At 68.8% G+C, this 57,671-nt stretch carries 47 protein-coding genes and 1 pseudogene; 31 read left to right on the forward strand and 17 right to left on the reverse strand.

Features of this window, described 5'->3' with window-relative positions:
- Positions 1 to 460 precede the first annotated feature (460 nt).
- Positions 461 to 1,954, reverse strand: coding sequence for an MFS transporter (locus ACFY2X_RS43895; protein ID WP_389950330.1), 1,494 nt, complete (start codon positions 1,952 to 1,954; stop codon positions 461 to 463).
- Between the two features lie 256 nt (positions 1,955 to 2,210).
- Between ACFY2X_RS43895 and ACFY2X_RS43900 the strand changes: the two genes are divergently transcribed.
- Both ACFY2X_RS43900 and ACFY2X_RS43905 read left to right on the forward strand, forming a co-directional pair.
- Positions 2,211 to 2,582, forward strand: coding sequence for a YciI family protein (locus ACFY2X_RS43900; RefSeq protein ID WP_389950333.1), 372 nt, complete (start codon positions 2,211 to 2,213; stop codon positions 2,580 to 2,582).
- Positions 2,579 to 3,790 carry an RNA polymerase sigma factor gene (locus ACFY2X_RS43905; protein ID WP_389950335.1) on the forward strand — a complete coding sequence of 404 codons (1,212 nt, stop codon included), beginning with the start codon at positions 2,579 to 2,581 and terminating at the stop codon, positions 3,788 to 3,790. Before ACFY2X_RS43900 ends, ACFY2X_RS43905 begins: the two co-directional genes overlap by 4 nt.
- A 53-nt stretch (positions 3,791 to 3,843) precedes the next feature.
- On the opposite strand, the pseudogene ACFY2X_RS43910 reads toward ACFY2X_RS43905, so the two are convergent.
- From ACFY2X_RS43910 to ACFY2X_RS43930, 5 genes and pseudogenes are all read right to left on the reverse strand, one after another.
- Positions 3,844 to 4,014: pseudogene (locus ACFY2X_RS43910) on the reverse strand (IS982 family transposase); the annotation flags it as partial.
- 82 nt (positions 4,015 to 4,096) lie between these two features.
- Entirely contained in the window at positions 4,097 to 4,801 is a 705-nt protein-coding gene (locus ACFY2X_RS43915; protein ID WP_389950460.1) for a ubiquinone/menaquinone biosynthesis methyltransferase, read from the reverse strand.
- Between the two features lie 230 nt (positions 4,802 to 5,031).
- The gene (locus tag ACFY2X_RS43920) at positions 5,032 to 5,529 is read right to left on the reverse strand and encodes a hemerythrin domain-containing protein (RefSeq protein ID WP_389950338.1); all 498 of its coding nucleotides are present in this window, start codon (positions 5,527 to 5,529) and stop codon (positions 5,032 to 5,034) included.
- Between the two features lie 294 nt (positions 5,530 to 5,823).
- Positions 5,824 to 6,582 carry a class I SAM-dependent methyltransferase gene (locus ACFY2X_RS43925; RefSeq protein ID WP_389950340.1) on the reverse strand — a complete coding sequence of 253 codons (759 nt, stop codon included), beginning with the start codon at positions 6,580 to 6,582 and terminating at the stop codon, positions 5,824 to 5,826.
- A 200-nt stretch (positions 6,583 to 6,782) separates the two neighbouring features.
- Entirely contained in the window at positions 6,783 to 7,493 is a 711-nt protein-coding gene (locus ACFY2X_RS43930) for an AraC family transcriptional regulator (protein WP_389950343.1), read from the reverse strand.
- 166 nt (positions 7,494 to 7,659) lie between these two features.
- On the opposite strand from ACFY2X_RS43930, the gene ACFY2X_RS43935 reads away from it, so the two are divergent.
- From ACFY2X_RS43935 to ACFY2X_RS43990, 12 genes are all read left to right on the forward strand, one after another.
- Entirely contained in the window at positions 7,660 to 8,838 is a 1,179-nt protein-coding gene (locus ACFY2X_RS43935) for an MFS transporter (protein WP_389950345.1), read from the forward strand.
- Between the two features lie 103 nt (positions 8,839 to 8,941).
- Entirely contained in the window at positions 8,942 to 9,412 is a 471-nt protein-coding gene (locus ACFY2X_RS43940) for a SigE family RNA polymerase sigma factor (protein ID WP_389950348.1), read from the forward strand.
- On the forward strand, positions 9,409 to 10,455 hold the full coding sequence (locus ACFY2X_RS43945) for a hypothetical protein (protein WP_389950351.1): 1,047 nt from the start codon (positions 9,409 to 9,411) through the stop codon (positions 10,453 to 10,455). Before ACFY2X_RS43940 ends, ACFY2X_RS43945 begins: the two co-directional genes overlap by 4 nt.
- 373 nt (positions 10,456 to 10,828) lie before the next feature.
- Positions 10,829 to 11,152 (forward strand): hypothetical protein, encoded by a 324-nt coding sequence (locus tag ACFY2X_RS43950; protein ID WP_389950353.1) that lies wholly within the window; start codon positions 10,829 to 10,831, stop codon positions 11,150 to 11,152.
- 11 nt (positions 11,153 to 11,163) lie between these two features.
- Complete coding sequence (locus ACFY2X_RS43955; protein ID WP_389950356.1) at positions 11,164 to 12,516, forward strand: L-fuconate dehydratase; 1,353 nt, start codon at positions 11,164 to 11,166, stop codon at positions 12,514 to 12,516.
- Complete coding sequence (locus tag ACFY2X_RS43960) at positions 12,513 to 13,274, forward strand: SDR family NAD(P)-dependent oxidoreductase (protein WP_389950358.1); 762 nt, start codon at positions 12,513 to 12,515, stop codon at positions 13,272 to 13,274. The genes ACFY2X_RS43955 and ACFY2X_RS43960 overlap by 4 nt, the downstream gene beginning before the upstream one ends.
- Before the next feature lie 11 nt (positions 13,275 to 13,285).
- Positions 13,286 to 14,290 (forward strand): aldo/keto reductase, encoded by a 1,005-nt coding sequence (locus ACFY2X_RS43965; protein WP_389950361.1) that lies wholly within the window; start codon positions 13,286 to 13,288, stop codon positions 14,288 to 14,290.
- Complete coding sequence (locus tag ACFY2X_RS43970; protein ID WP_389950364.1) at positions 14,281 to 14,406, forward strand: hypothetical protein; 126 nt, start codon at positions 14,281 to 14,283, stop codon at positions 14,404 to 14,406. The genes ACFY2X_RS43965 and ACFY2X_RS43970 overlap by 10 nt, the downstream gene beginning before the upstream one ends.
- Complete coding sequence (locus ACFY2X_RS43975) at positions 14,403 to 14,714, forward strand: L-rhamnose mutarotase (protein ID WP_389950368.1); 312 nt, start codon at positions 14,403 to 14,405, stop codon at positions 14,712 to 14,714. Before ACFY2X_RS43970 ends, ACFY2X_RS43975 begins: the two co-directional genes overlap by 4 nt.
- Positions 14,714 to 15,571 carry an amidohydrolase family protein gene (locus ACFY2X_RS43980; RefSeq protein ID WP_389950371.1) on the forward strand — a complete coding sequence of 286 codons (858 nt, stop codon included), beginning with the start codon at positions 14,714 to 14,716 and terminating at the stop codon, positions 15,569 to 15,571. Before ACFY2X_RS43975 ends, ACFY2X_RS43980 begins: the two co-directional genes overlap by 1 nt.
- 202 nt (positions 15,572 to 15,773) lie before the next feature.
- Positions 15,774 to 16,676, forward strand: a complete 903-nt coding sequence (locus ACFY2X_RS43985) for an aminoglycoside phosphotransferase family protein (RefSeq protein ID WP_389950374.1) — start codon at positions 15,774 to 15,776, stop codon at positions 16,674 to 16,676.
- Between the two features lie 129 nt (positions 16,677 to 16,805).
- Positions 16,806 to 17,039, forward strand: a complete 234-nt coding sequence (locus ACFY2X_RS43990; protein ID WP_389950377.1) for a hypothetical protein — start codon at positions 16,806 to 16,808, stop codon at positions 17,037 to 17,039.
- Positions 17,040 to 17,075: 36 nt separating this feature from the next.
- Here the strand turns inward: ACFY2X_RS43990 and ACFY2X_RS43995 are convergent, their stop codons facing one another.
- Positions 17,076 to 17,672: an HD domain-containing protein gene (locus ACFY2X_RS43995; protein ID WP_389950379.1), complete on the reverse strand. Its 597-nt coding sequence runs from the start codon at positions 17,670 to 17,672 to the stop codon at positions 17,076 to 17,078.
- A gap of 413 nt (positions 17,673 to 18,085) precedes the next feature.
- Here ACFY2X_RS43995 and ACFY2X_RS44000 point away from each other — a divergent pair, with 413 nt between their 5' ends.
- The 9 genes from ACFY2X_RS44000 (at position 18,086) to ACFY2X_RS44040 (ending at position 34,596) form a co-directional block, all read left to right on the forward strand.
- A complete protein-coding gene (locus tag ACFY2X_RS44000) occupies positions 18,086 to 19,747 on the forward strand; it encodes a hemopexin repeat-containing protein (protein WP_389950382.1) in 1,662 nt (553 codons plus the stop codon).
- A 156-nt stretch (positions 19,748 to 19,903) separates the two neighbouring features.
- Positions 19,904 to 20,332 (forward strand): hypothetical protein, encoded by a 429-nt coding sequence (locus ACFY2X_RS44005; RefSeq protein WP_389950384.1) that lies wholly within the window; start codon positions 19,904 to 19,906, stop codon positions 20,330 to 20,332.
- Positions 20,333 to 20,405: 73 nt separating this feature from the next.
- On the forward strand, positions 20,406 to 22,139 hold the full coding sequence (locus ACFY2X_RS44010; protein WP_389950386.1) for an amidohydrolase: 1,734 nt from the start codon (positions 20,406 to 20,408) through the stop codon (positions 22,137 to 22,139).
- Positions 22,140 to 22,943: 804 nt separating this feature from the next.
- A complete protein-coding gene (locus ACFY2X_RS44015) occupies positions 22,944 to 23,324 on the forward strand; it encodes a hypothetical protein (RefSeq protein WP_389950389.1) in 381 nt (126 codons plus the stop codon).
- 68 nt (positions 23,325 to 23,392) lie between these two features.
- Positions 23,393 to 26,155: a DUF6603 domain-containing protein gene (locus ACFY2X_RS44020; RefSeq protein ID WP_389950393.1), complete on the forward strand. Its 2,763-nt coding sequence runs from the start codon at positions 23,393 to 23,395 to the stop codon at positions 26,153 to 26,155.
- 5 nt (positions 26,156 to 26,160) lie between these two features.
- Positions 26,161 to 28,392, forward strand: a complete 2,232-nt coding sequence (locus ACFY2X_RS44025) for a hypothetical protein (RefSeq protein WP_389950394.1) — start codon at positions 26,161 to 26,163, stop codon at positions 28,390 to 28,392.
- Positions 28,392 to 32,186 (forward strand): hypothetical protein, encoded by a 3,795-nt coding sequence (locus ACFY2X_RS44030; RefSeq protein WP_389950397.1) that lies wholly within the window; start codon positions 28,392 to 28,394, stop codon positions 32,184 to 32,186. The genes ACFY2X_RS44025 and ACFY2X_RS44030 overlap by 1 nt, the downstream gene beginning before the upstream one ends.
- 62 nt (positions 32,187 to 32,248) lie before the next feature.
- Positions 32,249 to 33,406 carry a hypothetical protein gene (locus ACFY2X_RS44035; protein ID WP_389950400.1) on the forward strand — a complete coding sequence of 386 codons (1,158 nt, stop codon included), beginning with the start codon at positions 32,249 to 32,251 and terminating at the stop codon, positions 33,404 to 33,406.
- A gap of 17 nt (positions 33,407 to 33,423) precedes the next feature.
- Positions 33,424 to 34,596: a hypothetical protein gene (locus tag ACFY2X_RS44040; protein ID WP_389950403.1), complete on the forward strand. Its 1,173-nt coding sequence runs from the start codon at positions 33,424 to 33,426 to the stop codon at positions 34,594 to 34,596.
- Positions 34,597 to 34,819: 223 nt separating this feature from the next.
- Here ACFY2X_RS44040 and ACFY2X_RS44045 read toward each other — a convergent pair whose 3' ends face one another.
- Together ACFY2X_RS44045 and ACFY2X_RS44050 are read right to left on the reverse strand one after the other, a co-directional pair.
- The gene (locus ACFY2X_RS44045) at positions 34,820 to 36,454 is read right to left on the reverse strand and encodes a hypothetical protein (RefSeq protein ID WP_389950406.1); all 1,635 of its coding nucleotides are present in this window, start codon (positions 36,452 to 36,454) and stop codon (positions 34,820 to 34,822) included.
- Positions 36,455 to 37,117: 663 nt separating this feature from the next.
- Positions 37,118 to 37,945, reverse strand: a complete 828-nt coding sequence (locus tag ACFY2X_RS44050; protein ID WP_389950463.1) for a Tn3 family transposase — start codon at positions 37,943 to 37,945, stop codon at positions 37,118 to 37,120.
- Between ACFY2X_RS44050 and ACFY2X_RS44055 the strand changes: the two genes are divergently transcribed.
- A complete protein-coding gene (locus tag ACFY2X_RS44055) occupies positions 37,904 to 38,092 on the forward strand; it encodes a hypothetical protein (RefSeq protein ID WP_389950466.1) in 189 nt (62 codons plus the stop codon). The genes ACFY2X_RS44050 and ACFY2X_RS44055 overlap by 42 nt on opposite strands.
- Positions 38,093 to 38,148: 56 nt before the next feature.
- Here the strand turns inward: ACFY2X_RS44055 and ACFY2X_RS44060 are convergent, their stop codons facing one another.
- Positions 38,149 to 39,099 carry an alpha/beta hydrolase gene (locus ACFY2X_RS44060; protein ID WP_389950409.1) on the reverse strand — a complete coding sequence of 317 codons (951 nt, stop codon included), beginning with the start codon at positions 39,097 to 39,099 and terminating at the stop codon, positions 38,149 to 38,151.
- A 40-nt stretch (positions 39,100 to 39,139) separates the two neighbouring features.
- Here ACFY2X_RS44060 and ACFY2X_RS44065 point away from each other — a divergent pair, with 40 nt between their 5' ends.
- From ACFY2X_RS44065 to ACFY2X_RS44095, 7 genes are all read left to right on the forward strand, one after another.
- On the forward strand, positions 39,140 to 40,183 hold the full coding sequence (locus ACFY2X_RS44065; protein WP_389950411.1) for a helix-turn-helix domain-containing protein: 1,044 nt from the start codon (positions 39,140 to 39,142) through the stop codon (positions 40,181 to 40,183).
- A gap of 471 nt (positions 40,184 to 40,654) precedes the next feature.
- Positions 40,655 to 42,328, forward strand: a complete 1,674-nt coding sequence (locus tag ACFY2X_RS44070) for a cytochrome P450 (protein WP_389950414.1) — start codon at positions 40,655 to 40,657, stop codon at positions 42,326 to 42,328.
- A gap of 73 nt (positions 42,329 to 42,401) precedes the next feature.
- Entirely contained in the window at positions 42,402 to 44,963 is a 2,562-nt protein-coding gene (gene lanKC / locus ACFY2X_RS44075) for a class III lanthionine synthetase LanKC (protein WP_389950417.1), read from the forward strand.
- 181 nt (positions 44,964 to 45,144) lie between these two features.
- Positions 45,145 to 46,947 (forward strand): ABC transporter ATP-binding protein, encoded by a 1,803-nt coding sequence (locus ACFY2X_RS44080; protein WP_389950420.1) that lies wholly within the window; start codon positions 45,145 to 45,147, stop codon positions 46,945 to 46,947.
- A gap of 54 nt (positions 46,948 to 47,001) precedes the next feature.
- Entirely contained in the window at positions 47,002 to 48,264 is a 1,263-nt protein-coding gene (locus tag ACFY2X_RS44085) for a cytochrome P450 (RefSeq protein WP_389950423.1), read from the forward strand.
- A gap of 17 nt (positions 48,265 to 48,281) precedes the next feature.
- The gene (locus ACFY2X_RS44090) at positions 48,282 to 49,337 is read left to right on the forward strand and encodes a radical SAM protein (protein WP_389950426.1); all 1,056 of its coding nucleotides are present in this window, start codon (positions 48,282 to 48,284) and stop codon (positions 49,335 to 49,337) included.
- Positions 49,338 to 49,563: 226 nt separating this feature from the next.
- The gene (locus ACFY2X_RS44095; RefSeq protein ID WP_389950430.1) at positions 49,564 to 50,460 is read left to right on the forward strand and encodes a dienelactone hydrolase family protein; all 897 of its coding nucleotides are present in this window, start codon (positions 49,564 to 49,566) and stop codon (positions 50,458 to 50,460) included.
- A 251-nt stretch (positions 50,461 to 50,711) separates the two neighbouring features.
- Here ACFY2X_RS44095 and ACFY2X_RS44100 read toward each other — a convergent pair whose 3' ends face one another.
- The 7 genes from ACFY2X_RS44100 to txtE form a co-directional block, all read right to left on the reverse strand.
- Positions 50,712 to 51,176: a cupin domain-containing protein gene (locus ACFY2X_RS44100; protein ID WP_389950432.1), complete on the reverse strand. Its 465-nt coding sequence runs from the start codon at positions 51,174 to 51,176 to the stop codon at positions 50,712 to 50,714.
- 9 nt (positions 51,177 to 51,185) lie between these two features.
- A complete protein-coding gene (locus ACFY2X_RS44105) occupies positions 51,186 to 51,740 on the reverse strand; it encodes an EF-hand domain-containing protein (protein ID WP_389950435.1) in 555 nt (184 codons plus the stop codon).
- A 64-nt stretch (positions 51,741 to 51,804) separates the two neighbouring features.
- Positions 51,805 to 51,933, reverse strand: a complete 129-nt coding sequence (locus tag ACFY2X_RS44110) for a 3-keto-5-aminohexanoate cleavage protein (RefSeq protein ID WP_389950437.1) — start codon at positions 51,931 to 51,933, stop codon at positions 51,805 to 51,807.
- A 10-nt stretch (positions 51,934 to 51,943) separates the two neighbouring features.
- Positions 51,944 to 53,131, reverse strand: coding sequence for an SRPBCC family protein (locus ACFY2X_RS44115; RefSeq protein WP_389950440.1), 1,188 nt, complete (start codon positions 53,129 to 53,131; stop codon positions 51,944 to 51,946).
- Positions 53,132 to 53,210: 79 nt separating this feature from the next.
- On the reverse strand, positions 53,211 to 53,804 hold the full coding sequence (locus tag ACFY2X_RS44120; RefSeq protein ID WP_389950443.1) for a TetR/AcrR family transcriptional regulator: 594 nt from the start codon (positions 53,802 to 53,804) through the stop codon (positions 53,211 to 53,213).
- 272 nt (positions 53,805 to 54,076) lie between these two features.
- A complete protein-coding gene (locus ACFY2X_RS44125; RefSeq protein ID WP_389950446.1) occupies positions 54,077 to 55,165 on the reverse strand; it encodes a nitric oxide synthase oxygenase in 1,089 nt (362 codons plus the stop codon).
- Between the two features lie 413 nt (positions 55,166 to 55,578).
- Positions 55,579 to 56,799, reverse strand: a complete 1,221-nt coding sequence (txtE, locus tag ACFY2X_RS44130; RefSeq protein WP_389950449.1) for a 4-nitrotryptophan synthase — start codon at positions 56,797 to 56,799, stop codon at positions 55,579 to 55,581.
- Positions 56,800 to 57,671 lie beyond the last annotated feature (872 nt).

A 57,671-nucleotide genomic window follows, 5' to 3' on the forward strand; every position in this document is an offset into this window, starting at 1 on the left:
TTCGAGTGGCTCCTGAATTCGTGCGAAAGACACACGACGGGGACCAGCGGGTACGGCGGAGGCGTTGCGCGAGGCTGCCAACAGATGTCCTTCCGGAGAGCACGGATGGAATCGAACTGCGCGCACGCCAAACGCCCCGGATTCCGCCGGGGCGTCGAGAGGCAGCGCGAGGAAGCAGCATAAAGCAAATTGCAAACGGATGTCTACACTTACTATAAGTGTCAACCTCGGTGCCGCCTTCAGGATGTCACAACCAGGATGGGCTCGTCAACTCTTATGGCCGCGGTAGGCGTTGACTTGTGCCGAACGCAGCCGGGCATGCGGGCGCTCACGCGTCCTGCACAGAGACGCGCGCGAAGTCCAGATAAGCGGAGATCTGGGCCGCGCCGGTACGCGGCGACGGCCCAGGGCAGGACGACACAGGGCAGCAGGAACCACTGGCTGCAGCATCGGCAGGCTTCTATGAGCGAGTCGCCTCGTAGTCGGGGAGCGCGGCCGGAGTGGTCCGGGCCGCCGGGCGCATGATCAGGATCAGTACGGCCAGCCCGGCGAAGATGACCGCGGCGACGACTCCGGTGACGTGCAGGCTGGCGGTGAACGCCTCCCGCGCGGTGTGCAGCAGTTCCGCACCCTGGCCGGCGGGAAGGTGCCGGCTGGCGGCGACCGCGCCGGCCAGCGAGTCGGACGTGCCGTCCATCCGGCTGCGGTAGACCACCGCGGCCACCACACCGAGCAGTGCGAAGCCGAGCGAACCGCCGAAGTAGTTGCCGGTCTCCGACATCGACGCCGCCGAGCCGGCGCGCTCCGGCGGTACGGACCCGACGACCAGCCCGGTGCCCAGCGCGAACAGCGGGCCGGTGCCCAGCGCCAGTACGGCGATGCCGACCATCACCGGCGGAAGGGCGATCGCACCGTCGACGCAGACCAGCAGCAGGCTGCCCAGCGCCGACCCCACCAGCCCGCCGGCGATCGCGGTCGTCTGCTTCATCCGCCGGGCCAGCGCCGGCGCGGCCATGGTGCCGACCGCCACGCCCAGGCCCATCGGTGCGAACAGTACCGCCGACGCGACCGGCGAGAAGCCCAGCACGCTCTGCAGGTACTGGGTCACCAGCAGGCCCGTACCGGCCATGGCGACGCCGGCGAAGACCAGCCCGACGAGTACGGCCGTGAACGGCCGGTTGCGGAACAGCCGCAGGTCCAGCAGCGGCGTCTCCATCCGCAGTTGCCGGCGTACGAACAGCAATCCGATGGCCGCGCCGACGACGAGGGCCACCGTCGGCACGACCGGCACGCTCTCGACGGTCAGCTGCTTGATGCCGTAGACCATCAAAAGCACTGCCACGAGCGACAGCCCGACACTGGCCAGGTCCAGCCGGCCGGCCTGGTCGCTGCGGAACTCCGGCAGCAGGACCGGCCCGGTGAGCAGCAGCAACGCCATCGCCGGCACCGCGACCAGGAACACCGATCCCCACCAGAAGTGCTGGAGCAGGAATCCGGCGAGTACGGGTCCGAGCGCGCCGCCGGTGAACTGGCAGGTCGCCCAGATCGCGATGGCCTGCCCGCGCTGCCGTTCGTCGCGGAACATGTTGGTGATCAAGGCAAGTGTGGACGGCGCCAGGGTCGCGCCGGCGACACCCAGCAGCGCACGCGCGACGATCAGCATCAGCGGGCTGACCGCGAAGGCGGCCACGACCGACAGCACCGCGAACGCCGCTCCGCCGATCATCAGCAGCCGTCGGCGGCCGATCCGGTCGCCGAGCGTACCCATCGTGATGACCAGGCCGGCCACCATGAGTCCGTAGCCGTCACTGATCCACAGCTGCTGGACGTTGGTGGCGCCCAGGTCTGCGCTCAGCTGTGGGAGCGCGAGGAGCAACGCCGTCATGTCCATCGCGACGAGCAATGTCGGCAGCATGAGGACGACCAGTCCCAGCCATGCCCGGTTGACTCGCATATCCGAAACTTCCTGTTCTCTCGACGTTTCGCCGGTTGGTCGGAGCGGTCGAGAGCTTCTTGACATCCGTACGGACGGAAATCTCTCGCGTCTGCCATGGCGGGGGTCACCAGAAACGACGACCTCGCGATCCGGGCGATGCGACGGCGAAAAACTCATGCGAAAGTTCTGGCGGAGGATGTTAAGACGGCGGCGGCGGCTCCGACCAACCGGTCGAAGGGCCCAGTTGGGGCTCGCGAACCACGAGGAGCACGAGATGAAGTTCCTGATCAGCATGCATATCAACCCGGCCGTGCTGGACGCGCTGACCGACGAGGAGAAGGCGGCGATCGGCGACGGCCACGGCAAGTTCATCGAGGCGCTGAAGAAGTCCGGCGAGCTGATCACCACGCAGGCGCTGGTCGACCCGTCGCAGGCCGCTGTGGTTTCCGTACGGAACGGCCAGCCGGTGGTGACCGACGGGCCTTTCCTGGAGTCCAAGGAGTATCTGGGCGGCTTCTACCTGATCGACTGCGAGAACAAGGAGCGGGCGATCGAGCTGGCAGCGCAGATCCCGGACACCGCGATCGAGGGTCTGGGGATCGAGGTGCGACAGGTGATGTTCGCTGACGGACAATTGGAGGCATGACGGCAACAGCTATCGAGGACCTGCTGCGTGAGCTCACGCCGCAGGTCCTCGGCGCGTTGGTACGCCGGCACGGCCAGTTCGAAGGGTGTGAGGACGCCGTACAGGAGGCCGTTCTCGCCGCCACCGTGCAGTGGCCGGCCGAGGGAGTGCCGGACAACCCGCGCGGCTGGCTGGTGGCTGTCGCGTCCCGGCGGCTCATCGACCAGATGCGCAGCGACCACGCGCGCCGCGAGCGGGAGTCGGCGACCGCCACCGAGGTGGTGCCCGAGGACGTACCGGACACCGACGACACGCTCATCCTGCTGTTCCTGTGCTGCCATCCGACGCTGACCGCGGCCTCCCAGACCGCCCTGACGCTGCGGGCGGTCGGCGGCCTGACCACTGCCGAGATCGCCCGTGCGTTCCTCGTGCCGGAGGCCACGATGGCGGTCAGGATCAGCCGGGCCAAGCAGCGCATCAAGGCCGCCGGCAGCTCGTTCAGCCTGCCCGACGGCGCGGAGCGCGAGGAGCGGCTGCGGGTCGTCCTGCACGTGCTCTACCTGATCTTCAACGAGGGCTACACCGCTTCCTCGGGCAGCGAGTTGCACCGCGCCGACCTCGCGCGCGAGGCGATCCGGCTGGTCAGGATGGTGCACGCGCAGCTGCCCGAGGACGGCGAGGTGACCGGGTTGCTCGCGCTGATGCTGCTGACCCACGCCCGCCGGGAGGCCCGCACGACGGCGACCGGCGACCTGGTGCCGCTGGACGAGCAGGACCGCACGAAGTGGGACCGCGGGCTGATCGACGAGGGCATCGAGCTGGTCAAGGCGTCGCTGGCCGGCCCGGCGCTGGGGCCTTACCAGTTGCAGGCCGCCATCGCCGCCACGCACGCCGGCGCGGCCACGGCCGAGGAGACCAACTGGCCGCAGGTGCACGCCCTCTACCTGGTCCTGGAACGGATCGCACCCAACCCGATGGTCACCCTCAACCGGGCGATCGCGCTCGCCGAGACCGAGGGCCCGCTGGCCGGGCTGGCCCTGCTGTCCACATTGGACAGTGACGAGCGGATGGCCGGGCATCACCGGCTGCTGTCCGTACGGGCGCATCTGCTGGAGAAGACCGGCGACACGGCCGGGGCGTACGAGCACTACCGGCGCGCCGCGAAGTCCACCGCCAGCATCGCCGAGCGGCGCTACCTGGAGTCCCGGGCCAGCCGGGTGAGAACATGAAATCCACCCCAATCCCTTCACCAGATGATTGAGTCCAAGGGGTCTGATCACGTTCAGTGGTCGTAAGCGATCAAAGATCGCTTGACGGGCCGGTCGGTCTTGTCGTTATGCCAGATCGCAGCAGTCAGCGCCAAGATCCGTACCAGCACCCGAATGACCACTCCGGCAGGAATGCGGCCGCCGTGACGTTCCAGGTCAAGCTGGCCTCTGAAGGTCTGGTTGACCAGGTGATCGCGAGACGTGACGGATTCGTTGGTCTCACCCGGTCCTCACGATGAGCGGAAGATCAGCGAGACTCTCCGAAGGCTACTGCTTCTGAGCCGAGATGATCATGTGAGTGCCGAAGAACTTCTTCTTCCACGCTATGGAGGCGAAGCCGACTCGACGAAGGATCGCGACGACCTCCTTTGGAGTCATAAATCCGAGTGTGGATTTTTGCAGGTATGCATATGACTCGCGATCGCGTGCGACTATCTGGCCGAGAAGGGGAATCAAAACTCGAACACCCAGAGCCACTGGGTAACGGAGCGGTCCTCGTGGTGGGCAAGTCTCCAGAATGACGACCCGGCCTCCAGGTTTGAGTACCCGGTACTGCTCTTTGAGCACGCGCTCGGCATCATCGACATTGCGGAGAAGATAACCATGCGTGATGGCATCGAAGGACTCGTCACCGAAGGGCAGATCGTTCGCATCTGCGTGCTGCCACATGATGGCGGAGGCCCCCGGTTTGCTCGCTGCTTCCGTCAGCATCCGCTCCGAGAAATCGACGGCATAGATGGTTGAGCTCGGATACTTCTCCAGCGCGGCGAGAGCGATGACGCCGGTTCCGGTGGCGACATCGAGCATGCTTCCACCTGAAGGGACCTTCGCGCTCACTGCGACGTCACGACACCAGGCGGCATGTCGCCCCAGTGTCATGAGGCGATTCATCCGGTCGTAGTAGTCAGTGATCTTGTTGAACGTCCGCTGGACCTCTTGGCCCTTGGACGACGGCGAATCATGCGATGGCATCTGCACGCGGCTCCTCAGTCACCCTGCCATCCTGCCCGGGTCATCGCCGGCTCTCCTCCCCCGCACGGGGGATCATGCACCTCGCACGAGGGATCACCGGCTCGCGCGGTTGCGTCACCGACATCCGGCGCTTCCAACTGGCTGACCACGAAGTCGAGCACAGGACCCGGCACGTCTAGGAGATCCTCGTCCTCGACCGGCGTCCAGTTACCGACCAGATCGAGCGCTGGTCAGCGCTCGGTGTCGGCGGCGCGCAGGAACTCAGGCCGGGAGCGGTTCCAGCCCGGTGCGTCCAGCGCGTTGAGCGCCGAGACGATTCGCTTCTCCTCGTAGACGAAGTGCGTTTCCATCAGCGCGGCCAGACTGTCCAGTTCACGCTGGACTTCGGCGGGGTCTGTCTCCCGGTCCAGCTCACCGACAAGGGCCTGGAGCCGTTGGAGGGAGTCCTCCACCAGGCGGTGGTCGCGGCGCAGTTCCTCTAGTATCGGGCGCAGCTCGGGGTGCTGCCGGGCGAGTTCGGGGAACGCACCGTCGTCCTCGCCGGTGTGGTGCCGGTTCAGAGCGGAGCAGAAGGCCAGGCAATGAGCCCGCAGCTCGCGGGGGCGCACACCGCCGGCGAGATAGGCGTCGATGTTTTCGCGCAGCGCCGCAAGCTCCTCGCGGAGCCAGAGGTGTACTTCGATCAACTGGTTGCCGAACGCCGTCAGGCGCCCATGGGATGTCGTCAAGGGTTTCCCTTGTACCGGCGCCTCCATGCCCTCGACGGTCTCTTTGCCGGGTGCACCGCGACGCTGGTAAAAGGATCTATCACCGTGCGAGCTGATCGGTCAACCCGCGTCAGGGCAGGGCAGATGCCGGCCGGGATGTCCGCCGCCGGATCATCGAGCAGACCATCACCCTGCCGCACCGGCTCCGCGGGCCACCACGCCTCCAGCCGGGCCACCAGGCCGGCATGCCCGGCCTGGTGGCGTCCTGGATCTGGGCGTATCCCGTGCCGGGAGTGGAAGACCCGTCGAGCCGGGTCAGGCGGCGCCGGTTGACACCGCGGTGACCACCAGCGCGGCGTAGCGCATGGTGAAGCTGCCTCCCATCGCGTCGATGGCGGCCCCGATGCCCGCCAGCACCTCCTCCAGAGTGGCCGGTGAGAGCAGGGTGAAGGCGCCCTGGGTAGGCAGCTGGTCCAGCCACTCCTCGCGGGTGTAGGAGCGTTCCCACTCGAATCGCCACTGCTCGGGGTCACCGAACGTGCCTGCCTGCCGTATGCCGTCGGCCGCCTTGTCCCACAGCACCGAGTACCCGCCCGAGGCGGCCGCCCATCGCGACGCGAGCGAGTCGGGCAGCACCCGGCGGTAGACCGCGGCGAAGGCGTCCGCCACGTCGGCCGATGGTTGGTCGACGTTCCAGAACACGGCCAGGCGGCCGCCGGGACGCAGCACCTGCGCCGCCTTGGCCGCGCCGACGGCCGGGTCCACCCAGTGCCAGGTCTGCCCGGAGACGACCACGTCGAAGGTACGGCCGGCCGGGTCCCATGCTTCGAACGTCGCCACCTCGACCTCAACCCCGCTGCGCCGCGCGAAGTCAGCCATCCGCTCATCCGGCTCGATTCCGAGCACGTCGCAGCCTGCCGCCTGGAACGGCCGGGAGGATATGCCGGTGCCGCAGCCGACGTCGAGGATGCCGAGCCCGAGGCCGGCGTCGACGATCCGCTCCACCAGGGCGTCGGGATAGCGCGGGCGGGTCCGGTCGTAGCGTTCGGCGTCCGTACCGAAAGACTCTGCCACCTGTCGGGCTTGATGAGACTGGTGTTCGGGAAGAGGCGCTCCCGCCTCCGTTGTAGTGGGCATGTGCCCACCATAGTGGGCACATGCCCACTCATCAAATCAGTGAGCTCAGTCGGCCGAGGTTGGCCAGAGCCAGCCCCGCACGTGTATCTGGTGACGGCTTCGCCGGCACACGACAGGCCGGCTCGACGAGCAGCCGATCAACCCGCATGCCCGCCTGTCATGCGGGCCGATGGGCCGGTGGGCCGGCCGCCACCGGGTGAAGGGGACGTGCCGATGTCACCACGTTCCGCCAGGAAGCGGCCCGGGGTGGTGCCGAAGGCGTGGCGGAACGCCTCGATGAAGGCACTCGGGCCCGCGTAGCCGCAGGCGGTAGCGACGTTGGTCACCGATGCCCCGGTCGCCAGGAGGATCAGGGAATGGTGCAGGCGCACCTGTCCCCGCCATTGGGGGAAGGTCATCGCCGTCTGTTCCCGGAACAGTCGGCTGAGCGTCCGCTCGGACGCGCCGACCGCACGGCCGAACTCGGCGAGGGTCCGCTGGTCGGCGGGGTCGGCGGACAGTGCGGCGGCGATGGCGCTCAGCCGGTCGTCGGCTGGAACCGGCAGGCGCAGCGGCAGTTCCCGCACCTGACGCAGTTGGTCCAGCGCGACACGTTCGAGGTTGCGCCGTCGGCGGGCGGTCAGCCGGTCGTCCTCGCTCAGGCTGATGATCACCTCGCGGAGGAGCGGGGACACGGCCAGCACCGCCGGCCCGTTGATTCCGCCTGAGACCCGGTCGGCGGCGAAGTTCACGGTGCGCAGCTGCGTCGGTCCGGACGCCTGGTGGGCGTGCATCGTCCCAGCGGGAATCCACACCGCCCGGTGTGGCGGCACCACCCATGTGTCCGCCCCCGCCGATACATGGAGCACGCCATGACTGGGATACACGAGCTGGTGATCGGCATGCTCATGCCATCCAACGCGTTCGCGGTGAACCAGCGCCAGCAGGGAGCCACCCGGATCTTGGCGGTTTTTCGACATGTTTGAGCAGAATACAGATAGTCGTCGCCCGCAGTCGCTCGCGATGCTGGGCGACATGGCAACCAGTGAGATCACCGCGCCGAGCGGCCTCGGCCCGCCGGTGGCCCGGTGGCGGATGTGGATGTGGGCCGTCGCTCACGCGGTCGATGACCTTTACCAGGGGCTGGTGCTGGCCAGCGTCCCGTATTTCGTCCTCGAACGGCACTACAGCTATGTCGCCGCGAGTGGACTCACCCTGGCCGCGACCTTGGGGAGCGCGCTGCCGCAGCCTTTGATCGGCATCGCCGTCGACCGTTTGCGGCTGCCGCGACTCGCGGCGGCCGGGGTGCTGCTCGCCGGTGTCGGCTACGGCCTGTCCGGGCAGGCCGGGCCGTACGCGGTGGTGTGGCTGCTGCTCCTGCTGTCCGGACTGGGGATGGCGATGTTCCATCCGGCCGCGGGCAGAGCGGCCCGGCAGGCGGCCGGGGACAGCGTCACCGGCATGAGCGTGTTCGCGGCGGGCGGCACCCTGGGGTTCTTCTTGGCCCCCGTCCTCGCCACGCCCGTGTTGGTCTCCCTGGGGGTCGGCGCGAGCGTGCTGTTCATTCCCCCGGCGGTTCTCGTCGCCTTCGTTCTGGCCAGGAACGTGCGCCGGGAGCCGGTGGCCGGCCACCGGCAGGCCACCGGGCGCGACCAGTGGCGGCCGTTCGCCGTCCTCACCGTGATCGGGGTCATACGCTCCACGGTGTTCGCCGCGATCACCACCTTCATAGGGCTCTACTGGATCCGGTATCTGCATGGATCACAGGTCATAGCCGGGGTGGCGCTGGCCTGTTTCCTGGGCGGCGGCGTCGTGGGCACTGTGCTCGGCGGCCGGCTCGCCGACCGGCTCGGCCTGGTCCGCAGCGTCCAGCTCGGCGCCGTTCTGGTCGCGCCGATGCTGATCGGCCTACGCCTGCAGTCCGGGCCGCTGCTGTCGCTGCTGTTCGCCGTCCTGGTGGGAGTGGCGTTGAACATCCCGTTCGCGGTGCTCGTCAGGCTCGGCCAGGACTACCTGCCCGCCCGGCCGGGCACGGCGGCCGGGGTGACACTCGGCCTCAGCGTGAGCGTCGGCGGTCTCCTCGCGCCTGTCTTTGGGCTGGTGGCCGATGCGAACGGGCCGCAGATGGTGTTCACCTTGCTCTGCTTCGTCCCGATCGCCGCGTTCGTGCTCGGACTGTTCCTGTCTCCGCCACATCACCTCGAGAGGCACTGATGGAAGAGTTCTCATTCCACGGTGACGACGGCTGCGCCCTGGTCGCCGACGTCGCCGGCAAAGATTCTTGCAACAAAAACGGGTACCCGTACGTCCCTGGAAGGTGGAGTTCGAGGATTTCGTCCGCGCCCGGGGGCCGGCGCTGCTGCGGTATGGGCTGGTGTTGACCGGCAATGCCGACGATGCCGCCGATCTGGTCCAGGAGGCGTTACTCAAGCTGAGCTCCTCCTGGCGGCGGGTTCGAAACAAGGACGATCCCGAGGGCTATGTGCGAACGATCATGGCCAGGCAGCATGTGAGCTGGTGGCGCAGGCGGCGGCGGGAACATCTCACCGACGAGGTCCCCGCGCCGGTCCGGGAGGACGAGCACGATCTCAAGGACGTCTGGCAGTGCTTGCGTGCCTTGCCGCCCAAGCAACGCGCGGTGCTGGTACTGCGCTACTACGAAGAACTCGCCGACGATGAGATCGCCGCGATGCTCGGCATCTCGCAGGCGACCGTCCGCAGCCAGGCTTCACGCGCGCTGGCCACGCTCCGCGTCAGGGCACAGGCGCTCATCGGGAGGTGGGGATGAAGACCGAAGAAGAGCTGACCCGGGCTTTGCGGACGATCGCCGAGCGGGCGCAGGACCTGGATCTGCTGTCCGGCATCGCGGTGAAGCGGCGCTGCCGGAGGCGGAGGAGGACGCGCGCTGTGCTCGCTTCGGTCTGCGCGGCTGCGCTGGGGTGGGGCACGCTGGTGGTGTGGCCTTCGCCGCCCGATCCCGTTGTGGAGACGACGAGGCCGGACAAGACGATCGAGCAGATATGGCCGCAGGCCGTGTTCCCCATGCCGGGGAGATACCAGCCTCTGGCTGCGATCAGCGCCACCCAGGTGCTGGCACAGGCAGGACCGGGGACGATCGAGATCTATGACGTCACCACGAGACGTTCGAAAGTGGTGGCCCGGCTTTCCCGGGCTCCGCAGACGGTGGCCGTCGATGGTGAGCGGGTTGCCTGGCTGGCCGAGGGATACGTGTGGGTCGCCCCCGTGCGCGGCAGCGGAGAGGCCAAACGAGTCGGGCCGGTCAGGGGCGAGGCGGTCGATCGGATCGCGCTCGCCGGCGACCATGTCGTCTGGTCCGCACCACTCGACGGGGTGTGGCGGATGAGCGTCGGCGGCGGGGCACCGGAGAAGGTGGCCAAGTCCAAGGGATTGCAGCTCGCCGACTGGCCTTGGGCGATTGACGAGCCTCTCGACATCCGGACCAATCCCACCAGGATCGTCAATCTGGAGACCGGGCGGACCGCCAAGATCACGCCGGCGCGCGGGGTGGAAGGGCTGCGCTGCGGACCCACGTGGTGCCTCGGAACTCGGGGTGACGACTACGTGGTGCAGCGGACCGACGGCAGCCAGGTCCGCGCCCGCAAGGGACTCATCGGTTATCGGACTCTGTATCCGTACAGAGACCGGTTTTTCACCGGAGCCATGGCCGCGATCTATGACGCCCACGCCGATGCGCTCGTCCCATTCCAGCCCCCCGACGGAGAGTGGTCGGAAGGCCAAGGCCTGATCTTCTGGTCGCAGAACGGCGGGGTACGGGTGGTGAATCTGGCCGCCGTTCCCCCGGAGCAGTAGGCGGCCCGATCGGACATGCAAGCGGCTTGGGGTGCCGTCGGCGCCTGTCCGCCGCTCCGACCCCGGGCGCGGCCCCTTTCAGTGGCCGCGGATGGTATCGGCCCGTCAGTAAACTCCCAAGAGAGTCATCCGATGTCTTTCGCCGACGACGACGGCGCAGGAAATACATCCCCACCGACGGGCGAACACCCCCGGCGATCCCGCAGGACAAGGCCTTACCCGGAATCACCTGCGAGCCCGAGCCAACGACGATGGAGACACCCGATGATTCCTTGCGTTCGGGCCTGGGCGGTCATATCGTCGATCCGCCAAACATTCATCCGATGTGTTCTTGATCGGGAAGCGCAGGCTCCAGGCCGGCAGGAGATACGACATGAAGCTGATGCGTCTTGGCGCACCCGGCGAGGAGGTTCTGGCCGTCCGCGCCGACGACGGCAGGATGCACGCCCTCTCGGACCTCGCCGCCGACATCGACGGAGTCTTCCTCGCCTCCGGAGGAATCGGCCGGGCCCGCGAGGCGCTCGCCGCGGGAACGCGGCCGGTCCTCGACCCGCTCGGCCCCTGGCCGGTCAACACCGCCACCCCGGCCGGAGTGGCGCTCGGCCTGCCGGATACCCCCTACCTGCGTGCGGGCGATGTGGTCGAGCTGTCGATCGACGGTCTCGGCACCCAGCGTCAGTCGTTCGCCAACGCGTGAAAGGCACCTCGTTGACCGCAGACACCGCGCGGATCATCGCCGTCGACACCCACGACGTCCGCTTCCCCACCTCGCGGGAGCTGGACGGGTCCGACGCGATGAACCCCGATCCCGATTACTCGGCCGCCTACCTGGTGCTGCGCACCTCCGCCGGCGACCATGAGGGCCACGGATTCACCTTCACCATCGGCCGCGGCAACGACGTCCAGGTCGCCGCCATCGAGGCGCTGCGCGAGCACGTCGTCGGACGATCGGTCGCCGAGCTGTGCGCCGACCCGGCCCTTCTGCACCGCGACCTGGTCGGCGACAGCCAACTTCGCTGGCTGGGCCCCGAGAAGGGCGTGATGCACATGGCGATCGGCGCCGTGGTCAACGCCGCCTGGGACCTCGCCGCCAAGCGTGAGGGCAAGCCGCTGTGGCAGCTGCTCGCCGGCGCCGATCCCGAATGGCTCCTCGCGCAGATCGACTTCCGTTACATCACCGACGCGCTCACTCCAGCCGAGGCCCTCGACCTGCTCAAGCAGGGCAAGGAAGGCGCCACCGCCCGCGAGGAGCGGCTGCGCCGACGCGGCTACCCCGCCTACACCACCTCCCCCGGCTGGCTGGGTTACTCCGACGAGAAGCTCACCCGCCTCGCGCGCCAGGCGGTGGCCGCCGGCTTCACGCAGATCAAGCTGAAAGTCGGCGCCAATCTGGAGGACGACATCCGGCGTTGCCGGGCCGCGCGTGCCGCCGTCGGGCCGGACATCCGGATGGCCATCGACGCCAACCAGCGCTGGGACATCGCCGAAGCCGTCACCTGGACAAACGCGCTGGCCGAGTTCGACCCGTACTGGATCGAGGAGCCCACCAGCCCCGACGACGTCCTGGGCCACGCGGCGATCCGCGAGCGCGTCGCACCGGTCCGGGTCGCCACCGGTGAGCACGTGCAGAACCGCATCATCTTCAAGCAACTGCTCCAGGCCGGTGCCATCGACGTTCTCCAACTGGATGCGGCCCGCGTCGGCGGCGTCAACGAGAACCTCGCGATCCTGCTGCTCGCGGCGAAGTTCGGCGTCCCGGTCTGCCCGCACGCCGGCGGCGTGGGCCTGTGCGAACTCGTCCAGCACCTGTCGATGTTCGACTACGTCGCGCTGTCCGGCACCACCGAAGGGCGCGCCATCGAGTTCGTCGACCACCTCCACCAGCACTTCCTCGACCCGGTGGTGATCGACGGCGGCCACTACCGGGCACCCACCCGGCCCGGCTTCTCCGCACAGATGCACCAGACCTCCATCGACACCTACCGCTACCCGCACGGCTCCTTCTGGGCAGCCGACCCGGCCTCCGCACAGCCCAGCCCTCACCCGAAGGTCCCCGCATGACAAACCGCGAACTCGACGGCCTCACCGCCCTGGTCACCGGCGGCGCCTCCGGTATCGGGCTCGCCACCGCCCTCCTGCTCGCCGAGCGCGGGTCGCGGGTCGCCGTCCTCGACCTCGCCCCGAAGAGCGTGCCCGGCCCGCTCCTGGGTGTCGCCGCAGATGTGAGCGACGACGGCTCCGTGCGAGCCGCCGTCGAGCTGGCGGCCGAGACGCTGGGCGGGGTGGACATCCTGGTCAACAACGCGGGCATCGGCGCCGCGGGAACGGTGGAGGACAATCCGGACGAGCAGTGGCACCGCGTGCTGGATGTGAACGTGCTCGGCATCGTCCGCACCACCCGTGCGGCCCTGCCGTACCTGCGCCGCTCGGCCCACGCCTCGGTGGTCAACATCTGCTCCATCGCCGCCACCGCCGGCCTGCCGCAGCGCGCGCTGTACTCGGCCAGCAAGGGCGCCGTCCTGTCCCTGACCCTCGCCATGGCCGCCGACCACGTGCGGGAAGGCATCCGGGTCAACTGCGTCAATCCCGGTACGGTGGACACCCCGTGGGTCGGCCGTCTCCTCGACGCCGCACAGGACCCGGCGGCGGAACGCGCGGCACTGAACGCGCGCCAGCCGCACAGCCGGCTGGTCACCGCCGAGGAGGTGGCCGCGGCCATCGCCTACCTGGCCTCACCCGCCGCGGCCTCCGTCACCGGTACGGCACTGGCGGTGGACGGCGGCATGGCCGGCCTCCGGCTGCGGCCGGCCGCACGGTGAGGAGCACCGCCGTGCAACAGACCCGGCTCGGGCACGGCGCCGTCACCGTCACCCGGCTGTCCTTCGGCGCCGCCGGGATCGGCAACCTTTTCACCCCGGTGACCGACGAGGCCGCCATCCTGGCCGTCGAGGCCGCCTGGGCCGACGGCATCCGCTCCTTCGACACCGCCCCGCACTACGGGCTCGGCCTTTCCGAACGCCGCCTCGGCGCGGCCCTGCGCGGACATGCCCGAGCGGAGTACACCGTCGCCACCAAGGTCGGCAGGCTGCTCGCACCCGTGTCACGCGTGGAGGGCGACGACCTCGCCAACGGCTTCGCCGTACCCGCGGCGCACCGCCGGGTATGGGATTTCAGCGCCGACGGCGTCCGGCGCAGCCTGGAGGCCAGCCTGGACCGCCTGGGCCTCGACCGGATCGACATCGCCCACCTGCACGATCCCGACGACCACTTCGCCGAGGCCGTCGGCCAGGCCTACCCGGCGCTGGAACAGCTGCGCGCGGAGGGCCTGGTGGGCGCGATCGGGATGGGTATGAACCAATCCGAGATGCTGACCCGGTTCATTCGTGACACCGACATCGACGCGGTCCTGCTGGCCGGGCGATACACCCTGCTCGACCAGGGCGCGATGGCCGAGCTGCTGCCCGAGGCCGCCCGGCGCGGCGTCTCGGTCATCGTCGGCGGCGTGTTCAACTCCGGTGTGCTGGCCGACCCGAGGCCCGGGGCCACCTTCGACTACGCCACCGCCCCACCCGAGCTGGTCGACCGCGCCCTTCGAATGCAGGCCGTCTGCGCGCGCCACGGTGTCCCGCTGCGCGCGGCGGCGGTCCGCTTCGCCCTCGCCCCGCAGTCCGTCACGAGCGTGCTGATCGGCGCGCGCTCGGCCGATGAGGTCACCGACGCCGTCCGGCTGCTCGACCTGGACATTCCCGACGCGCTCTGGCAGGAACTTCAAAACACCGGCCTGCTGCCCGAAAACCTGCCCCTCCCGCAAAAAGGCCGGCCCCCATGCGCGTGACCCTGCTCGTCGCCTGCTTCAACGACACGTTCTTCCCCAAAAGCGCCGGCCCGTCGTCACCCTGCTCGAACGGCTCCGGCACCCTGGACGTCATCATCACGGCAGAGGAATCATGAAAGTCGCCCTGCACACCCGCGTCCGGCCCGACCGGATCGAGGACTACGAGACCGCGCATCGTCACGTGCCCACCGAACTCACCGCGGCCATCCGCGCGGCCGGGGTCACCTCCTGGACCATCTGGCGCAGCGGAACCGAGCTCTTCCACCTGCTGGAGTGCGAAGACTACGCCCGCCTGCTCACAGAGCTGGAACACCTCCCCGTCAACATCGCCTGGCAGGCGCGGATGGCCGACCTGCTGGAGATCGTGCACGACTACTCGGAGACCGGCGCCGCAGCCGGCCTGCCCGTGCTCTGGCAGCTCTGATGGAACGCCAGATCATCGACACGCACCACCACGTCTGGGACCTGGCGGTCCGCCCCCAGGAGTGGATCATCGGCGAGACGCTCGCACCACTCGCCCGCTCCTTCTCCGCCGGCGACCTCGAACCCGAGGCCAGGGCGGCCGGGGTCACCGCTACCGTGGTGGTGCAGACCGTCTGCGTGCCCGAAGAGACACCAGAGCTGCTGGCCCTGGCGGCCGACAGCGACCTCATCGCCGGGGTGGTCGGCTGGACGGATCTGACCGCACCCGACATCGCCGACACCCTCGCCGCTCTCCGCGAAGAACCCGGCGGAGAGCACCTGGTGGCCATCCGCCACCAGGTGCAGGAGGAACGGGACCCGTGGTGGCTGCTGCGCCAGGACGTCCGGCGCGGCCTGCTCGCCGTCGCCGCGGCCGGCCTCGCCTACGATCTCGTCGTCAAGCCGCACCAACTGCCCGCCGCGATCACCGCGGCGGCGGGCCTGACCGGGCTGACCTTCGTCCTCGACCACCTGGGCAAGCCTCCCGTCGCGACCGGGGCGCTCACCCCCTGGGCGGACGACCTGCGCCGGCTGGCAGCACTCCCCAACACCGTCTGCAAGCTCTCCGGCCTGGTCACCGAGGCCACTCCTCGCACCTGGCGGATCGGGGACCTCCGCCCCTACGCCGACACCGCCCTGGAGGCCTTCGGCCCGCAGCGCCTGATGTTCGGCTCCGACTGGCCGGTATCGACCCTGGAGGCCGGCTACGAAGATGTCGTCCGGATCGCCGACCGGCTTACACAGGCACTGAGTCCGGACGAGAAGGACGCCGTCTTCCGGCGCAACGCCGCCCGCGTCTACGCCCTTCATCTGCCATAGCCGCCCCGGCGGACGATCCCGCCGTCCCCCCTTCGGCCGACCCCGATCGAGGCTTTCGGCTCTCCCCGGAGATCCGGCCGCTCATCCTTCATGCCTGCGAAGCGAGGTCAAACGCTCAGCCGAGCACCCTCCCATCGCCGGCTACCGCTGCGCGACCGAAAACACGTTGCAGGTAAAGGTCGGGACGCGGAACGCTTCCGGCATGAAAATGCACGCCAACCAGCTAACGGTGCCACCTCAGACAGCACGCACGCTGGTAGACGAGCAATACCCCGAATGGCGGAGCATGCCCATCACGAGCATCGCCTCCCACGGGACGGACAACGCCATTTTCCGCATCGGCGACCGCTTCACCGCCAGGTTCCCCCTCCGACCCGGGCACGCCGACTCGACGCGGCGCCGGCTGGAGTCCGAAGCGGAAGCAGCCCGCGAACTGGCAGGCCACACCCGATTTCCCACGCCCGAACCGGTCGCGCTCGGTGAACCCGGAGCCGGATACCCGCTGCCGTGGTCAGTACAGACCTGGCTACCCGGCGTCGCGGCCACCGACAAGGATCCGGGCGAATCAGTCGCATTTGCCCACGACATGGCCGACCTCATCAACGACCTACGCGCCATCGACACGCGTGGCCGTACGTTTGCCGGCAAAGGCCGAGGAGGCGACCTTCGAACTCACGACGCGTGGATGGAAACCTGTTTCAAGCACAGCGAACAACTTCTGGACGTTCCTCGGCTCCGCCGGCAATGGAAAAACCTTCGAAGCCTGCCACGCAACGCAGCAGACGTGATGACCCACAGCGATCTCATTCCCGGCAACGTACTCGTATCCGCCGACCGGCTGGCCGGGGTTCTCGACGTCGGCGGCTTCGGACCGGCCGACCCCGCTCTGGATCTCGTGAGTGCCTGGCATCTGCTCGAGACCAGGCCACGGCAGGTGCTCCGCATGGGCCTCGGATGCGACGACCTTGAATGGGAGCGAGGCAAAGCGTGGGCCTTCGTCCAGGCGATGGGGCTCGTCTGGTACTACCTCGAAACCAACCCGGTCATGAGCCGGATGGGCCAACGCACCCTGGAACGCATCCTGGCAGACGAATCACCCGCCTGACCGCCACGCTGGCAATATCAGAAGTTCTCGCCTGGAGTGATTACGGCGTAGCCGGCGGGATGGCTCTCCGGCCTATGGCGGTACGGCCGGCGGGGATTGCTTCTGGGATGAGTCTTTAGTCCTTACGCGATGAGCAAGGCGCCGGTGGAGGTGCTGGGCCGTTCCCTGGCGCAGGTGATCGGCGGTCGCGGCATCACTGTGAACACGAGCTTGGACGATGCGGTAGTCGGCGGTGAAGCAGGCCGCGCCACCGCCTCCGTCGACCTCCACCCTCACCTGTGCGGCCAACTCGTCCAGGGTGGAGAAGGCCGGGAACTCGCAGCTGTTCTTGGCCGGCTCCTCCAGGCCCGGATTCCGAAGTGAAGCGAGCGCTGCAGCGGCTTCGCACCCGGCGGTGCGTTACACCACGGCGTGCCCATGCAACGCGGTGAATGGCACAAGATCGGGAAGCCCGAAGCTTTCGCACATCGTCTTGAAGACTATGACCTTCTCCTCACCGAAGCGCCGGATCCGAGTGGCGTAGGATGCGGCGGAAACAAAAGTTGGAGGGTCGGTTTTGCTGTGAAACTTGTCCGCGTACATTACAAGTTTCTCTTCGCCTGATTCTGCCAAATAGTCGGCAGACGGCAGAGGGAGACCCTGTTCCCGGACGTCATCACGGCTGATACCCATCCCCGTGTGGCAGGAGCAAAAGCGGCAGATCGCTTCTGGGAATCCTTCATCCAGGAGGATTTCATAGCCGAGCACGCCGTGGCGCACATAGCGTGCGTGATCGAGCTTTCCGTCGTTGCCGTACAGCCGATAAACCCCGATGTCGTGAAGCAGGCTGCCGGCTCTCACCAGGTCCATGTCAAGATTGAGCTCGGTTCGAGCGAGGAGCTGTTCTGCGATTCCACATACGATTTCACAGTGAGTGTGAACGAGATCGAACGCCTCCTGTGTCGGCGCGTACTTCGCGTGTAGCGCACGAATCTCTCTGTCTGTCGGAATTCGCATGCCGGGATTCTAGCAACGTGTGAACATAACATTCACACCCTTCAAGGCATGGACGGCTCCATCACGCCCCGTTCAAACGTCGTCGCCACCGGCCTCGACCGCCCCTCCGCCCATCGCGCACCGGCTCGTTACGGCTCACGGCAACCCACAGGGACAGGGTCACGTGGAGGTCGGCCCATACACCGCTTCGCCGGACACGACCGCGCCGGGCCCGGTTTCCGGGGGCCGGTCTCCATTTTTCGAATACCCTGCAATTCCGACACGCCGAACACATGGTTATCCCATGATCATAAACGACGCCTGATGATTTTACCCCCGGCTTCCGATTCGCCGTTGACAATGATCAAGGGGCCTTTCATAGTCGACATGGGGTTTCCCGCTTTTTCGACTCTTCTCGGCGAGAGGATTCTTCTGTGCCCACGGAAGTGGTGGACGCGTTTTTCTCGGTGACAGGGTCCGGCTCCAAGGTCGGGTTCGTGGTTCAGGGCGGGCGGGCGGCCCGGTTCGGGTGGGCGCAGGTGCGGATGCTCGACCACTACGCGCCCGTGCTGGGGAAGTGGTGGCCGGCGCTCCCGGCGGCCTTCGCCGTCGGGTTCGACGCTGCGCTCGCCGTGCCCGCAGACGATCCGTGGACGGTGGTGTTCCGCGGGGACCAGTGCCTGCGCCTGCACCCTGTGAATGGATCGGTCGGGCAGGTCGGCCCAATCGACGGCCTATACCCGGGGCTGCCGACCGGCTTTCGCGCCGGGATCGACGCGGCGCTGCCGTCAGCCGCCGCAGGGGAGGCGTACTTCTTCAAGGGCGGCCAGTGCGTGCGCTACGACCTGCGCTCGTCCGCGCCGATCGAAACCAAGTCGCTCGCCGACACCTGGCAAGGGCTGCGCGACAAGGCCCCCGCGTTCGTGAACGGCATCGCCGCCGCCGTCCTCGACCCCGTGACCGGCAAGGCCTTCTTCTTCAAAGGCTCCGAGTTCGTACGGGTCGCGCTGGGCACCCGGACCGTCGAGACCAACGCAGCCGCGGTGAACGACACCACCTGGCCGGGGCTGCGACGCGCGTTCAGCCCCGGCCGCGCGTACGTGGCGCGGCGGCCGGAGAATGACAGCGACCGGTCGGTCAACGTGGTGGACCTGGCGTCGCGCACCGTGACCGAGACACTCGACATCTTCCTCAACGACGACGCCCAGCGGAGCATCAGCACCACCCCCGACGGCCGGTTCCTCTACCTGGCGACCGACCCCGCCATCACCTGCGTGGACACGGCCGACCATCGGACCGTGGCGACCTTCCAGGGGCGGACGACCGGTCCTGAACCGGGCTACGCCTACAGCCCCGACGGGACACACTGCCACTTCATCTCCTATGACGGCTCCCCTCATCTGGAGACGGTGCGGGCCGGCACGTTCAGCGGGGTGAGCAGGATCCGGCTGTCCGGCCAGGCCTTCGCCACCGGGACCGTGACGGCGGACGACTCCGGCCGGGGGGTTGTGATCATGGACAGCGCGTCCCGGATCGCGCCGAAACAGGACGGGCGGCTCGTCTACGTCGGCGGGCGGCTGCCGGACTACAGCGTGGTGGTGGCCGAGGTCGACCTGGAACAGAAGCTGGTCCGCCAGTTCTTCCCACTCCCCGGCACATCCTCGGTTGAGGATCTGGTGCTCTCCCCGGACGGCGCGGTCGCCCACGTCGGCTCCTACGACCTCACGCTGGCATTCAGCACACGCACCGGAGAGATCCTCCGTCAGAAGATCCTCCCCGGATGTCAGGCGCTCGCGCTCACCCCGGACGGCAGCTCCCTGTTCTGCCTGCCGAGCGCCGAGGGCGAGGGCGTCCTGATCGCCGACCCGGCCACGCACCGTGTCCAGGACCGCATCCCGATCGAGGCGTCCGGCGGGCGCGGCACCGGCCGGGGGATCGCCTTCAGCCACGGCGGCGCGTTCGCCTATGTCGCCGAGGCGTCCGAGGAGGGCGGTTTCTCGCTCGCCGTGATCGACGTCGAGGCCCGCGAGAAGATCGCTTCCATTCCTCTCCCTGGAAGCAATCGCGTCCATTGGGTGACCTTCGCCCCGGTCTGACCCGTACGACCGGCACCGCCCCTCGTGATCACCGAGCCGTCGCGGAGCCCCTGACCGCATTCCCCTCCCCCCACCTCGAGGTCACCCGTTTCAAGCCGTTCCAGACCGCTCCAGGCGCAGCGGCCGGTTGCCGACCGGCATGAAAAGGAGAACCGGATGTCTCTGCCCGAGCGTATGTCGCTCGCCGGCCTGATCGACGAGTTCTTCGGCGAGCCGATCGAGCTGCCGGCCGAGCCGGTGCCGATCCTGGAGAACATCCACGAGTACCAGAACCTGCCCGCCGGGGAGCGGCTGGTGACCGCGCGGTCCCCGGGGTATGACGATCCGGCCCAGGGCAGCCCGGTGGACGCCGTGTTCATCCAGACGAAACGGGTGGGCACGGGTGCCGTCGGCCTGTTGCTCGACGTGCAGCTCCGCTTCGAAGGCCCGGGCACCGAGCCGGTGCCCGGGGCCGGCGGGGTGCGGGGCGCGCACGCCACGCCAGGCGGGCTCTGTGACTTCGTCCACGCGGACGGCGATCGCTCCCGCTGTCGGCCAACCGGCCTTCGGCGGTGTGCGCGTGTGCCACACCGCGCCCGGGCATGACCTCCCCAGAGAACCCGCGATCATCCGACAATTCGAGGAGCCTGGATTTCCCATGTCAGAGCACCCTTCTGCCGTGACAGCCAACCAAGCCGACGTCATCTACTTCGGCGGTGACATCGTGACCGTTGACGCAGACGAGGTCGCGCCGCCGGAAGCGGTGGCCGTCAAAGACGGCACGATCGTCTTCGTGGGGGACCGCGCTCAGGCCCTTGACCGATGGCAGGGGGCCGACACGATTCTGCGCGACCTCCAAGGCGGCGCTCTGCTGCCCGGGTTCATCGACGCGCACAGCCATCTGGGCGGCATCGGCCTGCAGGCCACGATCGCCAACCTGCTGGCCGAGCCCGATGGGGACGTGACGGACATACGGTCTCTGCAGGACAAGCTGCGCGAATTCGCCGAGAGTGAGACGGGGCAGGATTCGGCATGGATCGTCGGCTTCGGCTACGACGACGCCATGCTCGCCGAGCGCCGACACCCGACCCGCGAGGAGCTGGACGCGGTCTCGACCGACAAACCGGTGCTGGCCATCCACCAGTCGTTCCACCTGGGGGCGGTGAACAGCAAGGGCCTGGAAATGCTGAAATACACCCGCTTCACGCCGAATCCGGACGGCGGGGTCATCCGCCGCCGGCTCCCCATCAAGGAAACGCCTCCCTGCGGCGAGCCCAACGGGGTCTTGGAGGAGACCGCCTTCACTCCCGCCTCGAACCAGGCGATCGCCGGTCTGAGCGCCCTCGCCCAGGCCGGCCTGGTGGCCAAGGGCCTCAAAGCCGCCGCGACCTTCGGGTTCACCACCATGCAAGAGGGCGGGACGTCCCTGGACAACCTCGCCGCCTTCAGGAAGGCCGCGGAGCAGGCACCGTTCGCCCTGGACGTCGTCATCTACGCCAAAGCCGACGAGGCGACCGCAGCTCCCGGCGACCCGGTCGAAGTCGGTCAAGACTACTGCGGAGGGCTGCGCGCCGCCGGGATCAAGCTGTTCCTGGACGGCTCCCCCCAGGGCCGGACCGCCTGGCTGACCAAGCCCTACAAGAATCCTCCGGAAGGCCAAGAAGCCGACTATCGGGGCTACCCGACCACCACCGACGACGAAGTCCTGAGACAAGTCCGCCGGGGATTCCAGGAAGGCTGGCAGATCCTCGCGCACGTCAACGGTGACGCCGCCATCGACCAGTTCATCCGCGCTGTCGAGACCGCCACCGAAGAGTACGGCCCGGCCGACCGGCGGATCGTCGCCGTGCACGCCCAGACCGCCCGCCAAGACCAGATCGAGGCGTTCAAGCGCCTCGGAATCATCCCATCGTTCTTCTCCATGCACACCTTCTACTGGGGAGACTGGTACCGCGAGACCGTCCTGGGGGAGAAACGCGCCGAGAACATCTCACCGGCCAAGTGGGCCCTGGACCGCCAGATGATCTACACGTCGCACCATGACGCCCCGGTCGCCCTGCCCAACTCCTTCCGCGTCCTGGCCAGCCAGGTCACCCGCATCACCCGCAGCGGCCGCCACATCCTGGGCCCCGAGCAGCGGGTCTCCGCCCTGGACGCGGTCAAGTCCATCACCATCAACGCCGCCTACCAGTACTTCGAAGAGTCCGCCAAGGGCAGCATCCAGGTCGGCAAACTCGCCGATCTGGTGATCCTTTCCTCGAATCCTCTGACGATCCCCCCCGAGGAGATCAAGGACATCACCGTCACCGAGACGATCAAGGCAGGCAAGAGAATCCACCCTCCTGCCACCGGAGACCACGAGCACCACGCCGACACTGTTTCCGCGCCCTTTGAGTTCCATGGGCATTGCTGATCGATCCGGAGGCTTCGCACTCTTCGCCGGCGGGCCAGGTGTGCTTGGCCGGCAGGTCGGTGACACGCCGTAGCTGATTTTTGATCAACAAGAAGACCTCCGGGTCTGGCGAAGATGCCGTCTTCACCGTTCGACCGGAGGTCTTCATGGCCCGCGCCGACGCCCATCCGGCTTACGCCGATGAGAATGGCCGAGTGCACCCGGCTCGGCGAGAAGGCGCAGGTTGCAGACCAGAAGCATGCGTCATGGCCATCCGAAAATGCCTGGAACCCACAGGTCATTCCTTGCCTGGACAGGTCGATATCCCATCTGTCGCCGGCGATCGCCATGGCGAACCGGCAAAGCCCCGCAGGGAGTTGGCGCCGATATGGTCTTAATAAGACATTTAGCGATATGCAAAAACTCGCCATGACTCCCGACAGATGCTAGAAAATCCCCATCATTGACCTTAGGCTCCAATTCGTAAAATATTAATGCACTGCTGGCGCGGTATCAAAACACGCCTTTCGGAGGGCCTTTTAGTGTCGCGAGATCTGGTGTATGCGTTTTCCACCACTACTGACGGGGGGCACAGACTCGGGCACGTGACGCAGGGCGCGAAGGTCGGCCGGTTCGTCTACATCACCGGACGCCAGGACGGGCATGGCGCCGTGATCCTCCAAACCGACCTCAGTCAGAAACTCGTCCGGCACACCGGCGAGATCGCACGCCGCGGCGTGCTGCCTCCGTGCGAGGCGCCGGCGCTCACCCCGAACGGCCGGGAGCTCTACTGCCCGCCGGCAGAGCCGGGCCAGGAGCGCCCTGGTGGCGGACCCCGCCGACCATCGGCTGATCCACCGCATCCCGATCGCGATGCAGGGTGAGCGCGGCACCGGACGCGGCCTCGCCTTCAGCCACCACGGCGCGTACGCCTACGTCGCGGAGATCTCCACCGAAGGTGGCTTCTCTCTCGCCGTCACCGACACCGAGGCGCACGACAAGGTCGCCTCCATTCCCTCCCCGGGGGAACCGCATCCACTGGCTCACTTACGCCCCCTTCTGATTCGTCCACGCCGGCATGATCGCCGACGGCGGGTCTTCCAGCGGGGGCGTTCTGTCCCGGTCATCGACACGGCCACCTGTCGGAAGCCCGTCTTGATCCGGTTCACCGGCGAACCCTCATGGATCCCGTACAGCGGCTACTGACGATCTGTCGCGCCTGCGAGGCCGGGGCGCGGCGACCTTTCCCGATCCGGCTCTGAAGGAGAATCCGCATGCCCTCAGCCGAGACCAAGACACTGGTCGAGCTGATCAACGAGTTGTTCGGGACGCAGGTCCCGCTTCCCGGTGAACTGACGCCAGTCCTGGAGAACGTCGTCTACCACGACAACCTCCCCTCGGGGGAGACACTGGTCACCGCGCAGGCGCCGGGTTATGACGACCCCGGGGCGGGTTCCTCCCCGGTCCAGATCGTGGCGATCATGACAAAGCGGGCGATCCCGGGCACCACGCTGTCCGCCGTGCTCATCGACGCCCCGCTCGGCTTCGACGCCTCCCGCCTCACGCTGGTGGGCGAGTTCATCCCCGGAGGCCTCATGGTCTTCCCGAACCTGCGGGTCATCGTCGTGTCCCGCGAGATGAACGTGGCCGCGGTGAACCAGCTCAACGCGGTTCTCGCCGAGTACGGTGTCACCTCGCGCTTCCCCCGGCCGAACGCCATGAGCGCGGACGTCTGGCCGAAGTACGTCTCGGCGTCGGTGACCTGGAAGCTCAAAGGGGGCGAGATGCCCGCCCTGGCGATCGTCCAGAACGACGACGAGGAGAAGAAGGAGAAACAGGAGGAAGAGATCGGCTTCCCCGGGATGCCGGTCTCCTTCGGCCCGCTGACGCTGTCCGGGGTCAAGCGCAGCATCTTCAAGGACCACTGGAAGGTTCTCCTGGTCGGCGAGTTGAAGGTCGGAGGGCAGGTGTTCCAGCTCGACGGGCTGGGCCTCATGATCCCGACGTCGCTGAAGGGCGCGATCCCGAAGGCGATGCTCGTCGGCGTCGCACTCGGCATCCGCCGGGAGAACCCGACACTGAGAGTCAACGCGGCGCTGCGCTACACCGGCCTCGGGGACGAGGCGATCTCCTCCGGCCTGGCCGGGCTCGTCAAGGTGGAGACGGACGCCCTGTCGTTGATGGGCGCGGGCAACTGGTCCCGGGCGGCCGACGGCTACACGACCATCTTCTTGTACCTGGAGGCGCTGCTGACCTCCGGCGCGTCGCTGTTCGGCCCGCCGCCGTTCACCGTCACCGGCCTTGCCGGCGGGTTCGGGATCAACAGCAAGGTCCGGCCGCCGTCCGCCGCCCAGCTTCCGTCGTTCCCGCTGCTCGCCCGGTTGGAGGAGGCCCCGTCACGGCCGGGTGACCCGCCGCCGAAGCCGCCGGAGCCGCTGGACATGCTGAACGACCTCACCGGCCCGTCCGGGTGGGTGCGGCCGGAGGAGGGCAGCTACTGGATCGCGGCCGGCCTGTCGTTCACCTCGTTCCGGTTCATCGAGACGCGGGCGCTGGCGCTGATCGAATTCGGCAACCGGCTCAACGTCATGATCCTCGGCCGGACCTCGTTCGCGCTGCCGAGGAACAAGAACGCCACCCGCAAGTACGCGCGGCTCAACATCGACTTGCGCCTCGCCTACATCTCCGACGAGCACCTGCTCACCTTGGAGGCGGCGGTCGGAGCAGGCTCGTTCATCTACTCCGAGGCGGCCGAGCTCACCGGCGGCCTCGCGTTCTGCGTGTGGACCGGCGGCGGGCGCGGCGGCGATTTCGTGCTCACCATCGGCGGCTACCACCCACAGTTCCAGCGGAACATGCCGGGCTACTACCCGACCCCGACCCGGATCGGCTTCCGTTGGTCACCATGCAGTCGCGTCGTCATCCAGGCATCCGGCTACGCCGCGCTCACCCCCGGCGCGATCATGTTCGGCGGCGCGCTCGCCGCCCGCTACGAGAAGGGTCTGCTCAGCGCCTGGTTCACCGCTCATCTCGACGCGCTGATCCAGTGGAAGCCGTTCTATCTCGACCTCGCGCTCGGCATCTCGATCGGTGTCGCGTTCACCATCAAGGTCTGGTTCGTCAAGGTCCGGGTCTCCATCGAGGTCGGCATCGACCTGCAACTGTGGACGCCGCCGACCGGTGGCCGGGTCTCGGTGAAGGTCTGGTTCGTCGAGTTCGGCTTCAACTTCGGCGCGGGCCGTCAGGGTGCTCCCCCGGTGCCGTGGGAGGAGTTTCAGATGCAACTCCCCGGGCCGATCCGGAGCCCTCTGATCAAGGGCCGGCTGCTCGACGTCGAACAGGGCGAGGATGAGGCGCGATCCACCCGCGAGGCCCCGGCGCTGGTGTCCACCGGCGGGTTCACCTTCGCCACCGAGGCGGCCCTGCCGACCTCGGAGATTCTCCTCAACCGCAAGTCGAAGTTCACCGGCCCGGCCATCAACATCCGCCCGATGCGGCTGGAAAACGTCACCTCCAGGCACATCGTGCGGCTCACCCGGTTCGAAAACGGCCGGGAGGTCGAGTTCGACCCCGATGCCAACGAGTGGGAAGTCACCCCGATCACACGCGGCATGCAGCGTTCCATGTGGGGCAAGCCCGGCCGCTCGTCCTCCGAGGTGGCCGAGGAGCCGGGCCTGGAGCCTGACTGCCTGACGGGGCTGCTGTTCGATGTCTCCCCGCCTGACCTCGGCAACGGTACCGGTCCGGTCACCTCGCAGGCTCTCGGCTTCGAGCCGCTGGAGGACGGCGCCATGCCGCTGCGTGATGCCAGCCCCGCCGGTCCGGCTCCGCGCGCCGACGACGGCAGCATCGAGAAGATCGCTCGGACGCTCGCCGCGCAGGGCACCGCCGCCAACCGCACCGCCGTCTTCGACGCGCTGGCCCGGCTCGGCGCGAGCCCGGGCAAGGACGCCGACGGCCTCCTCGGCCACTACGCCGACCTGGTCGGCCGCAGCATGACCAGTTCCCCGCTCCTTACCGATGCTCCCACGAGGTGAAATCCGTGCCCGACACCCCTGACCTGCGCGTCACCTTCCGTGACCATTACACCCCGCGGGTGACCGCGGGCGTCTACACCGTCCAGGTCCGGCACGAGCTGTGGAAGGAGAACGGCGAGCGTATCGATCAGCCCGCGCTGCCGGAGTCCTCACAGAGCTTCGAGGTCCGCCCGGTTCGGTTCGTGCTCGATCCCGGCTCCGTGCACGCGTTCTACCCTCCGGCCGACTCGGCCGGCGCCTACGACACGGTGCTGCCGCACATCACCCTTACCCGGGCGGTTCTGCCCTGGGAGCGGGAGCTGGTGGGCACCCGGGCGCGGGAACACGCACCCTGGCTCGCCCTGCTGATGTTCCGGCAGGGAGAGCTGCCCGACGACGAGAAGGCATCCGGGGAGAGCGTCATCCGGACCGTCGCCGAACTGATCACTCCCGCCGAGGGCGGCGTGATCGGCCCGGCGCTGAGCGGGCCCAGTCTCACCCCGGAGGTGCTGAGCAGCAAGTGCCGGACGATCGACGTCCCCGCCGAGGTGTTCCACGCGATCGCACCGTATGAGGAGGAGATGTACTACCTGGCGCACGTCCGCGACGTCACCAAGGCGACGATGCGCCAGGACGGCGAGGACCTGGTAGAGGGCCGCTACGCGGTGATCACCGGGAACCGGTTCCCGCGCGACCCCGGCTACTACGCCGTCCACCTGGTCTCCCTGGAGGGCTACGAACGCTACGTCGATCCGAACCCGCCCACCGGGCACCGGGCGCTGCGCCTGTGCTCGCTGCGGTCATGGTCGTTCCACAACGACCCGGACAACTCCCTCGACATCCCCGGCATGCTCAAGAACCTGGCCGCCCCGGGGCACGCGGACCCCGAGAACCTCGCCCTGCGGATCAACCTACCGGCTACGGCCGGCGCGCACGCCGTACAGGATGAGGCGGAGGCGTACGCGCGACGGCGGCTGGAGCTGGGGTATGCCCCGGTGCCGTTCCGAACGCTGTCGGGGGAGCTGACCTATGCCTGGTATCGGGGGCCGTTCACGCCGGTGACGGCGCCGCGGGTGCCGGAGCAGGCGACCTCCACGGGGCACACGACGGCCGACCACGCGCTGATCTACGAGGAGGCGCACGGGCTCTTCGACGTCAGCTACGCCACCGCGTGGACGCTTGGCCGCACGCTCGGCCTGGCCGACCCCGACTACGCCGCGGAGATGACACGGGCCCGGCGGGAGCTCGGCAACCGGGCGGCGGTGGTGCGCAAGCTCGCCGCCGACCCGGCACGTGCCCAGGCCGACCCGGACGAGGGGCGGAGCCTGCGGGCGCTGCGCGAGCTGGCCGGGATCGCCGACGGACGCGCCCTCGCCGACGCGCTCGCCGCGCCGCTCGCCGAGCAGTCGCCTGCGGCGGCACCGAAGCGGCGCAACGCGCGGATCGGCATGCAGGAGCTTCTCACCGACGAGCGCACGGTGTCGCTGCTGCGGACCACCGCCGAGCGAAACACCGGTTCGATGCCGGAGTGGCTGGACAGGCTGATGCTCTTCAAGGGGGTGCCGTTCGCCTACCTCGTGCCGGACCCACGGATGCTGCCGCCCGAATCGCTGCGGATGTTCCGGATCGACCCGGCCTGGCGCGACGCGGTGGTGGCGGGCGCGTGTGACGTGGGACTGCACATCTCGCAGGACCTCGCGCTGGACCCGCAGATCCGCGGCGCGGTCGCGCGGCGGCGCTCCACCGCGCCACCCGCCGCCGGGCTGCTGATCTACTCCGAGCTGGTGCGGGCGCTGCCGGACCTTGTGGTCACGGCGTTCGCCGGCACCACGCCCGTCGCCGAGCTGCGCCGCGACCTCCTTGCCCCGGATGTGGTGCTGTTCCTGTTCGACCGGGTGCCGGACCGGGTCGAGATCCGCGAGCCCGGGCAGGGCATCCACTTCGGCATCGACGACGGCGACGTGCTCGGCCTGCGCAGCCTCGGCGGGGCCGATAAGCCCGCGCCGGGCGAGCCACTGGAGGAGTTCTTCCCGCAAGGAGACGACACCGTGTTCGACCTGTATCTGCGGGCGCGTCCCGGCGGGCAGACGCCGGACGTGCTGAAGCTGCGCGGCGACGACGGGTTCGTGACGGGGCTCGCCGCCGCTTTCGACCTGCCGGACCTGACCCCTGGCGAGTTCGCGCTGCAACTGGTGAACGCACCGGTCCTGCAGGAGCTTCGCGACCTGTCCTCTTCTGACACCGGCGGGAGCCTGTGATGTCCGACACCGATCTGATCGTTCCCGTGCAGGTGCACGCCCTGGTCGTCAACGACCGGGTGAAGTCGAGCGAGGTCTTCCACCGGTGGACGCTCAACTTCGATGCCATGCTCGGCGAGGACAAGAAGCCCGCCGAGCCGCCACCCGGCGACACCGAGGACATCGAGTACGGCGTCTACGTGCAGTGGCAGCTTCCGGAGGCGCTGACGGCGGGGCATTACGATCCCGACAGCGAGGAGACGACCTTCCCGCTGGTGCCCAACCGCTGGCTGGTGGTGCGCAACTACACGGTGCCGGGCGGTTTCCCCGGCGAAGGCCGGCGGCGCGCCGCCGCCTGGGTGGTGCACAGCGACTACCTGGAGTTCGCCCACTACGACGGTGAGCTCGGATGGGGCTCGGTGCAGTTCCTGTCAGAGGATCCCGAGACCCGGCAGGTGCGGACCGACTGGCTGGGCCGCGCCCACGACCTGCGCACCGGGCCGTGGACGGAACCGGATCGGGAGATCGACCCGTTCCTCACCGCGGTCGGCCCGGGAGTGCCGGCGTTCGCCGGCTTCCAGCCCTATCAGCAGAACGTGTTCTCCTTCCACGACAGTCTCCTCGACCTGGAGGGCAACGGGCACAACGTGCCGGCGTCCACGACGCTCAGCTACCTGGTCGTCGGCTGGTACTCCGATGACGACGCCGACATCCTCAAGCACGCGGGAGACATCCCCGACCTGCTGCCGCCGGACGAGGAGGACCCCCTGAAAGCCGTGCTGGCCGGGCTCGGCTGGCATCTGCCCGGCCTCACCGAACTGCCCGACGACTCCGGGGAGGGGGAATCGGACGGTAGGGCCGACGTGCCCCGTCCGCAGCGGTCGATCTACGCCGGTACCGCGCTCGGCATCGACTGGGAGTTCTACGCCGTCGAGATGCCGCCGTCCGACCCCCGGCCAGGACACGAGAGTCTGAAGGTCGCCATCGGGCACAGCACGGCCGACGCGCTGGAGGCGCTCACCGCGCACCAGACCCGTTCGGCCCGCGCCGGTACGCTGCTCAGCGCCCTGTACAGCGGCACGATCGACTCCCTGGACGAGGGCGACGGCGAGGTCGACTTCGAGGAGGTCACCAGGCGCGCCTGGTTCTCCTCCAAGGGGGGCGGCTACACCTGGCAGATCGTGCCCCGGCCGGCTGAAGGGGACGAACCCCTGCGCGGCACCGTCACGCCGCCGACCTGGCTGGACGAGCTCAACGCCCACCAGGCCGAATACGAAGCCTTCGCGCTCGAACTGGGGCACGTGCAGGAGCGGCTGCGGACCCTGTGGTGGCTGAAGGGCATGCCGGACTGCACCCCCGAGTTCGAGCAGGCGGCGGAGGCCGAATTCAAAGAGGCTGTGCCGGGCACGCTCGCCCACCGGGCTGTGGCGGCGGCCGACGGCATGAAGCGGCTGATCGAGATCGACAAGCTCCCGCACGCCACGACACCGGAGAAGCTGCAGCCCCTGATCGATGCCTACGCCGCCGAAAAGGAGCTGCCCGACACGCTCGAACTGCGGAGAGTCGCCCGCGAGCCCTACTACAGCCCGGCCGACCCGGCGATGATCATCGCGGGCGGCGGGGTCGCCCAGCCGCTCACCCGCGACACCCCGCTGCCCTGCCGCCTGCCGTCCGGGCTGGTCGAATCCCTGGTGATCAACGGCGTGCCGGTGACACCGCCGGAGCCGCCGCCGCTCAACCTGGCCGAGGCCGCGCCGCCACCGGCACGCCGGGGCCAGGTCGCACCGCCCCCGGTGCTCACGGCGCAGACCGCGCCGCTGGACCTCGGCGAGTTGCCCGCGCCGGTGGACGTCCTGCTGCGCGAGTTCGCGCTGTTCGACCTGGCCGCGATCACCCCGGCCGACGACGGCTCCGGGCGCTCCGCGCTCGAGGTCGCGCTGGAGGAGCCCGATCACGTGGTGGGCACGCCGGCGGAGTACACGGCCGTGTGGGGGCAGCCGTGGCTGCCCATGTACGTGCAGTGGGACCTGCGCTACCACCACATTCCCTACCAGAGCGAGGGTCACGCGAACTGGTCCTTCGACGGCCACTCCTACGACTGGCTGGGCACCGGCGCGGACCCGGGGGATGGCATCAGCGGGCCGACCTGGCTGCCGTTCGTCAACCGGGCGTTCGTCACCCCCGCCGTGCCGTACGTGCTCTCCTCACAGATCGACCGGCTGCTCGACACCTACACCCCCGGTGACGCAGCGGCGCTGCGTTCCCTGCGCAGCGACTACCGCGACATGAACCTGCTCTCCCAGACCCTCGACGGCTTCAACGACCACCTGCTCATGCGCGACACCGGCGTGCGCGCCGTCACCCCGGAGGAGATCGCGCGGCTGACCGGCGAGGCCGGGCACGTGCCCGCGCTGAAAGGCTTCGAGGAGTACACGCAGTCACGATTCCAGCCGCTGCGGGCCGGCCAGCTCTACTTCCGGGACCTGCGGATCATCGACCGGTTCGGCCGGTGCGTGGTCATCACCCACCCCGGAAAAGACGATGAAGAACGCTTCCTGCAGTTCAGGCCGATACGGGCCGACAGCGTCACCCCGAGCATGCACTTGGGCGACGATATCCAGGCGCCGTCACGGTTCATCCAGCTTCCGCCCCGCCTGCTGCAGGAGGCCCGGGTCCGGCTGGAGATCACGCGCGGCCGTGACGACACGCTGCTCGCCGCAGGCCGGGCGACGCCCGTCGGCGTGGACTCGCCGATGGTCGGCTGGCTCCTGGTCAACTACCTCGATGAGAACCTGCTGGTCTACGGGCCGGACGGGGATCCGGTCGGCGAGCTGCGAATCATCCGGCCGATCGAAGACGACATCGAAGACGACTCCGCCGTCGCGTTCACGCCGCTGCCGGGCTCCCCTTACCGCAGCGAGAGCGACCCCGACTTCGCCGACGACCATCCGCACCTGTCGAGGTTCGTCAAGGAACTGGTCGGGCCGACCGGCCCCTACGAGGCGCTGCTGGCCACCATCGACCAGACACTGGAGACCGTCGTCGACCCGGCGGCCGAGGACGACCGGACCCCGGCACGGCTCACTGGGCGGCCGGTGGCGCTCTACCGCACCCGGCTCAACCTGGAGCTGCGCGGCGAGTCGCTGACCGACCCCGGCTGGGAGCACGCCTTGGAGCCGCCGGATGAGGACTATCCGACCTACGCGTGGCCGATCCGGCTCGGCGAGCCCGACCGGCTCTCCGATGGTTTGATCGGCTACTACGCCGTCGGCCCCGACGAGGAGACCGACTACAGCCGTCTGCACGTGGTCACCCCCGCGACCAACGACCCGTATCTGAGCGAGATCGGCACCGGCGAAGGGCTGGCGCTGCCCGCCCGGCCGCCGGGCGACAGCGAGCACGTCCACTACCTCACGATCCTCGCCGACCCGCAGGTCCCCGTGCACGCCACCACCGACATCCTGCCGGTGGCGGAGCTGAAGCTCCCGGGCGACCTGGTCCACCAGGCGCTGCGGCGGATCCGCGCGGCGTTCCGCCTCAACCCGCTCCTCGCCCCCGTCCGCGTCCCCGCGACCGAACAGGAGGAGAGCCGATCTGAGGAGAGCGCGGAGGAACACCTCGTCCTCGTGCGTCCCGCCGCCCACCACGGCACGTGGACGTGGGCGCAGCCGTACACCGACCCGGGCGACGGCGGGCTGAGCTGGCAGGAGCTGCCCCTGCTCGCCGCCGACGGCCAGGCCCGCCCCGACGACCCGCCCCCGCAGGCGCGCGCCGGCTACCTGCTGCTGCATCCGGCGGGCGACTTCGCCGAATAGACCGTCCGTCGTGGCCTGCCCCGGGGCAGGCCACGACTCCCCATATGAAAGAAGAGCCCTATATGGCCATCCACTCCCGTTCGACCGGAACGCTTCTGCGTTACACCCTGAAGACCATCCCCGCGCCGGTGCCCATCAGCGGAGACAAGAACCAGGACCTGAGGCTGGAACTCAAGGTCAACGGCACTCCCGGCCGCGACGCCTACTGCGAGAAGATCCAGATCAGGTTCCCGCACGGCGACGCCTCCGAGGCGCTGACGGAAACCGCGCCCAGCGAGTTCTACACGGGGACCGAGGCGGCCACTCCGCCCGGAATCGGCGGGACCTGGACGCGCGACAAGGAGTTGATCGACGGCTACGCCGTCTTCACCTTCACCCCCAGCCCGTCACGCAAACCCAACTTCAACGGCCAGAACACCATCACCCTGGTGCTGTCCAACTTCTACGTCAACAAGACGCTCGGCACCGTACCGATCGAGATCATCGAGTGGACCTCCGAGATCAACGGCAACTTCACCGAAAAGCACCTCGCAGAGCCCTTCGAGGTGGACAAATGGCCGGCCGAGTTCACCTTCCAGAACCTGCGGCCCAACCGGATCTCGGTGAAGCGGGGAGAGGGGGTCACGCTCACCTGGGAGAGCAGCACCGAGGGCACCTACCGGATGCACTGGGACGGTGACTCCCAGCTCGTCAGCGGCGACCAGAGCTGGCCCTCCCCACCGTTGGAGCACACCACCGGCTTCATGCTCACCGTCACCCTGGCGGCCGGCGACCGGCCGCTGATCTACTCGATGACCACCGCCGTCACCGTCACCGAGCCCAACCTGGAGGTCGGCAACCTCGACGTCAACGGCATCGTCCGGCTGCAGGGCCCCCGCCAGCGGATCACGCCGCCCTCGCTCACCGAAGGCGTCAAATATTTCAAGGCCGGCACCGACGGCACCCTCATCGGCTACCTGCAAGGGGCCAGCGACAGACCCGCCGCGACGCTCGCCGCCACCGTCTACCGGGCCGGGACCACCGAGTTCACCCTGCGGTTCTCCTCCGACAACAGCGCCGGCGCGCCCACGGAGACCCCGATCAGCATCCCCGTTCCCGAGGGCGCCGAGGCCCGGCTGTTCTACACCGGCCAGTCCGGCGACACCCTCGAGTTGATCTGGCTGCCCAAGGGCGTCGGCGCGTTCGAGGAGATCGCCCCGCCCAGCCTCCCCGCGTCCTGACCCTCTGCGGAGTACTCATGCCTTCTCAGGTCATCGTCCCGGCCTCCGCCGCGGGCGACACACTGCTCGCCTACCAGCTCGCCATCGACCCCGATCCGATCCAGGCCGGCCGCACCTGCGGGCTGAGGCTGACCGCGCGGGGCGGCGACGCCCCCGCCTACTGCCGCAAGATCGTCATCTCGATGCCGACCGGCACCGGCTCTGGCCACCTCACCAACACACCGACCGGCATCACGATCATGCCCGTGCGGGGCGGCGACCATCCCGACCAGGGGGACGGCTGGAGCGTCGAGCGTACCTCCGCCACCGGCCGGGTGGACTTCACCGCCACGCCGTCGTCGGCTGCCGGCTGGCTGCCCGGCGTCACCCCGCTCACCCTCGGACTCGACGACATCGCCGTGAACGGCGCGGTCGGCGTCGCGGCGCTCCAAGTCAGCGAAGAGAGCTCGCTCGACGGGGTGACCTGGCAGACCCGCACGACGCGGCTGTCATTGCCGAAGTTTCCCGAAGACTTCGTCTTCAAGGACTTCCGGCCGGACCACGTGCTCGTGCTCAACGGCGGGCACGCGGTCCTGTCATGGCGGGGCTCACCCGCCACCTACACCCTGACGTGGGGCGGCGAGAGCGGCGGTATGGGCGGCAGCGCCGACGTCTCCGGCGTGGACACGTGGACCTCGCCACCGCTGCACGACACCACCGCGTTCCGGCTCGCCGCCACACTGCCCGGCGGCACCGCCGAACGGGTCCTCACCACGCTCGTCACCGTCGCCCGGCCGCACCTGACCGTCAACGACCTGAGCGCCAAGGGCAGCATCCGGTTGATGGGCGCCAACCAGCCCATCGAACCGCTCGGCCTCGGATCGACCCACACCTTCGTCGCCGACACCGACGGCACCCTGATCGGCCGCCTCGCGGCCGTCGCCGGCGGGTCTCCCGCCGTCATCGACGTCACCGTCACGGCGGAGGACGGCAGCATCGAATACAAGGTCAGCTTCGCCTCCGACAACGGCGACACCGGCAGGCTTCCCACCGAGACCCCGTTCCACCTGCCCGTCCGCCACGGCACCACGGTCACCGCCACCTGCGGGTACCTCCAGCCCCCCGCGACCCCCGAACCTCTCGATCCCTTCTTCGCCCTCACCTGGGTGCCCGACGGCAACGCCATCCGCATCCAGCAGACAGCCCCCTGACCCCGTACGGCGGGCGGCGCGCACCGTCGGCCGTACGGTGGCCAGCGCGCCGGCCAAGCTCTGGGGTGTCTCACCTCGATCCCTTCTCCGCAGCGGGATCGAGGTGGGATCCGTCTTCAGCGTTCTGCTGGGGCGCTTCCGGAGGTGCTTCCCCGCACGTCAGGATGCGCAGGACGCGCCTGGCGTCACCGCCGGACAGGGGACCGGCGGAGGGCCGCGGCTGTCAATAGCCGATGTAGGTGACCGAGCGCGGTGGATAGCTTCCGTGCTGATCAAGGCGGATGGAGTCGACCTTGCGGTGAGTGGCGGTTTCGATGACCGCCAGCGACTTGCTCTCCGCATCCGCGACGTAGGCATACGCGCCGACGTGACTGAACGCGATCCCCCGGGGGGTGCCGAGCCCTCCGATTCCGATCGGGATCCGGTAGCGCACACGGTGATCAACGGGGTCGACCACCAGGACTCCCCCGCCCGACCCGGCCGTCAGGCAGTACAGCTCCCGGCCGTCCGGCGTGAAGGCCAGCTCGGTGCATGGGGGCAGCATCCCGGGCCGCAGGATCGTGGCACTGTTCAGATCGATCGCGACGACCCCGTCGGTGAGGGCGACGTGGGCGATCGGGCTGTCGGGGGAGACGGCCAGGCTCACCATCGCGCCCGCATCGGGGATCTGGAAGATCTGCCGCTGCATCTTCTCATCCAGGTCGAACTCGAGGACCTCGCCCCAACGGCCATCCCTTCCGATATAGACGCGTCGACCATCCGGTCCCAGCGCGAGCGGGAACGGATCAGGAGCGAGAGGGTCGGATGCAGCGGAGCCGGACTCCCGGGAGATGTCTTCCTGAACGGAGTCTTTGTCGACCGCGCCCTCGTGAACCGGTGTGAAGGTGCCGGTATGGACTATCCTCACCCACCCTCCTTCTCCCTCGGTGTAGAAGGCGAAACGGCCATCGCGGCTGAAGATCACAGGGCTCGGATTCCACGTCGACGCCGTCGCCGTCCGGACGGGCCGGCCGGTCGCCATGTCGTAGCACTCGCGCTGGTGGTAGCGAGGGTTCGTCGTATACAGGTAGCGACCGTTGGGACTGCTACAGGCAGAGCGCATGCCGTTGTGATAGGTGATGGTCCGGCTCTCCAAGTCCACGATGAACGCGCCGTCCTGGTCTCCGGCGGCTGTGCTGACGCAGACGTGACCGGGAGTGAAGGCCGGGACCAGACCTGGCCAGGAGGTGTTGTCGACGGGAGTGGCGTCCAGTTCGACGGCACGGGTGCTCAGGTCGGCTCGGGTGTAGTGAGCGCCGCTGAACAGGAACACCTTGCCACTCTTCGGATCGTAGGTGGCCGCGGCGATGCCGTTGACGAAGTCGGGAGCCTTCTCCCGCAGTCCGGTCCACGTGTCGGCGAGGGATTTCACCTCCTCGAGGGCCGGAGTGCGCATGTCGTACAGCGCGCACTGGTCGCCGCGGAACAGATAGACCCGGTTGCCGCCGGCGGCGGGCAGGGCCGCGTCGATCCCGGTGGTGAAGGCACCCGGCAGCCCGGGGAACCGGGATGCGATGGTGGTGACCTCGGCGACCGTGCCGTTGACCGGGTGCAGCCTCAGGCACTGCCGGCCGCGGAAGACCAGGGTCCACGGGTTGTCCGTGGGCGTGGTGAGCGTGGCGTCGAAGCCCTGGGTGAACGGCTCGGGCAGCGCGGGCCAGCGTTTGGACAGCAGATCGGCGTAGGAATCCAGCATCTGATGGGCCTCCCAGTCGAACCGGGCGACTTGACCGCCCCGCACGACGAAGCCGACCCGTTGATCGCTGTCGGCGACGGTGCCGGTGACGGTGAAGAACGCCTCGACCAGGTTCTGATCCAACTCGGCGACTCCTTTTCGACAGAGCCTCAGCGGGTGACGGCTACACCTGGCACCGGTGAGGCGGGAACGAAACGTGGACCTGGCTGCCCGGACCGGCACCCCGGAAGTGAGGTCGAGGCGAGATCTGTTTTCCGCGCCGCAGCCATGCGAATACGGGCGGCCAACGGCAATATCTAATATTGACCGGTCTCGAGGGAAGTGATAATTGACGATGAAATCCGCATCCCCGCACCATCGTACTATCACACCTCGGGAATTTCATAGCGACATGATCAGTGGCCGTCATTTGGCGTCGACATCAGGGCGCTCCCTATGGCCTGACAGCAGCTGAACACAGGGTCTGGAATGTCTGATCGCCGGCCTGCGGCGAAGCTGCCGCCACCCGAGAATTGAACTAAGACTCTACGAAATTTGCGGCTATTAGCCAATAATGAACACATCGCGTACTGGGTTCACGTCCAGAAAGATGGTGTGCGGGTGGGCCAGAATTCGGCCCAGACAGCGGACTCCTCACATTCGGCTCCTTTACAACCGGGAACGCTGGACGTGATCACAAGGGTGACCCCGCAGCAGTGCATCGGCAAGAAGACCGTCCCCATCCGGACAAGCTCACACGATGCGATGGAGCCAGTACCGCACCAGATCGGCCTGGTCATCCCGCCGTCAGGCGGCCAGATCGAGGGTGGTGAAGTCGATCTCTTTTTCGGGGTTGAACTCCGCGCGAAACACCTTGTATATGCGGTTCTTGCGGGAGTTGGAACGAAGCCGCCGCGTCAGGGTGGCCGAGCTCAGTCGGCTGGCGCTGATGGAGATCGCCACCTGCATCAGATCTCGCCAGTGGCGCTCGATCAGGTCCCGGTCGATCACATTGCGGCCCCGGTCGCCGAGCAGCTCGTCGATGTGCGGGTAGATCACGTGCGGGTCGGCGCGGAAGAAGATCAGGTCCTTGAAGTTGCGAATCCGGGGCATCAGGTCGAACCCGAACAAGGTCGCCAGCGCGAAGACCGGCGTCGATTGGTCTTGGGTGTCGGCATGCGCCGTGGTCGGCTGGATGTCGGAGTCGTTGGCCAGCAGACCCTCGGTCAAATAGACGGCCTCCCACACCCCGCACGGGATGAACCGGGAGAACAACGCCACATAGGTGTCGGAGATGTAGTGGTAAGCGATGCCGCCCACACCTCCGTACCGGATCGAGGTCTCGGCCGGCAGATTGTCGATGCAGGTGCCGACCTGGGTGCCGTCGGCGGCCACCGCGCTGCCGTCCCCCCACGCCTTGACCACATCCGACTCGGCGAACGCGTTGACCACGGTCGCGATGGCGGCGTTGAGCTTTGTGATGTCGATGTGCCGGTTACGGATCATCGACAGCTCCCGCGCCGAGATGCCGGTCAGATGCTTGGCCGTCTCATACGGTCCCAGGTTGATGCCGCCGGTGCGACGCCCGCCCAGATGGAGGTGATCACCCTCGCCGAAGACGGCGGAGAGGAGTATCGGGCCATCTTCACCTCCGACTCCGGCAGAATCCCGGTCGAGACCCCGTTCGACGTCCCCGTACGGCACGGCACCACGGTCACGATCACCTGCCGCCACGCACGCCCCCAGCCGTTCCCGAGGCCATCGAGCCGTTCTTCTCGCTGAGGTGGCTGCCCTACGGCAGCAGCAACCGCATCATGTGACCCGAAAGCATGGGGCTCTCAGGCGGAGAGCGCACGGCGGACAGCGGCGGCGAGCTCGGCAGCCTGCCGCTGGGACACCTCGGCGGAGATGATGGCCTGGGACCCGTGGAATGTCCCCGGCCACTGGTGCAGTTCAACCGAGACGCCGGCCTCCAGCAGGCGCTGTGCGTAGCCGATGCCTTCGTCACGGAGCGGATCGAACTCCGCCGTGGCGATGTAGGCGGGGGGCAGGTCCGACAGGTCCACGGCGTGTGCGGGGGCGGCGTATGGTGAGGCAGGCCCGGCGCCGAGATAGTGGCGCCACGAGGCGGCGATGTTGTCGCGGTCCATCCGGGGCGTGTCGGTGAACAGCCGCGCCGACACCGTCTCCATCCGGTCGTCGAGCTCGGGCTGGTTGAGCAGCTGGAACCGGATCGCCGGTCCCCGCTCGTCGCGGGCCCGCAACGCCACGGCGGCCGCGATGCCTCCGCCCGCGCTGGTGCCGCCGACCGCGATCCGTCCGGGATCGACGTCGAGCTCTTCGGCGTGCTCGGCGAGCCAGATCAGTACGGCGTAGGCGTCATCCAGGGCCGCCGGGAACGGATGCTCGGGGGCGAGGCGGTAGCCGACCGAGATCAGCACGGCACCCGAGGCACCGGCGAGCCGGGAGGCCCAGGCGTGCTCGGTGTCCAGGTCGCCCGTGACGAAACCACCGCCGTGCAGCCAGACGATGGCGCCGTGCGCTGCGTGCGGACGGTAGATCCGCACCGGGACATCCGGGTCTGCCGGCACGACACGGTCCTCCACCTCCATCTCTTTGGTGTCCGCCCCGGGCAGCGAGGCAACCACCTGGGCGAGACGCTCGCGCTCAGCGACCGGGTCGGCCAGGTCGGCCCTGGGGATCAGCGGGATGAAAGGTTCGAGTTCGGGATCCATGCCGTCCATCCTCGCGACTGTGATCGCCTCGGTCATCCGCCATCCGGTGGGCATTACGTCCTCATCGCGCGACGATCGTTGTATAACCTCCGGCATGGATGCATTGGCCCTACGGTTGGCGCAACTGGATACGGAAGCCGAGGCCGCGGTCCGCGTCGTCATGTTCTACGACACGCTGATGCGCCGGCGCGTCGGTCTTCCGGCGCTCGTCCGTGCCTCAGCGGCCTTCGCCGAATGCGTGGCCGGTGTCCGGCTCTTCGGCACGGCCCGCGCGATACGCATGAGCCCCGACGGGCGGGAAGCGTCCGACCCGGAGCCGTGTGCGCCCATGACGGCGCCGATCACGCTCGACGAGGAAGAGGTCGGCGTGGTCTGGCTGGAACGGCCGGGCACTCCCGGCCCGTTCGACGAGCTGCTGCTGGAGCGGCTCGCCATCGCCGTCACCGCGATCGTCGAGAAGCGGGACCCGTCGCACCCCACGATGACCGATCCCGCCCTGGTCGAACTCGCGATCAGCTCCGGCAGCGATGAGGCCGCCCGGACCCGGGCGCTGCGGCTCATGGGCTTCTGCGCCGGTCTGCCGCTTCACATCGTCGCCATACGGTCGGAGATCCCTCTCGACCAGGTGGGCCGCCTGATCTGCCCGAGCCGCCCGGTGAAGGCGGCGACGCTGGCCGGAGCGGGCGTCATCCTGGCGACGACCGTGGACGCGAACCGGTTTCCGGCGGGCGTGGCCGCGGGCATCGGTACGGCCCACAGCCCGGACCTGGCATGGCGGCAGGCCCTTACCGCCCTTCGCTTCACCGGCCCGCACGAGCCTGTTGTCCGCTACGCCGACCTGGGTGCGTTGGCGCTGCTCACAGACATACCCAAGGACGCCGCGCGGAGCAACGCGGACGTGGCCGCGGTCGCCCGCTTGGCGGACAACCGGGAAGATCTCGACACGCTGGACGCCTACTGTGCCACCGGTTCCCTGCGTCGGGCGGCTCACCTTCTCCATTTGCACCACAGCAGCGTCGCCCGCCGCCTCGACCACATCGAAAGGACTCTGGGAATCGCCCTCGCGGAGCCCCGTGGACTGGCGCGGGCCCGGCTCGCCCTGGCCGCGTGGCGGTTGCTGGACGACCGGGCCCTTTAAAAAGAGGGCACAATCTCAGCGATCAGGGCAAATTATTTCCGTCACCAAAAACGGGTGAAGATCGCCTTTTTCCGCACCTGTCCTTCTCGGAATCAAAGCACCTTCTCGCCGATTCACGAGGATGCGCGCCACGGTCCACCTCTCGGGACGGGAAGGCACGGAATCGATCAACGAAAACATCCGGCCGACCGTACTTGCTGATACCACTGCCAGGGCGATCTTGTGACATCACCGGCACGACCGAGGCCCGGAACCGGGAAATCAAAAACACCGTGAATGTGCATTTTTCCACAGAAAGGCGGACCAGCCTCGCCTAACGTGAACGGCAGCGGACGACCCCCGAAAGATTTCCCGGAAATAAGAGACATGGCTTGCAAGTCAACTGCAAACAAAAACCAATAGTCGTTCGTGAGTATCGGGCCACAGGCGAAAGCCGTTCCGAGGCACCGCAGCACCGGAAGGGAAGCCGAAATGACGACAGTCGCTGACGACGCGGCGGGGGAAGCGCTCGTTGCGGCCCCGAGGGGCGACGAACCGGGCCGGCGCGCCGGGGAGCACGTCCTGATGGTTCTCAACCCGGGGAACAGGAGCAGGCGCCTCCAGGAAGAGGTCACGGGGCGGGGCTGGCAGATGCGGACGGCCGATGTGCCGGCCGATGACCTGACCGCGTGCGTCGAGGCGATCACGGATCTCCTGGCCGCGCCGCAGAGCCCGGACCGCGCCGTACTGCTGGGCTACGGCATGGCCGGACCGGCGGCGGTGGAGGTCGCCGACCGCCACCCGGAGCGCGCGGCCGCGGTGGTGGTCGTGGGCGCGCCGGAGAACGGAGGCCAGGCGCCTGGAATACCCGTCGCGGAGCTGACCTGCCCGGCGCTGGTGCTCGCGGCCGATAACGGGGAAACGGTGGCCTCGGCGGTCGGCTCCTTCCTGGAGGAGCTGGAGCGGCAGGCGGGCACCGAGTTCACGTGCCCGGCCAGGCTGCCGGCGTTGACCCCGGTGCTGCTCAACGAGCCCGAGGTGATGCGGCAGCTGCGCGAGATGGGACCGGTCCACCGGATCAACGCGCCGGGTGTGGCCACCTCCTGGATCCTGACCGGGCACAGGGCCACCACGGCGACGCTCGCCGAGGCGGGGCTGGCCGGGGAGGCGGAGATCACGGCGGGGTTCCGGCTGCAGTCGGCCGACCCGGCTCTGGCGCACCGCGGCGAACAGGATCTGATCACCATCGACGGCCGGGAGCATGCCCGGCTGCGCCGGCTGGTCGGCCAGTACCTCACACCCCGGCGGGTGGAGAGACTGCGCCCGCGTCTGCAATACGAGACCGACGCGCTGCTGGACACGATCCCGCCGGGCGAACCGGCCGACCTCCTCCAGACATTCGCCCGCCCGCTGCCGGTGATCGTCTTGTGCGAGCTGTTCGGTGTGCCGCGGCAGGACCGCGACTACATCTACGACTGGCTCGTCAACAGGATGACCTCCAGGCCGCCCGGCGCCCACGGCGACATCGACGACTATCTGCGCGCCCTGATCGCCTCCAGCCGCGGCCGCCCCGGCGACGACCTGCTCGGCTGGGTCGTCCAGGCCGAGGGAGACCGGCTGCGCGAGGACGACCTCGTCTCGGCGGCCAGGCTGCTCATGGTGGGCGGGCACCGGGCGCCGACCACCCTGCTGGCCAACGGCGTCGCCGCCCTGCTGCGGCGGCCGGACCAGTGGAAGCGCCTCGTGGACGACCCCGCACTGATCGGCACCGCGGTCGAGGAGCTGCTGCGCTTCGTCACACCGTTCCCGGTGGGCCTGGCCCGGCACGCGGCGTGCCCGATCGACGTCGGGGGCGTGCCGATCCCACGGGGCGACCTCATGGCCGCGTCGCTGGTGGCCGCCAACCGGGACCCGTCGTTCTTCACCGACCCGGACGCCCTCGACATCGGGCGGGCCGCCAATCCCCATCTCGCCTTCGGGCACGGCCACCACTACTGCCTCGGGGCGGCCCTGGCCAGGGTCCAGGCGCAGATCGCCGTCGGCACTCTCGCCCGGCGCTTCCCGCGCATGGCGCTCGCCCACGACCCCGGCGGCCTGCACTACCGGCAGAACCGGGTGCGCTACCTCCTCGAACTGCCGGTCGTCCTGGAGCCGGGCCGCCCCTAGCGGCCAGGCGACGCGGCCCGGCGACCGCGACACACAACTCACCCCATGCTTTCCACCATTCGGGAGTTCATCGATGGACGCCACCATCCCGCAGTTACTGGCCTACTGCCAGGCCGACACGGTGTTCTTCGAACCACCCTGGCGCATCCCCGACCACGACAGCCTGTTGTCCGTGTCCCGCCGGTCCCTGCCGGCCGGGTGGCAGCGCAGGGACAACGACCTGTGGGTCGTCTGGCATCCGCCCGGCGTGACACTTCCACCGCAGGGCTGGAAGATCCACATCTCGGCGACCCTGGCCGACGCCGACGCCGTCTGCGACCTCGTGGCGAACTTCTGCCTCGGCCGGAACCTGGCCGTCAAGTTCCTCCGGAGCCGGGCCGCACTGCGGCTGCTCAACAGCAAGTACGCCGAGCGCGGCAGCAGCGGCAAGCTGATCACGCTGTATCCGGCCGGCGAGGACGAGCTAAGCGAGGCGCTGCCGGCACTGGCCGGTCTGCTGCGCGGTTTCACCGGCCCGTACATCCTCAGCGACCTGCGCTACGAGGACTCACCGGTCTACGTGCGCTACGGCGCGTTCCGCCCGATGACCTGCACCGACCCGGACGGCGAGCCGGTGTACGCGATCCGCACGCCCGGCGGGACGCTGGTGCCCGACGAGCGGGCCCCGGCGTTCACCGTACCGGAGTGGGTCACCGTCCCCGAGGTGCTGCGCGAGTCGGTCGCCAGGCTCGGCGCGGGCGGCGACGAGGAGTTCCCCTACCAGATCGAACGGCCGCTGCACTTCTCCAACGGCGGCGGCGTGTACCTGGCCCGCGACAGGGACTCCGGGCGATACGTGGTGCTGTCGGAGGCCCGCCCGCACGCGGGGCTGGACCGTGACGGCGCCGACGCGGTCACCCGGCTGGCGCGCGAGCGCGACATCCTGGAACGGCTGAGCGGCCTGGACTGCGTGCCTCGGGTCCTGGGCTACCGGGTGATCTGGGAACACCACTTCCTGGTCGAGGAGTACATCGAGGGCAAGACCCTGATGGAGGAGGTGTTCGACCGCTACCCGCTGGTCGGTCCCGACCCGTCCGGAGAGTCGACGGCCGCCTACACGCGGTGGGCGACCGGCATCCTGGCCAAGGTCGACCACGCCCTGATGTCGATACACGCCAAGGGGGTACGGTTCGCCGACCTGCACCCGGGGAACATCATCGTCCGCCCGGACGGCGGCGTCGCCTTGATCGATTTCGAGATCGCCTCCGACCTGGCCGACCCGCGCACTCCGGGCCTGGCCGCCCCCGGGTTCACCGCGCCCGCCGGCCTGTCGGGCCGTGCCGCCGACGAGTACGCGATGAACTGCCTGAGGCAGTGGGTGTTCCTGCCGATCAGCCCGCTGACGGAGCGGGATCCGGTCAAGCTGTCGAGTCTGACCGGTGTCATCACCGAGCACTTCCCGGTGCCGCCGGCGTTCGGCACGCGCCTGATCCGCCAGTTCGGCACGGGTCATGGGCCGCTCGGCGAGGACGAGCCGGCCCGGCTGTTCAGCGGCGAGCCGCACTGGCCGACGATCCGCGACTCGCTCGTGGCGGGCATCAACGCCAGCGCGACACCCGAGCGCGCCGACCGGCTCTTCCCCGGAGACCCGCAGCAGTTCGTGACCGGCGGGTTCACTCTGGCCAACGGTGCCGCCGGAGTGCTGTGGGCGCTGCACCAGGCAGACGCGGCGGTGCCGTCCGAACATGTGGACTGGCTGGTCGCGGCCACGCGCCGGGCGGCCGACCCACGTCCTGGCCTGCTGGACGGGCTGCACGGCGTGGCGGCGGCGCTGGAGTCGCTCGGACGCCGCGACGACGCCCTCGACCTGCTCGACCGGGCCCGCGAACTGCACGACGGTCTGGCCGCGCCCGGCATACACGGCGGGCTGGCCGGAGCGGGCCTCAGCCTGCTGCACTTCTTCGGCCTCACCGCGGATGAGGAACTGCGCACCGAAGCCCTGGACATCGGCGAGAAGCTGGCCGCCCGCCTCGGCGACGGCGAACCGTCACCGGGCAGGGCCGGCCTCCAGCACGGGCTGACCGGGGTCGCGTTCTACTTCCTCCGGCTGCACGAGACCACCGGCGAGAGCCGTTACCTCGACCTGGCCCGGCTGGCGCTGCGGCGCGAGATCGACCGGGGCCGGGTGCTGCCCGATGGAACGTTCCAGCTCCTGGAGGGCAACCGCTACCACGCCTACCTCGGCACCGGCAGCAGCGGCCTGGCACTCGTCCTTTCGCGGTACCTGGCCCGGCGTGACGAGCCCGGCTTCGCCGACGTCATCGACGGCGCCCGCCGTGCCTGCCGATCGCCGTTCATCCGCCACCCGTTCCTGTTCATGGGACGGGCGGGCACCATCGCCGCCCTGCGCCTGCTCGACCTGCCGGAAGACCGGCCGATGGTCCGCGAGCACGTGCGCCGCCTGGCCTGGCACGCCCTGTCCTACCAGGGCCATCTGGCTTTCCCCGGCAACCAGCTCCTCCGGCTGTCCATGGACTTCGCCACCGGCGCGGCCGGAGTTCTCGCTGCCCTAGGCGTCGCGTTCAACCAGAACGCGTCGATCATCCCCATCCTCGACCTGCGGTCCCCCGCGCTCGAGGAAACAGGAAGGAGGTGAAAGACCATGGCATACGTCCTCCAGCTTCAGGCGCTCAACGCCCCCGCTGCTCTGACGGCACACCCGTGCTACAGCCACGTCACGTCGTACGCGGGCACCTGCTGATCCAACCCGGTGCCGGGGAACCGCGGCGGTCCCCCGGCACCGGTCCCCCGTCTCTTCCACCCTTGCGAGGAATCCCGTGGACACGCAGCACGACGTCTCCGTGGCGGCCATGCCCCGCGTCACCGGACCACACGACCACGATGAGGCTCCGGCCACCGCCTGGCGCGTGCTGCTCGGCTACCTGCGCCCGTCGTGGCGCTGGCTCGTGCTCGGCGGGCTGCTCACCCTGGTGACCGGCGCCACCGGGCTGGTGCTCCCGCTGGCGGCCAGGCGGCTGATCGGCGACCTCGGCGCCGACCAGCCGCTGACCGGCACGCTGCTGCTGATGGGCGTGCTCGTCGCGGTGACCGCGGGGGCCGGGCCGCTGGGTGAGTACGTACTGCGCCGCACCGGCGAATCGATCGTGCTCACCGCCCGCCGCCGCCTGGTCTCGCATCTGCTGCGGCTGCGCATATCCGCCGCCGACCACGCCGAGCCCGGCGACCTGATGTCACGTGTCACCTCCGACACCACCCTGCTGCGTCAGGTCGCCACCGACTCGCTCGTCGGCACGGTCACCGGCGGCCTCATGCTGCTGGCCACCGTGGTGCTGATGGGCGTGCTCGACCCGGCGCTGCTGGCGGTCACACTCGGCGTGCTGGTCGCCGCCGGAACGGTCGTGCGCGTGGTCATGCCGCGCGTCAACCGGGCGTCCAGGGCGGCGCAGGAATCGGTCGGGGTGATGGGCGCGGCCCTGGAGCGGATCCTCGGGGCGCTGCGCACCGTGAAGGCGTCCGGGGCCGAACATCGCGAGGAGGCGGCCATCCACCGGGCCGCCGACGAGTCGTGGCAGGCCAGCGTGCGCGCCGCCAAGTGGCTGGCCCTCGCGGGCAACACCGCCGAGCTCGCCATACAGGTGGCCTTCTTCACCGTCCTGGCCGCCGGCGGGGCCCGGGTGGCCTCCGGCGCGATCGACGTGGGAACGCTGATCGCGTTCCTGATGTACGTGTACTACCTGGTGCCGCCCCTCCAGCAGCTCGTCGGCGCGGCCAGCCAGTACCAGGTGGGGGCGGCGGCGGTCGCCCGCATCCAGGAGGCCGAACGGCTGCCCGCCGAACCGCCGAAACCGGCCGCGGCGCTCCCCGCGCCCGGCGCGGCGCCCGCCGGGCTGGAGTTCCGCCAGGTGGGCTTCCGCTACGCGCCCGACCTGCCGCCCGTGCACCGCGGGGTGAGCTTCACCATCCCGCCACGCGGCATGACCGCCTTCGTCGGCCCTTCCGGCGCCGGCAAGACCACCATGTTCTCCCTGATCGAGCGCTTCTACGAGCCGGACGCGGGCAGCATCCTGCTCGACGGCCGTGACCTTCGCACCTGGGACATCCCGGAGCTGCGCTCGGCGATCGGATACGTCGAGCAGGACGCGCCCGTCCTGTCGGGCTCGCTGCGCGACAACCTCCTGCTCGGCGCGCCCGAGGCCACCGACCACGACGTACGGCGGGTCCTGCGCACCGCCCGCCTCGACGGCCTGGTGGCGCGGCTGCCCCAGGGCCTGGACACCCTGGTCGGCCACCGGGGCACCAAGCTGTCGGGCGGCGAGCGCCAGCGCGTGGCCATCGCCCGCGCGCTGCTGCGCCGCCCCCGCCTCCTGCTGCTGGACGAGGCCACCTCGCAGCTCGACGCCGTCAACGAGGCGGCGCTGCGCGACACGGTCGCCGAAGCCGCCAGGACCACGACCGTGCTGGTCGTGGCACACCGGCTGTCCACCGTCACCCTGGCCGACCGGATCGTCGTCATCGACGCGGGCGCGGTCCAGGCGATCGGCACCCACTCCGAGCTGGTGGCCGCCGACCCCCTCTACGCCGAACTCGCCGCCACCCAGTTCCTCGCCGTCACCCGCTGACCCCCGCCACCCGCTGACCTCTGCCACCCGCTGACCCCGTGACCTCTGACCCCCATGACCTCGAAAGGGTTCATCTTCATGGACATCGACCGGGCACAACCGCCCACCGGCCCGAAAAAGGACCCCGTCGAGTCGCTGGGCGCCGACATGTGCCCGGCGGGCCTGCCGACGGTCACCGTGCAGATGCTCAGGGACCCCGACACGCTGCGGCGGATGCGCGAGGCGGGAGCCGTGCACCACGTCAACATGGGAGGCCGGGAGCCCGGCTGGATCCTGACCCGGCACGACGCCGCCGCCAAGGCCCTGGTGGACCCGCGGCTGCGGGGTGAGCCGCCGCGCGCCTGGCCCTCGCGCACCGGGCCGCAGGAGGTGACCGACGAGGAGGACCTGTTCTTCCTTCCCGACGACGTGCACGCGCGGCTGCGCCGGATGATCTCGCGGCAGCTCACGCCCCGGCGGGTCGCGGCGCTGACCGCGCGGATCCAGCGGGAGGCCGACCGGCTGCTGGACGCCGTCGCACCCGCGGAGACCGTGGACTTCATCGCCTCCTTCGCCCGCCCGTTCCCGGTGGCGGTGCTGTGCGAACTGCTGGGCGTCCCGGAGACCGGCCGCGGTCACATCCGCGACTACGTCTACGGCTGGATCGCCGAGGGCGGCGAGGCGACCCCGGTCACCAAGAGCGCCGGTCTCGCCATGACCGAATACCTCGAATCGCTGATCGCCCGGAGATGGACCCGCCCAGGCGACGACCTGATCAGCGCCATGGCGCAGGCGGACGGCGCGTCCCGGACCGATGTGCTGTCGGCCGTCAGGCTGCTGCTCATCGCGGGACACCGGCCCGTCACGCGCCTGCTGACCGACGGCGTCGCGATGCTGCTGGCCCGACCCGGCCTGTGGCGGCATCTCGATCCCGCACGGGTCGAGACCACCGTCGAGGAACTGCTCAGAGTCGTCACCCCGACCTCGTTGTCGTCCCGGTATGTGAAGGCGGACATCGAGATCGACGGCGTCGTGCTGCCGGAGGGCGGCGGCGTGCACTGCGCGCTGGGGGCCGTCAACCGCGACCCGGCCCGCTTCCGCGACCCCGACGCGTTCGACCCGGCACGCCCGGACAACCCGCACCTGGCCTTCGGCCTCGGGCACAAGCACTGCCTGGGAGCGGCGCTGGCCAGGGTCGAGGCCCGGACCGCCATCGCCACGCTCGCCCGGCGCTTTCCCCGGATGCGTCTCGCTCGGGACCGGCAACCGCGTCCGGACCGGCCGGGAGCCCGGCGGATGCCGGTCATCCTCGACCCGAGCCCGACTCCCGCGCCGTGAGCCTCAGGAGCCCCGTCATGACCATTCCCGACCACCCGCTTGAGATCATCTGGGACATCACGTACGCGTGCCCGCTGCGCTGCTCCCACTGCTACTCCGAATCCGGGCGCCGCCCGGCACGCCAGCTGGAGCACGACGAGATGACGCGCGTCGCCGACGCCCTCATCGCGATGCGGCCCTACGGCATCTCCCTGGCCGGCGGCGAGCCGCTGCTGGTGCGTGGCGTGTTCGAGATCGCCGAACGCATGTCCGCCGCGGGGATAAAGGTCGCGCTCTTCACGGGCGGCTGGTCGGTGCGCCCCGAGATGGTCGATGACATCGCACGCGGTTTCTTCAGGGTGAGCGTGAGCGTCGACGGGGCCACCGCGCAGGTGCACGACCGCGTCCGCGGCCGGCGCGGCTCGTTCGACCGGGCGATGCGGGCGCTGGCGCTGCTGGACGAGGCCGCCCGCGAGCGGCGCCTGGCGGGAGAAGAGCGCCTCAGCTTCGGCATCGACTACGTCGTGGTGCGCAGCAACTTCCACCAGGTCGAGGACATGTGCACCACCGTCGCGCCCAGGTTCCCCGAGCTGGGCTTCCTGTCGTTCGGGGCGGTCGTGCCGGAAGGGTTGGCCAGTCGCGCGGGGTTCGCCGAGCACGAACTGCTGTCCGACACCCAGGCCGGGCTGCTGGGCGGTGAGGCCTGCCGGGAACGCCTGCGGTCGCTGGCGCCGCCGTCGGTGCAGGTAACCGCGACCGACAACCTGGCCCTGCAGATGCGCCCCGACCGCATCCGCCGCGGACAGTTCTTCCCCGCCCTGCAGATCGAGCCGGACGGGGAGGTGCGGGCGATGGCCGCCTACGAGGGAACGATCGGCAACGTGCTGACGGACCCTCCGGCCGAGCTGTGGCGGCGGGCGGTCGAGCGCTGGCACGACCCGTTCGTGGTCGAGGCGCTGACGCCGGTGCGGACGATGAGGCAGTGGGCCGAGGCGACCCGGAAGATCGACTACCACTTCGGGTCCGACGCCGTCCGCGCGCGTCTCGACCGCCGCCCGGAGTTCGTCCCCGCCGGCGCGCTCGCGCGGCGGTGACCACCTCGCCGCCCCACCCCGGTGCCCCTGCCGTACAGCGCGCGCCCCGGCCCCCGGCCACGCGGGGTTCGCCCGCCGCCGCGCCGGAGCCAACCGGAAACACCCTTCGAACGCCGACTTCCGTCCCGGCGCCCGCCCGGACGCAACATGTCGTGAACAGGTCCTGAAAAACCGCATGACACCCGGGTTTACCTCGGCTTTCACCGCTCCTTTCTACTGTGGAGCGATGACGCCCTTTCACCGGTATCTCGCAGAAGAGATCGCGGTCGACTACGCCGACGGGCTCATCCCGCGCCGCGAGGCGTTGCGCCGCCTGGCGCTCCTGGGGCTGGCCCTGCCCGCCGCCAGTGCCCTGCTCGCGGCCTGCGGAGCCGGCGAGGAGAGTGCGGCGGGCTCCGTCGCCAGGTCGCCCGTTCCCGCCCCCGCCGGCCCGCCGCCTTCGGCCACCGAGGCGATCACCTTCCCGGGTCCCGAGAAGGGGGTCACTCTTCAGGGCGCATGGGCGGCGGCTCCGGATCCGCGGGGTGCGGTGCTGGTCATCCACGAAAACCGCGGGCTCACCGACCACATCCGGTCGGTGGCCGGGCGCTTGGCGGCCAGCGGCTACTCGGCGCTCGCTCTCGACCTGCTCTCCCGGGAGGGTGGAACCGGCTCCTTCGGAGACCCGGCGCGGGTCACCGCGGCCCTGAGCGGTATCTCGGAGGCGCGCTTCAGCGCGGACATGAAGGCCGCCCTGGACGAGCTGGAGCGGCGCGCCCCCGGCGAGAGGCTCGGTGCCGTCGGCTTCTGCTTCGGCGGAGGCATGGTCTGGCTGCTGCTCTCCTCGGGCGAGCCGCGCTTGTCGGCGGCCGTTCCGTTCTACGGCCCGCTCCCGGAGAACGCCGACTTCTCCGGCTCCAGAGCCGCCGTTCTCGCGATCTACGCCGAGCAGGACAAGCGGGTCAATGCCACCCGTGACCGGGCGAAGGCCAGCCTGGAAAAGGCGGGCCTGGAGTACGAAATCATTACATTCCCCGGCGTCAACCACGCCTTCTTCAACGACACCGGCCAGCGTTACGACGCCGACGCCGCCGCCCAGGCCTACCAGCGTGTTCTCGGCTGGTTCGGCCACCACCTGGCCTGAGCCGTACGGCTTCGGAGACGCGCTGTCCTCATCGATTCGCATGAGGACAGACGAGTCACGCCGCAAGCGGCGGACGAGCTGCCAATCAAGCCAACGGGCCTGCCAGACCGACGCCGGCACCCGGCAGACATCTCGAAAACAGAGCAGTCCCATACCGGGCGCCAGTTCCGAATGCGGGTCATACCAAGTGCCGGCGTCGAGCGTGGCAGGCCCAACCGGGCCGTAGGTCAAGAATCACAGCCCGTTGGTGCTCATGGGGCTTCTTCCTGCATCTCAGCAGGCCCCGAGGCGGTTGAGAGGGGCCGCCCGCTCTCCAGGTCGGGGAGCAGCACTGTGCTCTCCTGCTCGCGCGGGTCGGTGCGGGCGAGGACGACTTCGGCGGGCTGGCTGTCACTGAGGTTTATGGGCATGTGCGGTGTGCTGGCGGGGATGTAGATGAACTCCCCTTGGCGCGCTTCGAGGTAGTGCTGCAGGTTCTCGCCGTACCAGGCACCTACGGCGCCATTGATGACGTAGATGGCGGTTTCGTGGTGGTCGTGCTTGTGGGCTCGGCCGCTGCCGGAGGGCGGGATGGTCTGCAGGTGCATGCAGATGTTGCGTGCGCCTACGGTCTCGGCGGCGATACCGGCGAAGAATTGGAGGTGCTGCTTGCCCTCGTACATCAGGGCGGAACGGATGACGCGGCAGTGGCCGTCCGGCTGCGGGGGGTGGTCCACGTCTTCTCCTTAGAGTCGGCCGAAGATCAGGTTGCCGGGCGCGGTCGGGTCGGTGCTGTTGTAGAAGTCCCGCTGCGCGGCGTGGATCTCGCTGATTTCGAGATGCCCGCTGCCGTCGGTGTCGAGTCGGTTGAACACCTCGCGGCGCTCGTCGTCGGGCAGGGAGGAGATGCCGGGAATGACGGCGAACTCCTGGTAGGAGACCCGGCCGTCGCCGTCGGCATCGCAGACGGTGAGGACGGACTCGGCGATTCGACCGGCCGTCGCCGCGTAGCCGCTCGTGCGGAACTCCTCGCCGGCCAGGTAGGCGGTGAACTCCGCGCGAGTGAGGTGTCCGTCACTGTCGCTGTCGGCACTGTGGATCAGGGCGTTCCACATGCTCGCGTAGGCGGCCATCACATCCCGGCCTTTGGCGGAGTCGGCCGGCACACCGAATGCCGTCAAAAATCTCGTGGCGGTGATCTGAAAGTCGTCCCTGGTGAGCACACCGTCACCGTCGACGTCGAACAGGGTGAATCTCTTGTCGAATTTCCGGGCAAGAACGTCGGGCACGGCGAAGGACATGGCGCTCCTCCAGGGAGTGGCGTATCGACACACGCACCCTAACATTACTTAAAGTTATGTACAATTACTTTCTGTAGTTAGCGTCGATGGACGCGGCATCGATCTCGTCGGGGGTCACGGGCAGGTACGGTGACATCGACGGGGTGTGGATGCCGCCGGTCGGTGCGCAGGTGATGATGACAGGCCTCGACATGGCCGCTCCCTCAGGCGGTGAGGGTGGGGACGGCTTCCTCGTGATCGCGCCCGGTGCCGGAGCCCGCCGCCCACGACCGGTAGGCGTCGAGGACAAGGCCGTGGAAGTGGTGCACGCCGTGCTCGGACAGCCCTGAGCCGGACGGGTCGTAAACGATGCGCCCCTGGTCGAAGGCGGGAGCGCCCATGCCGCGCTGGACGCTCTCCACGATGGAAATGTCCTGCTCCTGCAGCACCTCGTCGATGTACCTCACCGACTGGACCTCGGCGTCCTTGAGCTCGGCCGTCTCGAAGTAGAAGTCCCAGGTCTCCAGGGTCCGGTCGGTACCAGCCGGAACGACCTGGAAGACCATGAAGTTGCCGCGCCCCGGGTATCGCAGCAGGCAGGTGTTGGGCCAGAGCCACCACACCGCGTGCTGGGTGACCGACGCACCTGAGACGTCGTACGCCGAGTTCTCGTGCTTGCCGGCCTCGGCGAAGTGGCTCGACCAAATGCCGTGGGTCTTCACCTCGTAGGTGTCCATGTCGACGAGGTCGACGAACTCCTTGTGGGCGATGTGGCAGTGGTAGCACTCCAGGAAGTTGTCAATGACGTTCTTCCAGTTGCTCCTGACATCGTAGGTCAACCGCTTGGCGTGGGTCAGCCGAGCGACGTCGGGGGCCCACCTGGCGATGTCGGCCGCCAGGTCCCCGGCCTGCTCGCCCAAGGGAACGGCGCCCGGGTCCAGGTTGACGTAGACGAATCCGCCGAACTCCTCCACCTGCACCTGGTCGAGGCAGATCTCGCTCTTGTCGAAGGACTCCATCTTCTCGGCGCGACGAGCCGCCTTCAGCTTCCCGTCGAGGCCGTAGGTCCACGCGTGGTAGGGGCAGACGATGTTGCGCGTGGTGCCGGAGCCCGTGAGCAGCTCATGGGCGCGGTGCTTGCAGACGTTGTAGAACGCGCGCAGCGCTCCGTCACGATCACGGACGATCGCGATCGGCATGCCGGCCACGATGGCCGACACGTAGCTGCCCGGTGACTTGAGCTTCTCCGCGTGGCAGATCCACTGCCAGGTCCGGGCGAAGATCGCCCGGACGTCGGCCTCGAGCCACAGCGGGTCCGTGTATGCCTCTGACCTCAGCGACATCGAACGTTCGGGGTTCTCGTGGAACCCCATGCCGACACGACGCACGTCTTCCGCAGTGACTGATGCCATGGCGGGAGCGTACGACTGTTTGAACGATCGTTCAATGCATCTCTGGACGTTCGTTCAAAATTGCCCGTCGCGCAACCGGTCAGTCGGCGAGCGCGATCTCCTCGCAACGAGTGACGCTCCTGCTGATCGAGGCGCGATCGAGCCCCAGCAGGGCGGTGAGCCACAGGCCGTTCTGGACGACATCGATGTCGGCGGCCCGCTTGCTGCACTCGCCGCGCGACAGTCCGGGACGGGCCGCGCGGATGAGGGCGGCGAGCCCGGCGCGGTAGCGTTTCTGGGCCACCATGTTGATGCGCTCGAAGTCCTCATGAACCTGGGCGAGCGCCCAGAGCTGGAGTCGCAGGGACAGGTACTCCGTCGTCAGGAACTCCGGGTCGGCCACTCGCTTGAGCGCGGCGCGCAGCCGCTCTTCTGGTTCCAGGGTGAGATCCGGCTCGACTATCGCGATGTCCTGCTCCTCGATGCGGCGCAGGGCCGCACGGATCAGGCTCGTCTTGTCCTCGTAGTAGTAGTTCACCAGCCCCAACGAGACCCCGGCCTCGCGCGCGACGGCACGCATGCTGACCCCGGATATGCCTTGCAGGGACAAGAGCCGAAGCACCGCCTCAAGGATCCGCGCCTGCCGGTCGACCTTCTCATCGGTGTCCACCGCGCGCACGGACCTCGGACTCACATCCACGACCTTAGTATCCGGCAGGATGGTCGTGCGAGTGACCGTCCACTCGCATCCGTCCCACAGCAGAGATACCGGCGGGCCGGGGTTCGATGGTTCAGAGGATCAGTGGGGCCGCTGGGCGAGCGGGACACCCTGATGGTGGCCCGCAGGCCGTAGCCGGGGGACGTCCCCGGACTGCCGGGGGTGACAGGAGGTCCCGGCGGTCACCGGACATCCCCCGGCCACGCGGGATCCCGCGCATGGCCGGGGCGGGCGTCCCGATGTCCGCATCAGGGATCCGGTGGAAGAAAAGCAGGCCGGAGATCCGGATCCGGCTCGTCGTAGTAGCGGTGGAAGACCTGCGTGAGCCCGCCGGACATCGGCGGCACGATCCAGCTCCAGTCGGCGGGGCAGGATCGGCCGGCCTTCTCCTCTTTGGCGACGTGCTGCAGGAAACGCCGGGACTCGGTGTGGTGGTCGGCCATGGTCACCCCGGCCTTGTCGAAAGACCACTGCACGGCCCGCACCAGTTCGACCAGCGCCCGGTCCTTCCACATGGTCCGCACCGAGCCGGTGTCCAGCCCGAGCCGGGTGGCGACGGCGGGGAGCAGGTCGTAGCGGTCGGTGTCGGCGAAGTTGCGGGCGCCGATCTCGGTGTTGAGATACCAGCCGTTGAACGGTGCGGCGGGGTAGCGGATCCCGCCGATCACCAGCGGCATGTTGCTGATCGCCGGGACGGCGTGCCAGCGCAGCCGCAGTTCGGCGAACCAGTCGTACTCGGGGTGCCGGATGGGCACCTCGAGTACGGCGTCGCGCGGCACGTCGTGCACCTCGGTTGCCCCGTCCGGCCCTGAGACGATCAAGGGGAGCACGTCGAAGCGGCCCGGGGGACGGGGCCGGTCCCACCCGAGCGCGACCGCACGGGCGGTGATGTCCGCGGACCGGGGGTCGCCGCGCACGGTGCCGTCCGGCAGCCGGTGCCCGGCGTAGCGGACCAGTTGCTCGTTGTGGATCCGCGGTCCCGGCGCCCCCGGCAGGTCGGGCGCGAACACGGTGATCGTGGAGCGGATCGCGCCGCCGCGGGTGGCGGAGCGCAGGTGCTCGACGCACTCCGCCGCGACCCCTGCCGGGGCGCTGACATGGCGGCGGTCCCGGACGCTGAGGCTGTTCCAGTACAACCGGCCGATGCAGCGGGCGGCGTTGCGCCACGCGATCCGGGTCCCGAACGTCAGCTCGGCCTGGGTGTGAGCGTAGCCGCCGGTCGCGTCGATCTCCGACCGGACCTCACGTAGCCGCTCCTGGAACGGGATGCTCGGGGCGGCTTCGGCGTAGTAGGTCCGCAGGAAGTCCTCGGCTTCGGCGACGTCGACGTCCGGCACGGCTGTGACGGCTTCGTGCGCGTGCCGGTCACGCGAGGCGTTCTGCCCGTGACCGGGTAAGGGACAGTCCCCATACGGACGTGTTCGAACAGGCGCACGGCAGTCCGCCGGCCCGGCCGATATCGAGGCCGCCCCGGGAACGGCGTCGGCAACCAGGGCGGCCGGCTCCGGCTGGTGGAGCACGGCTTCCAGGCTCTCGCCGGGACGACGATTCAGACGGCCCAGAAGGTCAGGCACGGTTTCACCTCTCATCTCGATCTCCTGGCCACGCTTCCGTACGGCTTGGGCCTGTCTTCCGGCAGACGCCGCACCGCTTCAGGAGCCCGGCCCTTCCCGGTCAAGGGGCGTTTGTCGTCTGCGCGGGCTCCGAGGCCCCGACCGGCTCGTGAGGAGCTGGGACCGGGAGCGTCCCGTCAGCCGAGCACCAGCGGCAGAGACCGCAGCGACCGAAATTCCAGGTTCGAGTTCCAGGTGGGCTCGCCCGCCAGATGAATCCCCGGAAAACGCGCGAACAGTGCGACGAAGAACCACTTGAGTTCGAGGCCGGCGATCTGCCGTCCAAGACACGAGTGCGGTCCGGCTCCGAACGAAAGATGCCGTCCGCTGTTCCGCCGATCGAGATCGAACGCGTCCGGCCGCTCGAACACATGTGGATCCCGGTTCGCGGCGCCCAGGAAAAGGGCGACGCTCTGCCCCTTCTCGATCCGCACGCCGCCCATGTCGATCGCCGTCGCCGCGGCCCGCCACGTGAACTGGTTGGACGCGTTGTATCGGACCACCTCGTTGGCGGTGTTGTCGACGCACGCGCGGTCTGCCAGGAAGCGGTCAATCTGATCCTGGTTCGTCGCGAACGAAAGCATGCCGCTGCTGAGCGACCCCGGAGTGGTGGGTGCGAACAACGCCGTCAGCAGCAGAACGATTTGGTGCACGGTCTGCTCCGGCGTGCAGTCGGCATGGCTCTGCTGGTCGGCCGCGAGACGCGCGATGACCGTTTCCGGCAGGACTCTGCCTCGCTTTCCCTGGAGAAGCTCCAGCGAATAGACATGCAAGTCCTCAAGGTGTTCGATCAGGCGATCGAGCGCCACCGGCTGAGCCTGCGGCCCGGACCAGTAGGTCATGAGCGCGTCCACTCGCGGTATGACGAAATCCAGATCCTCTTCCGGAACCCCGAAGGCATGGACGGCGGCACTCACGGGGAGTTTGGCGGCCAGCGCGGAAACCGCGTCGATCTCCTTGGCGCCACGCGGAATCGCAGCGACCAGCTCCTGGGCGACGCGCTCGATGACGTGGCTGTAGTGCTCGTGGGCCGCGCGGGTGAAACCCGCCCGCGTGGATCTTCTCAGCGCATCGTGGCGCGGAGGGTCCGTGTACATCATGACGTTCTTGGTGAACCGGTGGTAAATACTGTCGGGCGGCAACGAGTGGCCCGGGAATTTGACGTCGAGGATTTCCTCCATGCGCTCGGCCTTGAGGCGGGGGTCCTTCAGCCCGTCGGCGCAGTCGGCGTATTTCATTACGGCCCAGGCGTTCAGGCCCTCACACCAGTGAACCGGCTCGCGCTCCGCCAGGGCGGCATATACGGGATAGGGGTCGGAAATGATGTCCGGATCGGACAACGGCGATGACTTGCTCATGGAGAAACTCCTCTGGATATCCTTTTCGGAACCTGTCGATTCACCGATGAAGAAAAGCGGAGGCAATTCACGCCCGGCCATGGGCGTGCGCGATTCCAGCCGCGCCGGCGCCGAACCCCGGAATTTCACTCAACGCGACGGCGCAATGGCGTTTCGTTGTCCGTTCCTGGCGGGCCATGAGCGGCGTTCAGGTCCTCCGGCGAGATCCCGGGAGGTCCGAGAGCCTCGATTCCGCGCTTGGCGGCGACGGCGGACAACCGTTCCCGGCCGGGCGGGACGATTCCGGCTGACGGGGTCTCGAACGAGCACGCGGGCTTCGCCGATGCACGAATGAATTCACCGAAGCCACCGGTCCGCCGTCCAGGCCTGATGGATGAATCCAAGCCGAAGAGCGCTTATCGCAGCCGGAAAAGTGCCGGCGAGCAACGCCGCGAAGGCCGAGTGCGGAGTGAACGGTCCAGCGCCGGAGGAGTTTGGCGACGGGCCCACCGGCCGCCGGCAGGCCTTCGCCCACCGCGGCCACCCACCACATCACCGATACTCATTTGCCTCCTTCGCGCGTTGTGCCCCATTGGTGACATAGCCACTGCCAAGATTTGCATGAGTCAACCAAGCGGTCAAGTAGCAATTACGTGAAGCCGAGAACAACCCTTCGGGAAGACGACGCGCAGAAATTATCAACGAGAGGTTAGATCTTCATTTCGGTTCGGCGACAGGTGCATTTTTGGCCTGGCCGCAGGGATTGTGTTCCCGGACCCCGCCGCCCGGATTTCCCTCCGGCCCTTACTCTATATCCCATGTGAAGAAATGCAGGGCGATGGCCGCGGGCAGCACGTCGGGAAACTTCCGAAGGTGAACCTTGATAGCGCGAG

Source organism: Streptosporangium sp. NPDC000396 (assembly GCF_042898655.1).
Lineage (GTDB): Bacteria > Actinomycetota > Actinomycetes > Streptosporangiales > Streptosporangiaceae > Streptosporangium.

Coding starts and splice junctions, on each gene's coding strand:
- ACFY2X_RS43990 (WP_389950377.1), top strand. CDS start 16,806: ATGAGCAAGGCGCCGGTGGAGGTGCTGGGCCGTTCCCTGGCGCAGGTG.
- ACFY2X_RS44035 (WP_389950400.1), top strand. CDS start 32,249: ATGGCCATCCACTCCCGTTCGACCGGAACGCTTCTGCGTTACACCCTG.
- txtE (WP_389950449.1), bottom strand. CDS start 56,799: ATGAGCAAGTCATCGCCGTTGTCCGATCCGGACATCATTTCCGACCCC.
- ACFY2X_RS43960 (WP_389950358.1), top strand. CDS start 12,513: ATGACAAACCGCGAACTCGACGGCCTCACCGCCCTGGTCACCGGCGGC.
- ACFY2X_RS44040 (WP_389950403.1), top strand. CDS start 33,424: ATGCCTTCTCAGGTCATCGTCCCGGCCTCCGCCGCGGGCGACACACTG.
- ACFY2X_RS44005 (WP_389950384.1), top strand. CDS start 19,904: ATGTCTCTGCCCGAGCGTATGTCGCTCGCCGGCCTGATCGACGAGTTC.
- ACFY2X_RS43905 (WP_389950335.1), top strand. CDS start 2,579: ATGACGGCAACAGCTATCGAGGACCTGCTGCGTGAGCTCACGCCGCAG.
- ACFY2X_RS43975 (WP_389950368.1), top strand. CDS start 14,403: ATGAAAGTCGCCCTGCACACCCGCGTCCGGCCCGACCGGATCGAGGAC.
- ACFY2X_RS44095 (WP_389950430.1), top strand. CDS start 49,564: ATGACGCCCTTTCACCGGTATCTCGCAGAAGAGATCGCGGTCGACTAC.
- ACFY2X_RS43945 (WP_389950351.1), top strand. CDS start 9,409: ATGAAGACCGAAGAAGAGCTGACCCGGGCTTTGCGGACGATCGCCGAG.
- ACFY2X_RS43900 (WP_389950333.1), top strand. CDS start 2,211: ATGAAGTTCCTGATCAGCATGCATATCAACCCGGCCGTGCTGGACGCG.
- lanKC (WP_389950417.1), top strand. CDS start 42,402: ATGGACGCCACCATCCCGCAGTTACTGGCCTACTGCCAGGCCGACACG.
- ACFY2X_RS44090 (WP_389950426.1), top strand. CDS start 48,282: ATGACCATTCCCGACCACCCGCTTGAGATCATCTGGGACATCACGTAC.
- ACFY2X_RS43915 (WP_389950460.1), bottom strand. CDS start 4,801: ATGCCATCGCATGATTCGCCGTCGTCCAAGGGCCAAGAGGTCCAGCGG.
- ACFY2X_RS44115 (WP_389950440.1), bottom strand. CDS start 53,131: ATGGCATCAGTCACTGCGGAAGACGTGCGTCGTGTCGGCATGGGGTTC.
- ACFY2X_RS44020 (WP_389950393.1), top strand. CDS start 23,393: ATGCCCTCAGCCGAGACCAAGACACTGGTCGAGCTGATCAACGAGTTG.
- ACFY2X_RS43985 (WP_389950374.1), top strand. CDS start 15,774: ATGAAAATGCACGCCAACCAGCTAACGGTGCCACCTCAGACAGCACGC.
- ACFY2X_RS44110 (WP_389950437.1), bottom strand. CDS start 51,933: ATGTCGAGGCCTGTCATCATCACCTGCGCACCGACCGGCGGCATCCAC.
- ACFY2X_RS44070 (WP_389950414.1), top strand. CDS start 40,655: ATGACGACAGTCGCTGACGACGCGGCGGGGGAAGCGCTCGTTGCGGCC.
- ACFY2X_RS43950 (WP_389950353.1), top strand. CDS start 10,829: ATGAAGCTGATGCGTCTTGGCGCACCCGGCGAGGAGGTTCTGGCCGTC.
- ACFY2X_RS43935 (WP_389950345.1), top strand. CDS start 7,660: ATGGCAACCAGTGAGATCACCGCGCCGAGCGGCCTCGGCCCGCCGGTG.
- ACFY2X_RS44085 (WP_389950423.1), top strand. CDS start 47,002: ATGACCTCGAAAGGGTTCATCTTCATGGACATCGACCGGGCACAACCG.
- ACFY2X_RS44060 (WP_389950409.1), bottom strand. CDS start 39,099: ATGCCCACCGGATGGCGGATGACCGAGGCGATCACAGTCGCGAGGATG.
- ACFY2X_RS43970 (WP_389950364.1), top strand. CDS start 14,281: ATGCGCGTGACCCTGCTCGTCGCCTGCTTCAACGACACGTTCTTCCCC.
- ACFY2X_RS43995 (WP_389950379.1), bottom strand. CDS start 17,672: ATGCGAATTCCGACAGACAGAGAGATTCGTGCGCTACACGCGAAGTAC.
- ACFY2X_RS44105 (WP_389950435.1), bottom strand. CDS start 51,740: ATGTCCTTCGCCGTGCCCGACGTTCTTGCCCGGAAATTCGACAAGAGA.
- ACFY2X_RS44055 (WP_389950466.1), top strand. CDS start 37,904: ATGGAGGTGATCACCCTCGCCGAAGACGGCGGAGAGGAGTATCGGGCC.
- ACFY2X_RS43980 (WP_389950371.1), top strand. CDS start 14,714: ATGGAACGCCAGATCATCGACACGCACCACCACGTCTGGGACCTGGCG.
- ACFY2X_RS43895 (WP_389950330.1), bottom strand. CDS start 1,954: ATGCGAGTCAACCGGGCATGGCTGGGACTGGTCGTCCTCATGCTGCCG.
- ACFY2X_RS44030 (WP_389950397.1), top strand. CDS start 28,392: ATGTCCGACACCGATCTGATCGTTCCCGTGCAGGTGCACGCCCTGGTC.
- ACFY2X_RS44065 (WP_389950411.1), top strand. CDS start 39,140: ATGGATGCATTGGCCCTACGGTTGGCGCAACTGGATACGGAAGCCGAG.